Source organism: Stenotrophomonas sp. FW305-3-2-15-E-LB1, from assembly GCF_058787375.1.
The window spans coordinates 1-56,261 of sequence record NZ_JBYSZR010000017.1 but is presented as its reverse complement, the minus strand read 5'-3'; the positions used below and the strand labels follow the sequence as shown (position 1 = coordinate 56,261).

The window sequence follows — 56,261 nt, the reverse complement described above, 5'->3', positions numbered from 1 at the left end:
CGTCATGTATTACCGGACGCCGCGCAACCTCGGCATTCCGCGCAACGTGAGCCTGGGCATGCTGACTGCGGTCAAGCGCGGCTACGACTACGTGGTGATCAGCAATTCGGACGTGCTGTACCCGCGCGACCTGATGGGGCAGATGCTGGAGGTTTCCCGGCAGCCCGGTGTGGGTTCGGTCACCGCCTGGTCCAACAACGTTTCGATCTATTCGCTGCCCAATGAAGATCCCAACCGCTTCCTGCATGACCAGAGCGTGGTTGACTGGGTGCATGCCGGCCTGGCGGGGCATTTCGGCGATGCCGCCATGGATATTCCGGCGGGCATCTCGTTCTGCATCCTGATTTCCACCGATGTCGTGCGCGAGGTCGGCATCATGGACCCGTGTTTCGGCCGCGGTTACTGCGAGGAGACGGACTGGAGCCTGCGCAGCCTCGCCGCCGGTTACCGCATCGTGCTGGCGCCGGGCACCTACGTGTTCCACCACGGCCGCGGTTCGAACCTGGATGCCGGCATCGTGTCGCTCAATGCAACCACGGTGCCTGCCAACGAGGCGATCATCGATCTGCGCTACCCGTTGTTCCGCCGGCAGGTGGATGCGTTCGTGCAGTCCGGCGTGCTGGCCCGGGCGCATGAGGATGCGATCCGCAAGCTGGTGGTCAGTGCAGGCCAGCAGTTCGGTTATGGCATCGATGTGGGCTGGGTGGCGCGCGACCGCACGGATGAGAGCCAGGTCATCGTCCAGTTCTCACCCGACGCGGCACAGGGCGACGTGGTGGCATCGTTCCGTGGTTTCCGCCTGCCCATGAAGCTGGCATCCGGCGACCTGGGCGCGCAGGTCCGCGCCGTGTTCGGCACCGAGCCGTCGGTGTTGAACCTGTTCGATCGCGGCGGCGTGGCAGAGTCGCTGTCGGCCGAATTTGCTTCGGTGGCGCGTCCCGGCTTCGGCAACTATCCGGCAACGATCTGACGCTGCCGGACGGCCGCCGCGGCTCAGTGCCCTTCGGTGCTGGGCCGCGCGGGGGGCCGCACGCGTTGGCTGGCGCGTGCGGACCAGATCATCGAGGGCTTCTCGACGGTCAGGAACAGGATCAGCGAGAGCAGCAGGATGACGGCGGTTCCGCCGGTCATGAATTTCGCCAGATGCCACCAGGGACGCGTCTCCGCCGCGATCCAGTAATGGTTGTTCATGGTGTACAGCAGCGGCATGTGGATCAGGTAGATCGAATAGCCGAGCACGCCGAACAGGGCCAGGCCCGGAATGCTGGAGAAGCTGCGCTTGAACATGCTGCTGCCGAGTGAAAGGCCCAGGATGATGAGGCCATAGGCGACAGCAAACGGCATCGATTCAAGGTAGTAGAACAGCCGCGCAGGCCGATCGTCCGTGCGGAAGTAGGCCGTGGGATCCTGGAAGCCGTAGGCCAGCGACAGGCCGCCGAGCTTGAACATGAAGGCAAGCAGCAGCACGGCGCCCAGCAGCGCATAGAGCAGGCCGGCGGTCTCGCTCAGCAGGGGGTGCGTGCGCGGCTTCAGCAGCAGCGCACTGATGCCGATGCCGATCGCGAAGTGCGGCAGATAGCCCAGGATCTGGTGGCTGAGGAAGAAGCGGATGCCTTCCTGTGACCAGCTGAAGCCAAAGGTATGCCGCTGCAGGAAATCAACGAAGCCATCGAGATGGTAGCGGCACAGGTAGAGCCACGCGCCGCTGAGCAGGAAGGCGACGACGATGCCCTGCCACCAGCGCCCGCGGTAGAAGGCACGGACCACCAGCGGCAGCACGAGATAGAAGAGCATCTCGATGGTCAGTGTCCAGAACGGCGTTCCCACGGTGTAAGCGCCGAAGGAAAACGGGAACAGCGATTGGCCGAACGTCACGTGGCAGATGAAGATGACCGCGCCGGCAGCGCTCCAGACCTTTTCCTGGGGAATGAATGCCGGGGTGTAGAACAGGACCACCAGGAACAGCACCAGCCAATAGGGTGGGCCGATCCGCAGCACGCGTGCCTTGAGGTAGGGCAGGTAGTCCGGTGCCGGCTTGCCACTGGCATCGGCGCGCAGGAACCGGGTGGAGAGCAGGACACCGCTGAGGACGAAGAACAGGTCCACGCCCGAGGACATCATCACGATGATGCGTGACAGCTCCACGCCGGCGATGCTGGCCGATGGCGACCAGGAAAAGCCCCAGGCATGGCGCACGAGGACGAAGAGCACGGCGATCCCGCGTACCGCGTCGAGAAAGGGAATGTTCTTGTCCGGATTCGGCAGCAGCTTTTCAGCAAGGGCCATGAACCAGGTCTATCCGTGGAAGGGGAAGGGGCGCTGACATGCCGGCAGCGCCTGAAACCTACCACACCGGGTGATGCCCCCTGGGAAGCCTTCTTCACAGGACCAGGGCGATCGATGCCAGCGGGCCACCGCTGGCATCCCGCCTCAGTGCCTCAGCGCCCGCGTGCGCCGCGGTACAGCCGGGCCAGTCCGCGTGCCAGCCTGGACATGCCGGGCACGCGCAACGCGCGGTCGATCAGGTGCCCCAGGCGGACGCCGGCGCGCTGGCCGGACGTGCGCAGCGAGGGCGGCGGCAACGTCGCCGCCAGTCCGTCCAGGCGGCGCAGGGTCGTTGCGATCTGCTGCGCATCGACCCGACGCATGGCCTCGTCCAGGGTGTCATAGACCTCCAGCGCCGAACGCCGCCACCCGTCTGCTTCGCCTTCGCGCCGTTCCTCGCTCCAGGCCGGGATGCCGGTGCCGAGGCGAGCGACCAGTTCGCCGGTGGTGTCATAGCGGTGGATGTTGGCTGACGTGGCAATCTGCCCGGCCAGTTCGCGGTTCAGCCCGGTATCGCGCACGAACACAGGGCGGTGGTGCGCCAGTGCATGCAGGACGGGGAAACCGAAGCCCTCATAGTGGCTCGGGAACACCACCAGCTCGGCATCGCGATAGAACGCACGGAACGTCTCGTCGTCGATGTGACCGGCCTGGAATGCCTCGATGTCCTTCGAACGCTCGCCTTCCTGCGGGTAGCCGATGGCGATGATCCTGCGGCCCGGCAGTGCACTGGCCAGCGCGTCCGCCGTTTCCTTCACGAACTTGTGGGCGTAGTGGTTGCCGATCACCAGGACATGGCTTCCGGCGGCCGCTGCCGGGTCGTACGCGGCATAGTCCGCCGGATCCAGCGAGTGCCGCGACACGCTCTGCATCACGTGCGGGCCGATGGCGTAGCGCTGGCGGATGCGGTCCAGGGTGAAAGCGGAATTGGTGAACAGCACGCTCATGTTCTCCAGCGCGAAGCGCCAGATGTCCTCGTCCATGTCCAGCGCCAGGTAGCCGCAGTCGCTGGAGATGGTGTCGAGCATGAAAATGCCCACCACCGGCGCGGTGCTGAACAGCCGGGTGAGCACGTCCACCTGGTAGGGCTGGCCGATGCGCACGACGGCTGCCGCCTGCCCGTTGCTCTGGCCGGGCTCAAGGCGGGTCAGGCCTGTCAGGCGCGGCATGCCGTGGAAGTCCCAGGCCTGCCGGCTCATGATCACGCCGATGCGCACGTCGTCGGGCCAGGAGCGCAGTGCCGCGGCGACCAGCTTCACCCCCGACTCGAACGTGCCGTTGTGGAAGGCGCCGAACGAGGAGAAATCGAACGCGATCATCCGCGGCGCATCGGCCGGTTCAAGCGCTTCCAGCAGCGTCTCGGCACGGTACTCGGGCGAGTGGTAGTAGCGTTCGACCAGCTTCGGGTATTCCGGATAGCGCGCGCGCAGCAACGCCCCGTTGTGTGCGTCGCGCTCGCTGCGCTGCTGCTGGGTGGTGGCGAAGGACTGCTCGCCCTGGTGCCATACGAAGGCATGGTTGGCCAGCACCGCACGATAACCCGCGCGGTTGGCGCGCATGATCAGGTCGTTTTCTTCGTTGTAGCCCTTGCCATATGCGGTGTCGAACACGCCGAACTCGGCCAGCAGCGTGCCACGGATCCAGAGCGCGAAACCGATGGCGGTCGGCGCCAGGGTGCAGCGTGGCAGCCTTCGTGCCAGCGGCGCGAAGCGGGCAAAGGCTTCGGCGGCGCTGACATCCTGGTGCTCCAGCGAGTGGGGCAGGCTGGCCAGGGTGGCGTTGTTGCTACGGGGGCAGACGAAACCGAACATGGGATCGAGGCCGGCGACGGCCAGCATTTCGCTGATCGCACCGGGCATCACTTCGGTATCCGAATTGAGCAGCAGCACGTCGGCACCCTCTGCGATCGCGCGGGCGAACGCGCGGTTGCAGGTGCCGATGAAGCCCAGGTTGTCCTCGTTGGCGATGCCCTGCAGCGGTACGCCCTCCAGGCCGGCCTGCAGTGCATCATCCAGGGCCCGCGCCAGGCCGTCGTGGCCAGGGCTGTCGTTGTAGAACCAGACCGAGGCGCGTGCGGCAGCCAGCTCGCTGGCGACGTTGCGCAGCCCGCGCATCAGCGGGGCGACGAGCTGTTCGTTGCGATAGAAGGGAACCACCACGTGCAGCGGCGGGCGGACCTGTGATTCTTCTGGGGTGGCGTGCATTGCCTGGCGGCGTACCGCTTCCACCTTCGGCGCATCCGGCAGCATCTCCGGCAGGTACTGCGGCTTCTCGAGCAGCAGGGCCACCACGTCTTCCAGGATGTTGATCGGCCGCATGTCCTGCAGGGGCAGGTCGTCCACGCGTTCTTCCGGTACCAGGAACAGCGCGCACTCGGCATTGCTGCCGAAGAAGTTGTCCGGGCAGCGGTTGATGTTGTCCGGGTTGTACGCCGGATAGATCGCACCGAACGCGCGATAGCCCAGCTGTTCGGACGCGGCCAGCGTCGATGCGGCGCCACTGACCGAATTGCATTCAGCGAACACCACCGGCCGGCAGCGCTGCAGCGTGTCCCGTGCGCCATGGATCACGTCGGCTTCCATGCCCTCGACGTCGATCTTGATCAGGTCCAGGCGCGGCAGTTCCAGCATGTCCAGGGTGATCAACGCGACTTCGTAACCCTCGTGATGGTCGACCAGGGCCAGACTTCCCAGGTTCTGGCTGCCTTCCTCCGGATCCAGCAGGCGGATGCTGCCTGGCTGGCTGGAGACACCCACGTTGCGGGCCTCGATGATCGTCTCCAGCGCATTGCGCTGGATGTTGCGGCCAAGTACCGCGAAGGTGTCGCGGCGCGGCTCGAAGGCCAGCACGCGCCCCAGCGGGCCGGTGGCACGGGCCAGTGCGATGGCATGGGTGCCGATGAACGAGCCGACGTCGGCCACGATACCACCGGAGGGGACGAAGCGGCGCAGCAGGTCCAGCTCGGTCTCGGCCCATTCGCCATACCAGCGGAGCGAATCGGCGACGACGGAGTCGCCCGGAAGGATTTCGAAGACGCCATGGCGCCCGTTGATCGTGGTCATGTGGTGTGCGACGTGCGGAACGAGACATCCAGCGGTTCGGCGCCGGAGATGCCATGGACGAGTTGGGAGTTGAGAGCCGTCAGGACGATCACATCGTGCAGCCAGTGATGCTGCACGTGATCATCGCCGGGGCCTTCGGCAAGGGCTACATCCAGGCTGTATTCGCCACGTACCAGGCGCGGCAGGCGCATCTGGAAGGTGACCGTGAACGCGCTGCCGGCATCGACCGAAATCGCTTCTTCGCGCAGGTAGCTGTCCGAACTTTCGGCAACGACGAACTGGCCCTTGCGGTCCTTCAGCATGAAGCCGACCGCCGGGTAGGCCAGGGCCTTGCCGGCACGCGCGGAAATGCACAGGCGAACGTCATCGCCGGAGGTGAACTCGGTGAGCGCGTTGCCATCCACATCGGTGAACACCACGTCCTCGATGGTCGCGCCGCCGGCGCCGAATCCCTCGGCATCCGGACGGAAGCTGCCCGCGTGGAAATGCGTGGACTGCACGTTGCTGGCCTGGTAGTTGCCGGCCCGGGCCGCCTGCGGCGCGGACACTTCGGGGGCGTCCATGCGGTCGGCATACAGGTCGCGCAGGTAGATGGCCGAGATCTCGCGCGCACTGCCCACATCGCACAGGTAATGCCCTTCCTGGCGGCGCAGCAGCACGGCGGACGCGCACAGCGCGTTGACCGCGCCCATGTCATGGCTGACGAACAGCAGGGTGCCGCCCTGGCGCTGGAAGCCGGCCAGGAAGCGCATGCACTTCTGCTGGAAGTAGGCATCACCCACGCTCAACGCCTCATCGATGATGAGGATGTCCGCATCCACGTGCGCGATCACCGCAAACGCCAGGCGGACATACATGCCGCTGGAGTAGGTCTTCACCGGCTGTTCGATGAAGGCGCCGATATCGGCAAATGCCGCGATGGCATCGAAGCGCTTGGACACCGTCTCGCGATCGACGCCATACAGCGAAGCTGCCAGGTAGACGTTCTCGCGGCCGGAAAATTCCGGATTGAAGCCGGCGCCGAGCTCCAGCAGCGCGGCGACCCGGCCGTTGACCGTGATCTCGCCCTCGGTCGGGGTGAGGGTGCCGCAGATCATCTGCAGCAAGGTGGATTTGCCGGCACCGTTGCGGCCGATGATGCCGACGGTCTCGCCGCGGCGGATCGTGAAGCCGACTTCGCGCAGTGCCCAGAATTCGCGGTAGTACTGCCGGCGGCCACGCCAGAGCATCTGCATCAGGCGATGCGCCGGCTTTTCGTAGATGTTGAAACACTTGCCCAGGTCGCGCACCTGGATCGCGATGTCAGAGCACATCGGCAAACCCCCTGCGCGTGCGCTGGAAGAAGGCGAAGCCAGCGACGAACACCAGTGCCGACACCAGCAGGCAGATGGGGTACAGCACCGGGTCCAGGCCCTTGCCCCAGACCAGGACATCACGCATCTGCGCGACGATCGGCGCCAGCGGGTTGATGTTGAGGAACGGGCGCAGCGAGGCCGGGATCGCGTCGATCGGATAGAAGATGGGGGTCAGGAACATCACCGCCGTGGTGATGATGGCCGTGATCTGTGCGGTGTCGCGCAGGAACACGCCCAGTGCCGACAGCAGCCAGGCCACGCCGGTCATGAACAGCACCATCGGCAGCATGACCACCGGGGCGAGCAGGGCGGTCACCGGCGGCAGGCCGGTCGAGACCAGGTAGAACAGCAGCCACACCACCAGGTTCACCGCCAGGCTGAACATGGCGGTGAGCACGCTCACCCAGGGCAGCACTTCGAGCGGGAAGACCACCTTCTTCACGTAGTTCGCGTTGCCCACGATGAGGGTGGGCGCGCGGTTGAACACTTCGGAGAACAGGTTGAACACCAGCAGGCCACTGAACAGGACCAGGGCGAACTCGGTGCGCGAGCCGCTGCCGCCGGGCCAGCGTGCCTTGAACACCTCGCTGAAAACGAAGGTGTAGATGGCCAGCATGAAGATCGGCTGGACCAGGGCCCAGGCAAGGCCCAGCAGCGACCCCCGGTAACGGGCGGCAATCTCGCGGGCGGCGAGGGCCAAGACCAGCCCGCGGTTATGGCGCAGGCTGCGCAGGAGGTGCAGCGGGGAGCTGGGATAGGCTTCCATTCATCGGTGACAAAGGGATCGACCCCCTAGTTTACTGTGCGCCCGAGGGGGCCGCAGCGTGAACGTTCAGGTTCAGCTGCCCTTGCTGCGCGCGAACGTGAAGTGCTTGTGCCCCAGGTAGGCGGTGACGATCGGGACGGCGACGCCGACCAGATGGGCGCTGAGCGGGATGTCCAGCGGCCATTCCAGCGCCGGCAGCAGCCAGCGCTTGAGGAGGACGCTGATGGCCAGCGTCTGCAGCAGGCTGATGACGTTGATGCCGACAAACCACGCCACCTGCTGGCCGATCGGACGGTCCGAGCCCTTGAAGACCAGCACGCGGTTGAGGATGAAGGCCGTCAGCATGCCCAGCCCGTAGGCCAGGCACACGGCAACCTCGAACGGTACGGCGAGGCTGAACAGGATGCGGCTGCCCACGTTGACCGCCGCCGCGGTGCCGCCACAGATGACGAACAGCAGGAACTGGCGGCTCATGCGAGCGCCTCCCCACTGCGATCGGTTGATCGGACCACCGCGACGGTCAGCAGCATCAGGGTCAGCACCAGCGCGAGGAACAGCGCAGGGCCCCGGCGCTCCTCGGCCCACATCCGCAGTGCGGTGAGCGCGCCGACCGGTGTGGGAGGCGTCACGGCGATCCAGCCATGGGGGTCGTTGTCGACGATGCGCAGGCGGTACTCATCCGCCGGCAGCGTGAGGACATGCCCCTGCCAGCGCTCGCCGGCCACGCCGCGCTTCACCAGTTCGATGGTGTGCTGCTTGCCGACCAGCGTGGCAGACACCAGCGGCGGGCCGTAGCCGCCCTGGAAATAGACCACGCGGCCACCCTCGAAGGCGACCGGCTCGCTGCTGCACTCGGTGGTATTGGCATCGCCGGACGCCGGCTCATAGGTGCCCAGCGCCTGCGGCCTGTTGCCCAGGGTGAAGTAGGCACCCGGGTGGCTGATGCCAGTGCATGCCGTGGGGCTGAACGCCAGCGGACGCCGGATCTCCGCGGGCATCATCGAGGCGCCCTCGGTGCTGTCGAGCAGCCGCGCCTGGCGATCGGCATCCGGGTAGGGCAGCAGGCCGGGCGCATTCCGGAGGGCGTCGACATTGCCGTCGGCAAGGTACGCGGCCAGGATGCGTTCCTGGTCCGAACCGATCACCGCGCGGTGCGCCATGCTGGCCTGGGATGCCATGAAGATGGGGTACGACGACAGCGCCAGCCAGCCGATGAAGACGGCAGGCACGGTGGCCTTTGCCCACTGCGGGAGCGCGCGCCCATGCCGGAAGGCCGCATGGAGGACGAGCCACAGGTTGTTGATGACGCCGATGGCCAGCAGGTCGGTGTAGCGCGAGGTCACCCCGTTGTGGACCTCGACGCCGCGCGAGTAGGCCATCGCGACCGCCTGGACCAGGACCCAGCCGGCGATGGCGAAGGCAAAGCGCTCGCCACGGGTTGCAGGTTGGCGTGACAGCAGGCGCTTCAGCAACACGACCGTGAGCGTGATCGTCGGTGCCCACAGCACCAGGACACTGGCCCAGTTTGGACGCATCGGCCAGCTCAGGGTCTGCTTCAGCGCTTCGATGAACTGCGCCATGGACTGTGCGTGGAACGCCGCGCCATGGGGTGCCGCCGGCATGGCCAGCAGGCCCGCGCCGGCAATGGCCATCATCAGCGCCACGCCCAGCCAACCGGTGCGCGTGTTGATGTCGCGGCCCAGCAGGCGGTAGATCAGCAGCCCCGCTGCGGCGGCTGCCGCAAGCACGCCGGTGGCCATCGTGAACAGCGCCAGGACGGCACAGGCCACCATGGCCAGCAGGCGTCGGCGGTCAAGCACGTCGGCCGATGCCAGCCAGACCGTCACCACCGAAAGCAGCGCCAGGATGAAGAACTGGTTCTGGAAGCCGGCGATCAGGTTTTCCCATCCAAACGGCGCGGCCGTGAGTGCGAACACGCCCAGCACGAGGAAGGGGCGTGCCGTTGCCGGCAGCGTGCGCATGCCAACGAATGCCATCGCGCCCAAGGCTGCCGCATGCGGGAGGATGTTGAACAGCATCTCCACCTTGGCATCGAACTGGTTGCCGTTGGCGGAGAACAGGCCCAGCGAGATCAGGCGCGTGAAAAGGATACGGTGCTCGTTGTGGGCCGCGAAGAAGTGGCCCAGCCCGAGTTCGCCCCGCAGGTAGGGCAGCAGCAGGTTGTCGAACTCGGCATCCCACTGGTCCCAGAACGGGCTGCTGCTGCCGAAGCGGAGCACGAGGTAGGCGCGCACGGCCATCATCGGCACCAGCAGGATCGCCAGCAGGAACGCCGGGTGCTGCGGATGGAACCACTGCGACAAGCGGGCGCGCACGGCGCCTGGCCTCGGATTCATCAGCGCAGTGCCTCGTCCACCAGTGCCTGGGCGGTGTTGATGCTCTCGTTGATCGAGCGGTCTTCCGGGTAGTAGTAGGCGGTGTCGGCCATGAAGAAGCCCTGCACCGGCGTGCGCATCGACGGCAGCATGTCCTGGAAGCCCGGCGGGCAGATCGTCTGCGCGAACTCATAGCGATGGCAGTGCGACGCCAGCACCCAGTCGCGCTTGAAGGCCGGGTTGATGCGCGCCAGGTAGCCCAGCACTTCCTCGATCAGTTCAGCGTTGGACTGCTGCCACTTCGGGTGGGTCTTGGGCATGTAGTAAGGCGCGTACAGGATCTTCTGGTCCGGATCGTGGCCCGGGTTGAGGTTGCTGTACTCGATCACGCCCGGGATCTCGATGCCCGGATCGCTGATGTTCATCCAGAAGTTTTCGCTCACCGCATGCTTGAGCTTGAGGATCACGCAGGCGACGGGAATGTTCTGCACCGCCGCGACCTTGTCGCGGAAGTCGGCCGGCAGGCCCGGCACCAGGGCCGGCACGTACTGGATCGGCGCGGTGGAGATCACCGCATCGTAGGCCGTGAACGCGCCACCGATCGAGACGCCGGTGACCTTGCCGTTCTCGGAAACCACTTCATCGATGCCACGGGACAGTTCGATGCGGCCGCCACGGGCCTGGATGTCCTGCACCATGCGCTCGAGCAGGGTCATCGAGCCGCCTTCCAGGTAGCCCATGCTCTCGTTCATCAGGTTGCGGCGGGACAGGGCCACGCGCTTGATGCGCGTGCCGATCCAGCTGGCCGACAGGTTGTCCTTGAACTCGAAGAACTTCAGGCGGAAGGCATCCTTCCACATCACGTCATAGGCTTTCTGGCCGACCCAGCGCCGGATCCACGTGCCGGCCTCTTCCTTGTCCAGCGCCGTCCAGTCCTTGATGCCCTTGGTGTACATCACGTGCAGCGCATAGCGGAACTTGCTGATCGGCCCGAGGTGGGGGAAGGCCAGCAGTGCGAACGGGTTGCCCCACTTGTAGAGCTTTCCCTTGTAGAAATAGCCCATCTTGGTGTCGGTCCAGCGCAGCGCCTTGGACAGGCCATAGCGCTCGAGCAGCGCGAACAGGGGGTAATCGGTCTTGCAGATGAAGTGGTAGTAGCGTTCGATCGACAGCCCATCGAAATCGAAATTGGCCGACATGCCGCCAATGCGGTCGTCACGTTCGTAGATCGTGACCGAATGGCCCTGGTCGAGGAGTTTCACGGCGGCCATCAGGCCCATGGGGCCTGCGCCGATGATGGCAAATCGCTTCTGGGTCATGGCAATCGTATCAATGGAAGGAAGTGGGGAGCGCCGTGAGACGGCACGCCGGGCGCGTGGCGAACAATTCGTACGCCGGGCTGTGGTAGATGTGCAGGGTACCGGTCGGGACGTCGTCGAAATCCGAGGCGATTCTGCCAATCCGGATAAATGACTGATCCATCTGGGAATAATAGCGCCTTGACCAGTCGTCGTTGAACGAGGTGCCGATGAACAGCACACAGTCCGTCGAGGGGGGCGGGAGGTCCATGCCCAATACCTGGGGGAACGTGATGACCTCGGTGCGTACGGCGCCCATTTCCGCAGCGATGCCCTGCAGCCGGTCGGTGCGTTCATCCAGCATCTGCTGCAGCTGGATGCGGTCGAAATAGGGCACCAGCCGGGCGCTGACCGACATGCCCCAGGCGCCTGCCAGCACCAGCAGACCCACGCAGGCCAGGTGCAGCAGCGTGCGGGCCAAGGGGCGCTGCAGCGCGAGGCGGGCTGCGGCGAACCGCTCGATGTTGGCGGCGCCCGCCACGGCAATCATCATGAAGGCCGGTACCAACGCGGTCAGGTTGCGCTCGAAGAACACCGACTGGACCAGGAAGGCGCCAAACGTAATGGCAAAGACCGCCAGGAAGCCGGCCTTGGCCGGCGCCAGCGAGGCGCGGAAGTAGCCCAGCACATGCAGCACCACCAAGGGCAGGCCGAGGGTGGCCAGGTAGTAACCGGTGATCCAGTGCCATTGCGCGACGAGCCCGTGCGTCATCGGCCCGAACGGGGGATGGCCGCCGCCGTACTGGTGGTCCAGCGCCTGGATGCCCGCCAGGAAGCCGGGCAGGTCGGCCACGATGGCCGGTGAGCCCAGGCAGATGCCGAAGACAAACCCCGCCAGCGATACGCCGCCGGACATGCCCAGCTGCTGCAGTTGCCGCGCCAGTCCGGGTGCCTGCCGTGCCGGTTGCCAGGCCACTGCGACGCAGTACAGGGTGAAAACGGCGTAGGTGAACTTCACGGTCGTCAGCAGGCCGGCGATCATGCCCAGCGCGGCCAGGAGCGCGTACTGGCCCCGCCGTTGCCGGGGCGCCAGGCAGGCCAGCGCGAACGCGACCGTCGCCAGCAGGGTGCTCCATGGCTCCGGCCGGGCGTAATGCGCATCCTGCAGGAACTGGGGAGCGGTTGCGACCAGAAGCACGCCGGCCAATGCATAGCCCGCACCCAGCGTGCGCAGCAGCAGCAGGAAGCACAGCACCAGGGTAAGCGCGGCCGACCAGCGCGAGAACTCGAGCAGGCAGTGCAGCAGGTCAAGCTCGTTGTCGAATGCCGCCGGTGCCACCGCGTGGATGGCCAGGTAGGCCGCCTGGATGTAGCCGGAGAAGTTGTAGCGGAACGCATGGAACTCAGGCAGGTCCGCGCGCGCCCAATCGGTGTTCAGGTCGCCATGCTCGTGCATGGCCACCATGACTTTGACCGGAATGGCCTGGTCGGGATGGTGCCAGACGCCTGCGACATCGCCCTGGTACAAGCGTGCGCCCAGCAGTGCCACCGACGCAGCCAGGAACACCAGTGACACGGTGCGGCGGCCCCGGGCTTTCCTGCACGGCATGACCGTGCCGTCGCCCGTCGTGGGTGGCAGCGCGAAGACGCCCAGCAGGAGGCTGGCCAGCAGCAGCGCCGTGATGGTGCTGTCCAGGTGTCCGGGCTCGCGCAGCAGGCCGATGCCGGCCCATTGCCGGAATCCCGTTCCCTGGTCATCCAGCTCCACGCGCAGGGGCCGTCCCGACCAGCTCTCTGGCACGCGGATGTTCAGCGGCTGCCATTGCTCGCCCGCCTGCTGGATCACATAGAGCGATTCCCCGCCATCTTCCGGGGCGATGCGCAGGCGCACGGCCTCCCCGTCGATGTAGCCGGCGACCGCAAGCTGCGGTCGTGCCGCGGGGTCGGCCGGCAGGCGCAGGCTGATGGAACCGCGCGTGGCGTCACCGCCTGCGCAGTAGGTGACGGCGGCATGGTGGATGTCCGTACCGGTACGCAGGAACGGCGATGCCGACGCCGCGCAGCCGCCGTCGGGACCGCCAGCGCCCTGCGGCAGCCCGGGTACCGGCGGCCGGATCCACAGCAGCAGCGCCACCAGAAGGCATGCGGCGGCCAGTCCCTGGCCCAGGTACCAGCGTCCTGCTCGCACGCGTCAACGCTCCAGTACGATCTTCGCGTAGCGCGGGTCGGTGTAGCTTTCGCGGATGGCCTCTTCGAACGGCGTCTGCTTCACGCCGAACACGGCCTCGGTGTCGATGCCCTTGAAATCATCGCCGGCACTGAGTGCCTTCAGCTGGTCGGCGGTGAAGGGCGGCTTGCTGCTGAACAGGCTGTAGACCTTCAGCAGGAAGCCGAAGAAGCCGATCGGGATATGCACGATGACGGTGTGCAGCTTCTTCACCCGCTTGATGGTGCGGATGATGTCCACGTAGTCCACGCGCGTGTCACCGACGATGTCGAAGACCTCGCCATCCGGTTCGGTCTCGATGCACTTGGCAATGCAGCGGCAGAAGTCGCGTTCGTACAGCGGCTGGCGCATGAACCTGCCATCGCCCGGAATCGGGAACACCGGCGTGCGGGCCATGAAGCGCGACAGCCAGCCCAGGTGCTTGGGGTCGAACCAGCCGAACATCAGCGTGGGACGCAGCACGCAGTGGCGCTGGCCGCTGGCCACCACCATTTCTTCCTGCTCGCGCTTGGTGTTGGTGTAGTCATCCTTGGCCACCGAGTTCACCACCGACGAACTGATGTGCACCATGTAGGGCACGGCCGCGCCCTGGGTTGCCTTCAGCACATGGCCGGTGGCGGTGATGTTGTTGCGCACGAACAGGTCGGTGGTCTTGCCGGTGATCTGTGCATGCAGCTGCACCACGCAGGCGGCGCCGTTGAACTCGCCGGCCCAGGCGCCCGGCTCGGCCAGGTCGGCCAGCACCACGCGCACATCCGGGTGCAGCTTCTGCAGGATGTCCAGGTTGTGCGCGTGCTTGTCGATGGCCACCAGCTGGGTATACCCCTGCTGCTTGAGCTCGACGATCAGGTTCTGCCCGACCAGCCCGGCGGCCCCGGTGATGACGATCTTGGCGTGCTTGTCGGTCATGTCAGAGCTTGATCCTGCGGAAGACGAATTCGGGAATGTTCTTGATGATCATCATGATCGCCCACCAGAAACCGGGCAGGTAGGCCACGGCCTTGCGCTTGCCGATGGCCTTGAGGATGCCGGCGGCCACCTTGTCCGGCGTCGCCCACAGCGCGCCCTTCTTGAAGGCGGCCGTCATCGGCGTATCGACGAAGCCCGGCTTGATGACCAGCACGTTGACGCCGGCCGGGCGCAGGCGCTGGCCCAGGCCGCTCAGGTAGGCGGTCACGGCCGCCTTGGCGCTGCCATAGAGGTAGTTGCTGGCGCGGCCACGATCGCCGGCCACCGAGGAGATCACCGCCAGGCTGGCGCCGGACTGCAGGCGCTGGGCCAGGGCGGCCGCCAGGGCAATCGTCGACGTGCCGTTGGTGGCGAACTCGCGCAGCGACAGCTCCACCGACGCATCGCAGGCGGCCTGGTCCGGCAGCGTGCCGTGGGCGATGAGCACGGTATCCACGCCACCCAGGGCCGACCAGGCATCGTCCAGCAGCGCACCATGTGCGGACAGGTCGTTCACGTCCAGCACGCCGGTATGCACGTGCGGGGCGCCACGCACGCGCAGGTCGGCGGCGATGGCATCCAGCTTGCCGGCACTGCGGCCCACCAGGTAGAGCGCGGCGGCACGCCCGGCGTACAGGCGCGCGACGGATTCGGCGATGGCCGAGGTGGCGCCGATGATCAGGATCTTCTGCATGCTTACTCCATCACCCGGCGCCAGAAGCCGGATGAGAATCGGGGGTCGATGAAGCGGGAGAATTCTTCCCAGGCGGGGTAGGCCTGGCGGAACAGCGCGCCGGACATGCGCGCGTCCTTGGCCGGATAGACGGCGCCACCGGCCTCGCTGACGATGCGGTCCAGGCGGTCGAGCATCTTCAGCAGTTCCGGGCCGTCGTTGGGGAAATCCAGGGCCAGGGTGGTACCCGGGCGCGGGAACGACAGCAGGCCCGGCGAGGGGCGGTCGCCGAACTCCTTCAGCACGGCCAGGAACGAGCCGCGTCCGCTGCGCGCGATCTCCGCCAGCAGGGCGGCGGTGGCATCGCGGGCGACGGCGGGCGGCAGGACGCACTGGTGCTGCAGGAAACCGCGCGGGCCATACATGCGGTTCCAGTGGTTGATGCCGTCCAGCGGGTAGAAGTAGCTCTGGTAATGCGACAGGTGGCGGGCACGCCGCGCGGGCTGGCGCCAGTAGTAGAGCGTGTTGAACGGGCGCAGGGTGAGCGGATTGACCAGCGACACCGGCGGCACGATGGGCATGCTGCGGCGCGGAGCTGCGCTGGGCGTGGCGGCCCGTGCATCGCCCGGCGCATGGTCGCCACGCAGGAAGTGGCCGCGGCCGAGGTTCGGCCCGCTGGCCAGGCAGTCGATCCAGGCGACGGTGTATTCGAAGTCGCTGGCCGATGCGCGCGACAGCTCGAAGAAGTCATCCAGGTTGTCGAAGCGGATCGACTCGGTTTCGATCCACGGCCCGGGTACGCGCCGCAGCTGCAGTTCGACCCAGGTGATGAATCCGGTCAGGCCAAGACCGCCGACGGTGGCGGCGAACAGGCCGCTGTCATCGGCGGGGGTGAGCTGCTGGCGGGCGCCATCGCTGCGCAGCAGTTCCAGGCAGCGCACGTGGTGGCCGAAGGTGCCGGCGCGATGGTGGTTCTTGCCGTGGACGTCGTTGCCGATGGCCCCGCCCACCGTGGCGTAGCGGGTACCGGGCGTGACCGGCAGGAACCAGCCACTGGGCAGGGCGATGTCGAGGATCTCGGCCAGGGTGACCCCGGCCTCGCAGCGCACGATGCCGGTGGCCGGGTCGAAGCCGATGAAGCGGTCCAGGGCGCGGCTGGCCAGCAGCGACGCGTCCGGGTTGAGGCAGCTGTCGCCGTAGCTGCGGCCATTGCCATGCGGAAGCACCGTGCCGCCTTCCGGCGGCAACGGCAGTACCGACGCGCGGTCGAGCACCGGGATGATGCGCTGCTCGACCCGCGGGTAGCGTCCCCAGGACTGGCCGGGCGCTGCACTCATATTGCGATCAGCACGATCAGCACGCACAGGCCGATGACGATCTGGCTGCCACGGTCCATGGCCGCGAACACGATGGGATCGTCATGCATGTCACCGCGGTGGGAGACGATCCACATCCGGCTGATCCAGTACAGCAGGATCGGGCACAGCAGCCACAGCAGCTTGGGGTTGCTGTACAGCTCAAGGCTTTCCGGGCTGTTGATGTACAGGGCGAACACCATCACGCCGATGTAGCCGGCGGCGGCACCCAGCGACTGCACCAGGGGCAGGTCGGCCACGGAATAGCCACGGCCGATCGCCATTTCCTTGCCGCTGGCCAGCGCCGATGCCAGTTCGGTATAGCGCTTGAGCATGGCCAGGCTGAGGAACACGAACATCGAGAAGGCCAGCAGCCAGAACGACAGTTCGGAATTGATCGCCACCGCGCCGCCGATGATGCGCACGGTGTACAGCGCGGCCAGCAGCACCACGTCGATCATCACGATGCGCTTGAGCTTGAGCGAATAGCTCAGCGTCATCACGTAGTAGCACAGCAGCACGCCGGCGAAGGCCGGGCTGCAGGCCAGGGCCAGCGCGAAGCCGGCCAGGGTGATCAGCGGCGCCACCAGCAGGCCATGCAGCAGCGGCAGCGTGCCGGCCGCGAACGGACGCTTGCGCTTGCGCGGATGCATGCGGTCCGGGGTCAGGTCGAGCAGGTCGTTGAGCAGGTAGACGCCCGATGCACACAGTCCGAAGGCGAGGAACGCCGTGCCCGCGTCGATGATCGAGGCGATGTCGAAGAACCGGTGCGCCGTCAGCAGCGGCACCAGCACCAGCAGGTTCTTCAGCCACTGGTAGATGCGCAGGGCCTTGATCCAGGTGATCAGGCCACCGTTCTGCGAAGGCAGGTGGGCCAGCACCTCGGTCTGCTTCGCCGCCGCGCTGGCGAGCCCGGCACCGTTGTTGACCACGATCGCGCCACCGGCATGCGCCCACACCTTGAGGTCGACCTGGCCGTTGCCCATGTAGTCGAAGCCGCGTTCGCCGAAGCGCGCGGCCAGCGCCTGGCCCTTGTTGCTGCCGGACAGGTTGGTCTGGCCATCGCTGGCCATCACTTCCTCGAACAGGCCGAGGTGGTCGGCGATGGGCTGCACCAGCAGCCGGTCCGACGCGGTGCATAGCACGCGCGGGCGCTGCGTGGTGGTGCGCAGGATCTCCAGCACGCGCTCGTCGTACGGCAGCGTTTCGGCCGGCAACTGCACGCGCGAGGCCAGCTGGCGCTTCACGTAGGCCTTGCCACGCAGCAGCCAGAAGGGCACCAGGAAAATGTACAGCGGGTTGTTCGAAAGCAGGGCCAGCAGGGACTCGTAAAGGATGTCCGAGCGCAGCAGGGTGCCGTCAAGGTCGACGCAGAGCGGGCGGTTGGAGGCCGTCACGGCGTGAATGCTCCGGGGGGGACTGCATCGGAATGTTGCATTGCTGAACCTTGTATTTCGCCGTTGACCGAATGGATGATAAATGAAGGTGGTGACCGGGTCAGTACACGCATCAGCGCCCGGTTGCAGGCGACAGTGCGCGCGATTCCAGCGTTGCCATGGCCAGCATGCCCACCAGCACCGCCAGCCACAGGCTGGCCAGGCGGATGCCGATGGCGATGGCCAGTGCGGCGTCCGCGCCGACGCCGCAGGCCACCAGCATCAGCACGATGGCTGCTTCGGTCGTGCCGACGCCGCCGGGCACGAAGGACAGGGCGCCGATCAGCATCGCCATCGGGTAGATGCCCAGCAGCAGGTGCGCCGGCAAGGTGATGCCCGCGCTGTGGCACAGCCATGCGAACGCCGCCGCTGTCAGCAGCCAGGCGACGCTGCCCCAGCCCAGGCTGCCCAGCAGCAGGCGGACCCGCAGCAGGGGGCCCAGTGCGGTTCCCCCGTCGATCAGGAAGCCTGCTGCCCGCCGCACCGGCGCGCCGGGCAGGCGTGCGGCCAGCCCACGTGCGAACCGCGCCAACGGTGGCCAGCAGCCAAGCGCGAGCAATGCCAGCAGCAGCACCAGGATGACCAGCGCCAGCAGGCCGAACGCCGGAACCAGGGTGGCTGCTGCAATCGACAGCAGGGTAATGACCAGCAGGTCGCAGGCCCGTTCGAAGATGAATGTCGTCAACGTGGCCCGGGGCGGGATGCCCTGCCAGTTGAAATAGCGGATGCGCAGCAGTTCACCGGCCTTGCCAGGTGATGCCGTGAACGCGAAACCAGCGAGGTAGGCGAGCAGCCCCTGCCACCAGGCGTGCACGGGATGCCCCTGTGCCGCCAGTACGCTGCGCCAACGCTGGTACCGGCAGGCATAGCTGAGCAGGACGAGGACGGCGCAGGCCGACAGCGGCGCCGCCATTTTGGCCAATTGCGACAAGATGTTCCTGTCGCGATCGAGGTACCACAGTGCCGCCACATAGATCACTGCAATGGCGGCGACCCAGAGGCCCGCACGCCCCCCGCGTGCCGGCTGAACCGGCACCGGAGGGCGACGGTTGGCCATTACAGGGCCTTTTCCAGCTCCGGCAGGATCGCAAACAGATCCCCGACCAGGCCGATGTCGGCGATCTCGAAGATCGGCGAATCCGCGTCCTTGTTGATGGCCACGATCGTGCCGGCATCCTTGATGCCGGTCAGGTGCTGGATGGCACCGCTGATACCGACGGCCACGTACAGTTCCGGCGCGATGATCTTGCCGGTCTGGCCGACCTGCAGGTCGCTGGGCACGTAGCCGGCATCGACCGCAGCGCGCGAGGCACCGACGGCGGCACCGAGCTTGTCGGCCAGCTGGAAGATGACCTTGAAGTTCTCTTCCGAACCGACGCCACGGCCACCGGAGACCACGCGCTTGGCGCTCTGCAGGTCAGGGCGGTCGCTGGCACCGGCGGCCAGGCCGACGAAGCGGGTGTGCGCCGGCAGGGCGGCATCGACGCTGGCCGCTTCAACGGCGGCGCTGCCACCCTGGGCGGCTTCCGGCCACGATGCGGCGCGCACGGTGGCGACCACGATCTGGTCGGCCGGCGCTTCGACGGTGATGATGGCGTTGCCGGCGTAGATCGGGCGCTTGAAGGTGTGGCTGCCTTCCACGGCCATCAGGTCGGACACCTGGTTGACGCCCAGCAGGGCGGCAACGCACGGCATCAGGTCCTTGCCGAAGGTGGTGGACGGGCCGAACACGTGGCTGTAGCCCTTGGCCAGCTGCGCGATCTGCGGTGCCAGCACCTGGGCGATGGCCTGCGCGTTGGCGGCGTTGGCCACGGTCAGGACCTTGGCGACGCCGGCGATCTTCGCCGCTTCAGTGGCGACAGCGGCCGGGTCGGTGGCCAGCACCAGCACGTCGATGCTGGCACCGCTGATGGCGGCGGCGGCGCTGACGGTCTTGGCGGTGGCGGCGTTGAGCTTGCCGTCGTGGTGTTCGGCGATGACGAGAATCTTGCTCATTACAGCAGCCCCTTCTGCTTGAGTGCGGCAACCAGTTCGGCCGCGTCCTTGACCATCACGCCCTTGCTGCGCTTGGACGGCGCGGCGTACTGGGTGGTCTTGAAGGTATCGGCGGCTTCAACGCCGAGGTCGGCCAGCTGCAGGGTCTCCAGCGGCTTGGCCTTGGCCTTCATGATGTCGGGCAGCTTGATGAAGCGCGGCTCGTTCAGGCGCAGGTCGGTGGTGACCACGGCCGGCAGGTCCACTTCCAGCGTTTCCAGGCCGGCATCGACCTCGCGGGTGACCGTGGCCTTGCCGTCGGCAATGTCCAGCTTGCTGGCGAAGGTCGCCTGCGGGCGGCCCCACAGCGTGGCCAGCATCTGGCCGGTCTGGTTGGCATCGTCGTCGATGGCCTGCTTGCCGAGGATCACCAGGTCCGGCTGTTCCTTCTCGACCAGCTTGAGCAGGGTACGGGCCGCGGTCAGCGGCTGGATGGCCTGATCGGTAACGACGTGAATGGCACGGTTTGCGCCCATGGCCAGGCCATTGCGCAGGTGCGCCTGGGCATCCGCCGGGGCGATGGTGGCGACCACCACTTCGGTCGCGATGCCCTTGTCGCGCAGGCGCAGGGCTTCTTCCAGGGCGATTTCATCGAAGGGGTTGGGGGACAGCTTGACGCCGTCGGTGACCACGCCGGAGCCGTCCGGCTTGACCTGAATGCGGACGTTGTAGTCCACCACGCGCTTGTACGCGACGAGGATTTTCATCTGGTACTCGATCCTTGTAGTGCCGGCCGCTGGCCGGCTCACAGTAACGGGAAACGTCCGGTCCTCGCACAGCAACCGGTTCGGGGGTGGGATCCCGATTCTAGCTGGCTTGGGGTAACCATGCGAATGCGTATGGTTTGCTGCATTGCCGCAAAAAATGCCTCGCCGGACCCTCGTTGTTCACGTCCTGCACGCAGTCGTGAAGGCAGTGGCGCTGTATGCTGTCGCGCTGTGCCGGGGCGCCGCAGAGCGCTCCCACGAATGATTTCGATAACAGGAGAACAGGTAGTGGCCACATGGCTTGTCACCGGCGGCGCCGGATTCATTGGCGGTAACTTCGTTCTCGAAGCAGTCGCCCGCGGCATCAAGGTCGTCAATCTCGACGTGCTGACCTATGCCGGCAACCTGAAGACCCTGTCCAGCCTGGATGGCAACCCGAACCACGTGTTCGTGCAGGGTGACATCGGTGACAGCAGCCTGGTTGCCCGCCTGCTGGCCGAGCACCAGCCCGACGCGGTGCTGAATTTCGCCGCCGAAAGCCACGTCGACCGTTCCATCGACGGCCCGGGCGCCTTCATCCAGACCAACGTGGTGGGCACTCTGGGCCTGCTGGAAGCCGTGCGCGACCATTGGAAGGGGCTGCCGGCCGAGCAGGGCGCGGCCTTCCGCTTCCTGCATGTGTCCACCGACGAGGTGTACGGCACCCTCGGCGAGACCGGCAAGTTCAGCGAGACCACCCCGTACGCGCCCAACTCGCCGTATTCGGCGTCCAAGGCCGCCTCGGACCACCTGGTGCGTGCGTTCCACCACACCTACGGGCTGCCGGTGCTGACCACCAACTGCTCCAACAACTACGGCCCGTATCACTTCCCCGAAAAGCTGATCCCGCTGGTGATCGCCAAGGCGCTGGCCGGCGAGCCGCTGCCGGTATACGGCGATGGCAAGCAGGTGCGTGACTGGCTGTTCGTCACCGACCACTGTGAAGCGATCCGCACCGTGCTGGCCAAGGGCCAGGTCGGCGAGACCTACAACGTCGGCGGCAATTCGGAAAAGCAGAACATCGAAGTGGTGCAGGCGATCTGCGCGCTGCTCGATGCACGCCGCCCGCGCGAGGATGGCCAGCCGCGCAGCAGCCAGATCACCTACGTGGCTGATCGCCCGGGCCATGACCGCCGCTATGCGATCGATGCGTCGAAGCTGAAGAACGACCTGGGCTGGGAGCCGGCCTACACCTTCGAACAGGGCATCGCCTTCACCGTCGACTGGTACCTGGACAACCAGGAATGGGTCAACGGCGTGCTGGACGGCAGCTACCGCCTGCAGCGCATCGGCACTGCGGCCTGAACCCAGGAGACGACATGACCCAGCGCAAGGGCATCATCCTCGCCGGCGGTTCCGGCACCCGGCTCTATCCGATCACCAAGGGCGTCAGCAAGCAGCTGCTGCCGGTGTACGACAAGCCGATGATCTATTACCCGCTCAGCGTGCTGATGCTGGCGGGCATCCGCGAAGTGCTGATCATCAACACCCCGCACGAACAGGCGTTGTTCCAGCAGCTGCTGGGCGACGGTTCGCAGTGGGGCATGGACATCCAGTACGCCGTGCAGCCGAGCCCGGACGGGCTGGCGCAGGCCTACCTGATCGGCCGCGATTTCGTGGCCGGCAAGCCGAGCTGCCTGGTGCTGGGTGACAACATCTTCCACGGCCACGGCCTGCGCGAGGTGCTCAAGCGTGCCGACCAGCGCGTGGACGGTTCGACCGTGTTCGGCTACTGGGTGAACGATCCGGAGCGCTACGGCGTGGCCGAGTTCGACCAGACCGGCAAGGTCATCGACCTGGTGGAGAAGCCGGAGAAGCCGCGTTCCAACTATGCGGTGACCGGCCTGTACTTCTACGACGGCAATGCAAGCGACCATGCCGCCGAACTGAAGCCGTCGCCGCGTGGCGAGCTGGAGATCACCGATCTCAACAAGCGCTACCTGGCCGAGGGCCAGCTGCATCTGGAAGCGCTCGGCCGTGGTTATGCCTGGCTCGATACCGGTACCCACCAGTCCCTGCTGGAAGCCTCCAATTTCATCGAGACCATCCAGACCCGCCAGGGCCTGCAGGTGTGCTGCCCCGAGGAAATCGCCTTCGGCCAGGGCTGGATCAACGCCGAACAGCTGGAGGCGCTGGCCGCCCCGCTGATCAAGAATGGCTACGGCCAATACCTGCACACACTTGCCCTGCGTGGAGTCGTTCCGTGAAAGTGATTGAAACCAAGTTGCCCGGCTGCGTGGTGATCGAGCCGGCCGTGTTCGGCGACGCGCGTGGTTATTTCTTCGAAACCTGGAATGCCGAGCGCTTCGCTGCGCTGGGCCTGCCGGACCGTTTCGTGCAGAGCAACGTGTCCACCTCGGCGCAGGGCGTGCTGCGTGGCCTGCATTACCAGTGGCCGCGCCCGCAGGGCAAGCTGGTCAGCGTGCTGGAAGGCGAGGTCTATGACGTGGCCGTCGACATCCGCCGTGGCTCGCCGACGTTCGGCCAGTGGGAAGCGGTGGTGCTGAGCGCGGAGAACAAGAAGCAGTTCTGGATCCCGGAAGGGTTCGCCCACGGGTTCGCCGTGCTGTCCGAGCGTGCGGTGTTCAGCTACCTGTGCACCGAGGTCTACCTGAAGGACTTCGATGCCGGCGTGCGCTGGAATGATGCCGACATCGCCGTGGACTGGCCGGTGAGTGCGCCGACCCTGTCGGCCAAGGACGAGAACGCGCCCTTCCTGAAGGACATCGCCGAAGACCGCCTGCCGGTCTACGTCGCTGCACAGGGCGCGCCATGACCGTGCTGGTCTTCGGCGGCAACGGCCAGGTCGGCCAGGAGCTGCTGCGCGCGCTGGCCCCGCTGGGGCCGGTGGTGGCCACGACCCGTAGCGGCAAGCTGCCCGATGGCCGTGCGTGCGAGGTGGCCGACTTCGGCCAGCCCGACAGCCTGCCGGCACTGCTGGATCGCCTGCAGCCGTCGGTGGTGGTCAATGCGGCGGCCTACACGGCCGTGGACCGCGCCGAGCAGGACGTGGACGCCGCGTTTGCGGCCAATGCGCAGGCGCCGGGCGTGATCGCGCGCTGGTGTGCGGCGCATGGCGTGCCGTTCGTGCATTACTCCACCGACTATGTGTTCGATGGCCAGGGCAATGCGCCCTACCGCGAAGACGAAGCGACCGCGCCGCTGGGCGTGTACGGCACCAGCAAGCGGGACGGCGAAGATGCCGTGCGCGCCGCCGGTGGCCGTCACCTGATTTTCCGCACGGCCTGGGTGTATGCCTCGCACGGTGCCAATTTCCTGCGCACGATGCTGCGGGTAGGCGCCGAGCGCGACCAGCTGCGGGTGGTGGCCGACCAGATCGGCACGCCGACCCCGGCCGCGCTGATCGCCGATGTCACTGCGCAGGCGTTGCAGCACCCGGGGCAGCTGTCGGGCACCTGGCACCTGACTGCCAGTGGCCAGACCAGCTGGCATGGCTTTGCCGAGGCGATCTTCGCCGAAGCGCTGGCCCGCGGCGTGCTGGCCAAGGTGCCGGAAGTGGTCGCCATTCCCAGTTCCGAATATCCAACACCGGCCAAGCGTCCGGCCTGGTCGGTGCTGGACAACCGCCGGTTGCAGCAGGATTTCAGCATCACGCTGCCGACGTGGCAGGAAGGCCTGCAGCGGGTCATCGCCGAACTCTGATCGGCGCCCGCACCGCGTGGCAGACAGAAGCCCGGCCCTGGCCGGGCTTCTGCGTCTGCGGATGCCGCGCTGCGTGCGGTCACCCTGCGCACCGCCACCGCGCGTGGGCGGCGTCCGTGCTTCTGGACTACCATGCACGGCAGGATCATTCCGCGCAGCGCGTGGATATCGCTGCGCTCGCACCTGCAAGGACGCCCCATGGATCTGCCCCGTTCCACCCTCCGCGCACCGCGTGGAATGTCGCCACTCACACTCGCGATGGGCGTCGCTGCCCTGGCCCTGCTGGCGAGGCTGCTGTACGTGCAGTACTTCGCTACGCCGATGCCGTACATGGACCAGTGGGACGGCGAGTGGGCGAGTGCACTCAAGCCATGGCTGCAGGGTTCACTGCAGTGGCAGATGCTGGTCTCGCCGCACAACGAACACCGCATCCTGCCCACGCGGCTGGTCACGCTTCTGTCGTATGCGGCCACCGGCGAGTGGAACAACGTCCATGAAGCGCGGATCGCTGCTGTCGTTTTCTGCTTCATCCCCGGGCTGCTGACCTGGCACGCGCTGCGCGATGCGGGTGTCGCGGCGCGTCGCTGGTTGCCGCCGCTGGCGGTGCTGCTGTCGGTACTGCCGTTCGCGTGGGAGAACTTCCTGGTCGGCTTCCAGTCGCAGTTCTACTTCCTGATCCTGTCCAGCATCGTGGCCATTGCGCTGGTGGCCCGCCATCACCAGAGCATTGCCGCCCTGGCTGGCGCGGTGGCCTTGAGCGTGTTTGCCTGCGCCACCATGGCGTCAGGCCTGCTGACCGCCGTGGCGACGGGCGCGACCTGCATCATGGCCTGTCTCTGCCTGCCGGGGCGTCGCGCTCCGGCGCTGTGCGCGACCGCGCTGCTGGCGGTCGTTGCCATCGTCGCCTATGCATGGGGCCCGGTGATCGAGGCCCATGCGGTCCTGCGGGCGCAGAGTGTCGGCGAATTCGCCGGTGCGGCCGTCCGCGTGCTGGCATGGCCGATGCGTTCGGGCGCATTCGCGCCGATCATCTGGCTGCCCGCACTGGTGATGATCGGCCGGATGCTGGTCCGCCGCCGGGCGTCGCCTGCCGACCTGGTGATGGCCGGGCTGTGCGTCTGGTCCGCGCTGCAGGCACTGGCCATCGCCTATGGCCGTGGCCACGACATGCGGGCGCCGATGTCCCGCTATACCGAACTGTTCGTTCCCGGGCTGTTTGCCAGTGCGTGGTTCGCCATCCGGCTGTGGGGCGAAGCCGGCCAGGGGGCGCGGCTGCGCCTTGCCACTCGCACGGTCGTGGTCCTGTTCGCAATCGTGGTGGCCTGGCCACTGCTGGGCCGGGCCAGCAAGGATGCCGGCAAGCTGCATCAGTTCACTGCCGACGCGCGGTTGCACCAGGACAACGTGCAACGCCATCTGGCCGGTGAGGACTTGCGGGCACCACAGGGCGACGGCTTCGTGCTGCCTTACCCCGATGCGGAAAACCTGAAGCGGCGCCTGGATGATCCCCTGCTGCGCCAGGTCCTGCCGGGACACCGCGCGGGACCGGCGCCAGAAGGTGGCGCCGGTGCTCCATAGGCGGGGCCTGCATTCCGCCTGATGCGGGCGCTGCTCAGCTGCGCCCGTAGGTGTCCTCGAAGCGGACGATATCGTCTTCGCCCAGGTAGCTGCCCGACTGCACTTCGATCAGTTCCAGCGGCAGCTTGCCCGGGTTGCGCAGGCGGTGGGTCACGCCCAGCGGGATGTAGGTGCTCTGGTTCTCGCTCAGCAGGAGCACCTCGTCGCCGCGGGTGACCTCGGCGGTGCCGCTGACCACGATCCAGTGCTCGGCGCGATGGTGGTGCATCTGCAGGCTCAGCGTGCCGCCCGGCTTGACCGTGATCCGCTTCACCTGGAAGCGGTCACCATTGTCGATCGAATCGTAGGCACCCCACGGACGGTAGACCTTGCGGTGCCAGGTCGCTTCGCTGCGGCCTTCGGTCTTCAGCTGCGACACCACCGTCTTGACCTCCTGCATGCGGTCGGCCTTGCCGACCAGCACCGCATCGTCGGTCTCCACCACGATCACATCGTCCAGGCCGACCATCGCCACCAGGCGCTGGCCATAGGCGTAGGTGTTGCGGCAGTCGATGGCGATCACATCCCCCTGGTGGGCGTTGCCGTCGCCATCCTGCTGCGAGACATCGCGCAGCGCGGTCCACGAACCGACATCGTTCCAGCCCGCATCAAGCGGGATCACCACCGCATCGGCGGTCTTTTCCATCACCGCATAGTCGATGGAATCGGAGGTGACGGCGGCGAAGGCATCCTTGTCCAGGCGGGTGAAGTCGGCATCGCGGCGGGCCTGCTGCCAGGCGCTGCGGCTGCCGGCCAGCATCTCCGGCTGGAAGCGTTCCAGTTCCTGCAGGTAGCGCGAGGCCTTGAACAGGAACATGCCGCTGTTCCAGTAGTACTGGCCGCTGGCCACGTAACCGGTGGCGGTGTCCAGGTCGGGCTTCTCGACGAAGCGTTCGACCGCGCGCAGGCCCTGGCCATCGGCGGCCTTGATGTAGCCATAGCCGGTTTCCGGGCCCGTGGGCACGATGCCGAAGGTCACCAGCTTGCCCGACTCGGCCGCACTGGCGGCGGCCTGGACGACGCTGCGGAAGGTCGCTTCATCGGTGATCACGTGGTCCGAAGGCAGCACCAGCAGCAGCGCATCGGCGCCGTCACGGGTCGCTTCCAGCGCTGCCACGGCGATGGCCGGCGCGGTGTTGCGGCCCATCGGCTCGAGGATGATCGCCGCCGGTTCGGCGCCGACCTGGTGCAGCTGTTCGGCGGCGACGAAGCGGTGTTCCTCGTTGGCGATCACCAGCGGGTCACGGCTGGCGATGGGCGCGACCCGCTGCCAGGTTGCCTGCAGCATGGTCAGGTCACCGGCCAGCGGCAGGAACTGCTTCGGGTAGGACTCACGCGACAGCGGCCACAAGCGGGTGCCGGAGCCACCGGAGAGAATGACGGGCTGGATGATGCTCATGGTCTTCCTTGGTTACTGCTGGAGGAGGTGGGAGATTTCGTCGGTGCGCGCCTGCATCAGCGCTGCATCACCGCGGGCTTCGACATTCAGGCGCAGCAGCGGCTCGGTGTTGGAGCTGCGCAGGTTGAAGCGCCAGTCGCCGAAATCGGCGCTGATGCCATCGGTGTGGTCCAGCGCCGGCGCCTGTGCGGCGAAGTGCTCCATCACGCGCGCGACGGCGGCCTTGGCATCGGCCACCTTGAAGTTGATCTCGCCGCTGCAGGGATAGGCGGCCATGCGGTCCTCCACCCAGTCGGCCAGCGAGCGGCCGCTTTCGGACACCAGCTGGGCGATCAGCAGCCACGGGATCATGCCGGAGTCGGCGTAGGCGAATTCGCGGAAGTAGTGGTGGGCGCTCATCTCGCCGCCATACACGGCATCTTCGGCGCGCATCTTTTCCTTGATGAAGGCGTGGCCGCTCTTGCACAGCACCGGCACGCCGCCGGCCGCTTCGACCATTTCCACCGTGTTCCAGACCAGGCGCGGGTCGTGCACGACCTTGCCGCCCGGCTGGCGGGCGAGGATGGCCTTGGCCAGCAGGCCGACCAGGTAGTAGCCCTCGATGAAGCGGCCGGTGTGGTCGAAGAAGAAGCAGCGGTCGAAATCGCCGTCCCAGGCGATGCCGAAGTCGGCACCGTGTTCGCGCACGGCCTCGGCGGTGGCGGCGCGGTTTTCCGGCAGCAGCGGGTTGGGGATGCCGTTGGGGAAGTTGCCATCGGGTTCATGGCAGATGCGGATGAATTCCAGCGGCAGGTGCGGCGCCAGCAGGTCGACGATGGCGCCGGCACCGCCGTTGCCGGCGTTGACCACCAGCTTCAGCGGCTTGAGCTTGCTGGCGTCCACGTAGCTGAGCAGGTGGTCGATGTAGGCGCTCTTGTCGTGGCGCGCGGTCTGCGCTGCGCTCGCCGGCTGCGCGCTGCCGGTATCGGCGGCCACGGCGTCGGAGATCGCGAACAGGCCGGTGTCGGAGCTGATCGGCCGTGCATTTTCCTTGACCAGCTTCATCCCGTTGTAGTCCATCGGGTTGTGGCTGGCGGTCACCATCACGCCGCCCGCGGCGCCCAGGTGGTCGGTCTGGAAATAGACTTCTTCGGTGCCGCACAGGCCGATGTCGATCACTTCGCGGCCGACGCCGCGCAGGCCGGAGGCGAGCGCGTCCTGCAGGGCCGGGCTGGTCAGGCGGACGTCATGTCCCAGGACCACCGGGCCAGGCGCGAGCTGAGCGGCCAGGGCCACGCCGATGCGGCGGGCGAGGTCTTCGTTCAGTTCTTCCGGCACGCGGCCGCGGATGTCATAGGCCTTGAAGGCGGGCAGGGGCATCGATCGGGTCCATTGTGGGCACAGCCCGTGATTGTACCGCCAGCCCTGTATGGGAATCGTTTCCATGCCGCAACGCCACGTGACCGGCCGACGCGCTGGCCTAGAATGGTGCGATTACATCAACGAGGTGAGGGCGTAGATGAACAACCCGGCAACGACCGGCGGCAAGCGCAGCAAGCGCTTTGCTTCGGCGGCGGAGGCCCTGCAGGGCGTCATCGCCGATGGCCAGACCCTGGCCGTGGGCGGCTTCGGCCTGTGCGGCATTCCCGAGGCGCTGATCGCCGCCCTGCGCGACAGCGGTGCCAAGGGCCTGACCGTGATCTCCAACAATGCCGGCGTGGATGGCTTCGGCCTCGGCCAGCTGCTGGAGACGCGGCAGATCAAGAAGATGATTTCGTCCTACGTGGGCGAGAACAAGGAATTCGAACGGCAGTTCCTGGCCGGTGAGCTGGAGCTGGAGTTCAACCCGCAGGGCACCCTGGCCGAGCGCCTGCGGGCCGGCGGCGCGGGCATCCCGGCGTTCTTCACCGCCACCGGCTACGGCACCGTGGTGGCCGAAGGCAAGGAAACCCGCGAGTTCGACGGCAAGCACTACGTGATGGAAACCGCGCTGCGCGCCGACGTCGCCTTGGTCAAGGCCTGGAAGGCCGACGAGGCGGGCAACCTGGTGTTCAGCAAGACCGCGCGCAACTTCAACCCGGCCTGCGCGATGGCCGGCAAGGTCTGCATCGTGGAAGTGGAAGAGGTGGTGCCGGTGGGCGCCATCGATCCGGACCAGGTGCACCTGCCGGGCATCTACGTGCACCGCATCGTGCACAACCCGCACCCCGAGAAACGCATCGAACAGCGCACCATCCGCGCGGAGGGCAACTGACATGGCGTGGACCCGTGATGAGATGGCGGCACGCGCCGCCCGCGAACTGACCGATGGCGCCTACGTGAACCTGGGCATCGGCCTGCCGACCCTGGTGGCCAACCACATTCCCGAAGGCGTGGACGTGTGGCTGCAGTCGGAGAACGGCCTGCTTGGCATCGGCCCGTTCCCGACCGACGCCGAAGTGGACGCCGACCTGATCAACGCCGGCAAGCAGACCGTCACCGCGCGTGCCGGTGCCAGCTACTTCGGCAGCCATGACAGCTTCGCGATGATCCGCGGCGGCCACGTCAACCTGGCCATCCTCGGCGCCATGCAGGTGACCGACAAGGGTGACCTGGCCAACTGGATGGTGCCCGGCAAGATGGTCAAGGGCATGGGCGGCGCCATGGACCTGGTGGCCGGCGTGCAGCGCGTGGTGGTGCTGATGGAGCACACCGCGAAGAACGGCGAGCACAAGCTCCTGGCCGAATGCTCGCTGCCGCTGACCGGCGTCGGCGTGGTCGACCGCATCATCACCGACCTGGCCGTGTTCGACGTGACCGACGACGGCCTGCTGCTGGTGGAGGCGGCGCCCGGTGTCGGCGATGAAGAGCTGAAGGACAAGACCGGCGTGCCGTTCCGGCGTGCCTGAGTGGCCGTGCGCGGGGCGCGTCTGCCGCCCCGCGCATGAGGACGAGCGCGATGCTGTTTGCCCCTGACCTGCCCGACGCCGACGTCCAGCACCTGCCCGGCTGGCTGCCGGCCGCCGCCGCCGATGCGCTGCTGTCGGCCCTGCAGTCGGAACTGCCCTGGGAGGTGCATCGCATCCGCATGTTCGGCCGCTGGGTGGATTCGCCACGGCTGAGCTGCTGGATCGGTGACCCGCAGGCGCGCTACCGCTATTCGGGGGCCGAGTTCGTGCCGCAGCCGTGGCCGCCGCGGCTGCAGGTGCTGCGCGAAAGGCTGCAGGGGCAGGGCATCGGCGCCTTCAACAGCGTGCTGGTCAACCGCTACCGCAGCGGTGGCGACTACATGGGCTGGCACAGCGATGACGAGCCGGAACTGGGGCCTTCCCCGCTCATCGCCTCGCTCAGCCTGGGCGCGGCGCGCCGGTTCCTGCTGCGGCGGCGCGAGGACACCACGCGCAAAGCTGAATTCCTGCTGGGCCATGGCGACCTGCTGCTGATGGGCGGCAGCACCCAGCGCTTCTACCAGCACGCGCTGCCGAAGATGGCACGGGTGCAGGGCGAGCGCATCAACCTGACATTCCGCTGGATCCAGCCGCGCTGATCGTGCACCGACAGGTCAGGCGCGCAGCAGATCGATGCAGGCCGACAGCAGGCCACGGCCGAAGTGGCCATAGTTGCCACGCAGCAGTTCACTGATCACCGCCGGGATGCGCTGCAGGCGCGAAGCCGGCAGCTGGGCGCGCACGGCGATATGGCGCTGCTTGCGCTCGACCCAGGCCATCGGGCCGGCGGGAAGGCCGCGGGCGCGGGCGCGCTCCAGCAACAGACCGCATTCCACCCGTTCGCTGTCCAGTTGGCGCTTGCGTTGCTCCGCGCGCGGGGTGGCATCGTTGCCGCCCAGGCCCAGCTGGTTATTGCTGTGCAGGCGGTAGTCGATGAGGGGCTCGGCAAGGCTGTCGATCTCGCCGCGCATGGCGGCCAGCGTGCCGATCCAGGCGTCATGCACCCAGTCCGACGTCGGCAGCGGGAGCGCGTCCTCCAGCACCGACCGGTGCAATGCCATTGCCGCGCCGGTGATCCGCTTCCGCTTGAGCAGCACGCGCAGGCCATCGCCTGCATGCATCCGCGCCTGTTGCCCGGCCCCGTAGCGCAGTGCGGCGAACAGGGTCTGCGGCATCGGCTGGCCCGCTTCATCGATCAATCGCGCATTGCAGTGCAGGACACGCAGGCCAGGCCGTGCATCGAACGCGGCGCAGAAGCGGGCGAGCTTGTCGGCGTGCCAGACGTCGTCCTGGTCGCACAGGAAAATGATCTCGCCGGTGCAGGCACGCAGTGCACCATCGAAGTTGCGCCGGTAGCCGACGTTCTGCGGGTTCACCTGCAGGTCCACGGCGATGCCTGCGGCTTCCGCACGCGGTGCGAAGGCCTGCAGCAGCGCCAGCGTGCCATCGGAGGAAACATCGTCGCGGATCACGATCTGCTGCGGCCGGTGGGTCTGCGCCAGCAGGCTGTCGAGCTGCGCCTGCAGGAAGCGCTCACCGTTGTAGGTGCAGACGGCGATGGAGACGGAGGCGGGCATCAGCGTGGGAATGGGCCGTGGCGTCTGATTATCGCACGCACCTGCCGGGGTGCCGCCGGGCATGGCCCGGCGCTGCCTGCATCGCGGGGCGGTAGCGCCGGGCCACGCCCGGCGAGCGCAGCGGATAGGGTTCAGCGCTTCATCGACGCTGCGTCGTTCTGCCCGTTGACCAGCGTCCAGCCCACCACGTCCTGCGCCAGCTGCTGCAGGCCACGCTCGAAGGCGGCGGCCACGGCCGGCACGTCGGTACTGCCCACCGGCTGCGCCTGGCGGAACGTGCGGTCAGCCACCACGCGCTGGTCGGTGGTGTGGATCAGCTTGGCGTTCACTTCGATCACCACCGTCGGCGTCGCCTGGCCCTGGTAGTCCGATTCGAAGCGGCGGATATCCGTGGCCAGCTTGTAATCGGCGCGGATGCCGGCGGCGGTGCGCGCCACGCCACGCAGGCGGCCGGAATCCTCGAAGCCGCGCAGCAGGGTGTCTTCGATGATGTCGGTGGCCGGCTGTGCCCAGCTGGCGCCCTTGTAGATCTCCAGCTCGGACGGCGTCGGCCGCACGTTGATGCGCGGGCTGTCGACCATGCGCGCGGCGCTGGGCTTGGACACCACCAGCTGCCAGTCGGCCTGCGGCCAGCTCGGGTCCACCTTCACCTGCACGGCGGGCGAATACAGGGTGACCGGGCTCTTGTCGCCGCTGCCAAGGATCGAGCAGCCACCCAGCAGGGCGACGGCCGAGGCGGCCAGCAGCAGGCGCGGAAGGGTCATCGTGCTCATTTGGGTTCGAACTCCTTCGGTGCGTCGCGGCCCAGCAGGTAGCGCGCGGGGTTGTTCTCGAGGCGGTCGCTGACCCGGCGCAGGTCGCGGATCAGGCCGCGCAGTTCGTTCAGCGTCGGGCCCAGCTGGCCCAGGCCATCGTTGGCGAAGCTGTTGATGGCCGCACGGTTCTCGCCCAGGATCGAATCGGCATTGCCCGCGGCCGAATCGAGCTTGCCGAGGGTGGCGTCGAGCTTGTCGATGATGCCCGGCAGCTGCTGCACCAGGTTCTTGTCCAGGCGCTCGATGGTGCCGTTGGTGGTCTTCAGTGTGGTGTCCAGGCTGCGTGCGGCATCGCGCGCGCTCAGCAGCAGCGCCTGGGTGCCCTGGTCACGGTCGGCCAGGCCGCCGCTGATGGTTTCCAGGTTGGCCAGGGTGGCGTTGATCGAGGCGACGTTGCGGTCGCTCAGGATCTGGTCCATGCGCTCGACGATGCGGTTGGCCACATCGGTGATGTTCTGCAGGGCCGACGGCGTGGTCGGGATGATCGGCGCCGGATCCTTGTTGACGGTGGTCAGCGTCGGTGCCTGCGGCGTGCCGCCACTGAGCTGGATGATCGACGGGCCGGTCAGGCTGGTGATGGCCAGCTTGGCGCGGGTATCGGTCTTGACCGGGGTATTGGAGTTCAGGCGGATGCGCGCGACCACCTGGCGCGGGTCATCGGGCACGAGGTTCAGCTCGGTGATCGAGCCCACCGCGATGCCGTTGTACTGCACCGGGCTGCCCACCGACAGGCCGGTGACCGCCTCGCGGAACACCACGCGGTATTCCTGCCAGGTGCGGTCGGAGGAGTACTTGGCCGCCCACAGGCCGAAGGCCAGCAAGGCCAGGCCGGTGATCAGGGTGAACGCGCCGATCAGCACGTAGTTGGCTTTGGTTTCCATGGCTCAGGCACTCTTGATCTGTTCGCCGCGCGCGGCACGCGCACGGGGTCCGTGGAAATATTCCTGGATCCAGGGATGGTCCAGTTTCTCGATCTCCGGCAGCGGCGCGTTGGCCACCACCTTGCGGTCGGCGATCACCGCCACCCGGTCGCAGATCGCATACAGCGTGTCCAGGTCGTGGGTGATCAGGAACACGGTCAGCCCCAGCGCTTCCTGCAGGGTCTTGATCAGGCGGTCGAAGGCGGCCGCGCCGATCGGGTCCAGGCCGGCGGTGGGTTCGTCCAGGAACAGCAGCGGCGGGTCCAGCGCCAACGCACGGGCCAGGCCGGCGCGCTTGCGCATGCCGCCGGACAGCTGCGAGGGCAGCTTGTTGATGGCATCGGCAGGCAGGCCGGCCAGCTTCACCTTCAGCAGCGCCAGTTCGTAATGCCAGCGCTCGGGCAGCTCGCGGTGGTGTTCCTTCAGCGGCACCTGCACGTTCTCGCCCACGCTCAGCGAGGAGAACAGGGCGCCATCCTGGAACAGCACGCCGGTATTGCGCTCGATGTGCAGGCGGCTTTCGGCATCGTCGGCGCGTGCATCACGGCCGAGCACCTCGATCTGCCCTTCGTCGGGCACGCGCAGGCCCAGGATCGAGCGCATCAGCACCGACTTGCCGGTGCCCGAGCCGCCGACCACGCCGAGGATCTCGCCCCGGCGCACGTCCAGGTCCAGGCCTTCGTGCACGGTCTGGCTGCCGAAGCGGTTGACCAGCCCGCGCACGCGGATGGCCAGGTCGTGGCCCTGGTCGTCGTGCATCGCGGTGTCGGTATCGATGTCGTGTGTGTTCATGTCACCAGTCCATGTGCATGAACCACAACGCCGCGAAGGCGTCGATGATGATGACCAGCGAGATGGTCTGCACCACGCTGGAGGTGGTGCGCTCGCCCACCGACTGCGCCGTGCCTTCCACCTTCAGGCCTTCCAGGCAGCCGATCAGGCCGATGATCAGCGCGAACACCGGCGCCTTGGACAGGCCCACCAGCATGTGCCGCACTTCCATCGTTTCGTGCATGCGCGCGATGTACATCTGCGGCGGAATGTCCAGGTCGAACGCGCCGACGGTGATGCCCCCGGCCAGGCCGGCGATCATCGCGATGAAGGTCAGCAGCGGCAGGGTCACCAGCAGGGCCAGCAGGCGCGGCAGCACCAGCAGGTCGACCGGATCCAGGCCGAGCGTGCGCATCGCATCGATCTCTTCGCGCGCCTTCATCGCGCCGATCTGCGCGGTGAACGCACTGGCGGTGCGGCCGGCCAGCACGATGGCGGTCAGCAGCACGGCAAACTCGCGCAGGAAGGCGATGTTGACCAGTTCGACCACGTAGATCTCCGCGCCGAAGTCACGCAGGATGGTCGAGCCGAGGAAGGCGATGACCGCGCCGACCAGGTAGGACAGCAGCGCTACCAGGGGCACCGCGTCCAGGCCCACCTGTTCCATCTGGTGCACGGTGGCGGTCAGGCGGAAGCGCCGCGGTTCCTTCACCAGCCGCGCGGCCTTCACCAGGTTCTCGCCGAGGAAGCTGCACAGCGCCTTGATGTTGTGGCCGGTGGCATGGACGCTGACGCCGAGGCGTTCGAGCGCGGCCAGCACACCGAAATCGCGCTTGGGCTTGGGACGGTCGTCGGCCACTTCCTCGATGGTGCACACCAGCGCCTGGTGGTCCGGGCGGAACTGCAGTGCCTGTTCGCCGAGGTCGGCACGATGGGCCACGCGCAGCACCTGCAGCACGCCGGCCGAGTCCAGCTGTTCGATGCCGGTGGCATCGATGCCGGTCAACGTGTCGGGAATGCCACGCAGCACCTCGGCCGCGTCCAGCGCGGTCTTCAGGGTCCAGTGCCCGGACAGGCGGATCAGCCCGGGATCGTGGGCGTCCTGTTCAAGCCGGGGGGCGTGGTTCGGGGTCATGGGGGCCATTCGGTTCGCAGCATAACCGTTTCGTCCTGCGCGCCGCGTCGAACCGGGATGAATTTCTCCTGCCGGGCCCGGCGTGGGTAATACTACGGCGCATGTCTGCAGACGCTCACACGATCCCCACGCCCCCGGCCACCTACGCACAGCGCGTGGCATTCGTTTCCGAGATCGCCGGGCGCCTGCACAGCTATGGCACCACCGCACAGCGCCTGGAAACGGCCGTGGTGGCCCTGGCGCGCCAGCTCGATCTCGATTGTGAGCCGTGGTCCAACCCCACCGGCATCATCCTCAGCTTCAGCGATCCGGCACAGGCCATCGGTTCCAGTGACATCACCCGGGTGATCCGCCTGGCGCCGGGCGAGAACGATCTGCACAAGCTGAGCGTGGCCGACCGCATCGCCGAGGAAGTGTCCAACGGCCGCATGAGCATCGCCCAGGGCCATACCGCACTGCGCCAGCTGGACAAGGATCCCGGTCGGCGCGGCAAGCTGCGCACCATCCTGTCCTTCAGCCTGGGCGCGGCCGGCGTGGCCGGCATGTGGAAGCTGCCGTGGCTGGATATCGCCACCGCCGGTGTCATTGGTCTGATGATCGGCCTGTTGGGCATGGTCACCGACCGCCGCCCGGCTACCCGCGAGGCCGCCGAGGCGCTGGCTGCGCTGCTGGCCGGCATGGTCGCCACCCTGGTGGCGGCCTTCGTTGGCGCGCTCAACCTCAATACCGTCATCATCGCCTCGCTGGTGGTGCTGCTGCCCGGCATGTCGCTGACCAACGCGGTCAATGAACTGGCCAGCCAGCACTGGGTATCGGGCACGGCACGCTTTGCCGGCGCGCTGACCACCATCATGAAACTCAGCGTCGGCGCGATGATCGCGGTGACCCTGGCCGACGTACTGGGCCTGGAGCCGGTGATCCGCGCCTCGCGGCCGCAGGGGCCGTGGGTGGAATGGGGCTCGCTGCTGACCGCCGCCTTCGCCTTCGCCATGCTGTTCAAGGCCAATCGCCGCGATTATCCGTGGGTGATGGCGGCGTCGGTGGCCGGTTATGCCATTTCCAAATTCGGTGGCCACGCCTGGGGCGCACCGGCCGGCATTTTCCTTTCCGCCATGCTGCTCACCGCCGGTGGCAATCTGTTCGGCCGCCTGGTCGGGCGCCCGGGCGCGATCATCCGCCTGCCCGGCATCATCATGATGGTGCCCGGCAGCACCAGCCTGCGCGGCGTGCTGACCCTGGTGCAGCAGCAGGACGTGGGCGCCGGGCAGAGCGTGTTCCTCACCGTGCTCAACGTGGTGATGGCACTGGTGGCCGGCCTGCTGTTCGGCAACCTGCTGATGCCGGCGAGAAAAACCCTGTAGGTGTGGACCGTTGGTCCACACGCCTTGATGCCCTTGGTGGGTGTGGACCGTTGGTCCACACGCCGGGGAACAAAAAAACGCCGGCTTGCGCCGGCGTTTTTCATTTCATTCCGACCGTGGGCCTCAGGCCTTCTTGATCAGGAAATCTTCCGGCTTCTTGCCGCCCTTGGCGGTCAGTTCGGCCATCCAGCGCGGCTGCTTGCCACGGCCGGTCCAGGTTTCCTTCGGGTTGGCCGGATTGCGGTACTTCGGCGCAACCTTGCCGAGCTTGCGGCCCGCGGTCTTCGCCGGTGCCTTGGTGGCCTTGGTGGCCTTGCGCGCACGCGGGGCGGCCGGCGCGTCACCGAACAGTTCCTCGATGGTGTAACCCTCGGCCTTGGCCAGCTTGCTCAGCTGGGCACGTACCTTGGTGATCGGGCGACGCTTGGCCACGATGGTCTGCTGCTTCTTGGCGGTGCGGATCAGGGCGCCCAGCTCGCGTGCCGACAGGCCGCTCAGGTCGATGCTCATTTACGATTACTCCGGAAACTGAATTAGGGACAGGGACGAGCCGGTCCGTGGCGTCGCGGGACAGAATAATGACGAATTAATCCCAGCACAAATACCGGCAGTCGTGACATGGCGGCCAGGTGGCCCCAATCCGTCCATTTTGACCGGATTATGTCCGCCGGCATTTTGCTGGTGCGCACAAAACAGGCAAAAAAAGACCGGGGCAGGCCCCGGTCTTTCCAATCAACCCTGCAGGCGCTGCAGCAGGGTGGTTTTGTCCAGGCTCTCCGCCTCGCTGGCACGGCGCGAACGGTATTCGAAGGTGCCAGCGGCCAGGCCGCGTTCGCTGACCACCACCCGGTGCGGCACGCCGATCAGTTCCATGTCGGCGAACATGGCACCCGGGCGCAGGCCGCGGTCATCCAGCGCCGCATCCAGGCCTGCATCGCGCAGTTCCTGCAGCAGGCCGGCGGCCGCATCGGCCACGCCGGCGTCGCCCTTCGGGTTGATCACGCACACCACCACCTGCCACGGCGCCATCGCGTCGGGCCAGATGATGCCGGCGTCATCGTGGTTCTGTTCGATCGCCGCCGCGACCACGCGGGAAATACCGATGCCGTAGCAGCCCATCGCCATCACCGCGGCCTTGCCGTTCTCGTCCAGCACGGTGGCGTCGAGCGCTTCGGCGTACTTGCGGCCCAGCTGGAAGACGTGGCCGACCTCGATGCCGCGGGCGATCTTCAGTTCGCCGCCGTCCACGGCGCGGTCACCGGCCTGCACGTTGCGGATGTCGGCCACTTCCGGCTCGGCCAGGTCGCGGCCCCAGTTGACGCCGGCCAGGTGGAAACCGGCCTCGTTGGCGCCGACGACGAAGTCGGCCATGGCCGCCACTTCACGGTCGGCGACCACGCGGATGGCCTTGGCCGGGGCGACCGGGCCGAGGAAGCCCGGCACGCTGCCCAGGTACTCGGCGATTTCCGCCTCGCTGGCGAAGCGCTGGTCTTCCAGGCCGGCGACCTTGCCCAGCTTGATCTCGTTGACGTCGTGGTCGCCGCGCACCAGGGCCAGCACGAAGCCGCCTTCGGTCATCAGCCCCACCGACTTCACGGTGCGGGTCAGGTCGAGGCCGAGCAGGGCAGCGACGTCCTCGCAGGTCTTCTGCGTGGGCGTGTCCACCTTGCGCATGGCTTCGGCGGCAGCCGCGCGCGGTGCCGGATCGGCGGCCACGGCCGCTTCCATGTTGGCGGCATAATCCGAGCCGGTGGAGAACACCAGCGCGTCCTCGCCCGAATCGGCGATCACGTGGAATTCCTGCGAGGCATCGCCGCCGATGGCGCCGGAATCGGCCTGCACCATGCGGAAATCGAGGCCCAGGCGGGTGAAGATGCGGCTGTAGGCCGCCTTCATGTTTTCGTATTCGCGCACCAGGCAGTCATCGTGCAGGTGGAACGAATACGCATCCTTCATCAGGAATTCGCGCGCGCGCATCACGCCGAAACGCGGGCGGATCTCGTCGCGGAACTTGGTCTGGATCTGGTAGAAGTTGACCGGCAGCTGCTTGTAGCTGGACAGCTCGCTGCGTGCGAAATCGCAGGCGGCTTCTTCGGCGGTGGGGCTGTAGCAGAAGGTCTGTTCCTTGCGGTCCTTGATCTTCAGCAGCTGCGGGCCGAACTTTTCCCAGCGGCCGGTCTGCTCCCACAGTTCCTTCGGCTGGATGGTCGGAATCTGGAATTCGACGGCGCCGGCGCGGTCCATTTCCTCGCGCACGATGCGCTCGACCTTGCGCAGCACGCGCAGGCCCAGCGGCGACCAGGTGTACAGGCCCGATGCCAGCTTGCGGATCATGCCCGCCCGCAGCATCAACCGGTGGCTGGTGAGCTCGGCGTCGCTGGGGGTTTCCTTGGTGGTGTGCAGGTGGAACTGGGAGAGGCGCATCGTCGGCTTCGGATAACGGCAGAGACGCCTATTCTGCCAGCCCGGCCGGGGGTTTGTACTGGCAGGGCTTGCAGCCCTGCACCCGCCGAATCAACGTCCGAAGCCGGAGCAACGTCAAAAGCCGGGTTCCTGGGGGATGGCGGGGTGGGTCCGGTTGAGGGGGACGCCGTGAATACGTCCATGTAGGCTCGGTCGCCGCATCCATGCGGCTCACGCCCCCTCAACCGGACCCACCCCGCCTTCGACAGTTTTCCGCGATCTGTCGGAGCACGGGGTCGGATCCCGTTGCTGCGCAACGGGCTCTGACCCCATTTGAATATCGATATCTGGGAGGAAAATCGTGTCGACCAAGGTCGACACCTACCAGAAGCCCGTCTGAGTCGACGCAGTAGATCCACGCCATGCGTGGATGATTTATTCGATATCTGACAGATGTGCCGACCAACGGTCGGCACCCACCACCAGCAGGTTCCAGCAGCCGCGTGAACCTGTCGAAGGCGGGGCACTGTGGGTTTGCGGGGTGTGAGCCGCATGGGTGCGGCGACCAAGCCCCCATGGATGGGTTTACGGCGTCCCCGCACACCCACAGTGCCCCGCCATCCCTCGGAATGCCGCTGTGTCTTTTGACGTTGATTGCAGCAGGTGCAGGGCTGCAAGCCCTGCCGACCCCCCCTTAACCCTCCGGCGGGCAGTAGGCCTTGATGGCCGCTTCGGCCAAGCCCTTCTGCGCGCTGCGCTGCTCCGGCGTCAACGCGGTATCGGCCTTGCCATCCCCGTCGGTGTCCTGCATCACCGGACCGGTGCCCGCCAGCAGGGTCACATTGGCCCGGGCAGTGCTGCACTGCTCCGGTACCGGCGCGGCCTCGGCGGCGGCCGGTGCGGCCGGCTGCGTGCCGCGGGCCTGCTCCCGGGTTTCGTATTTCGCCCCGGCCGGCGGCGTCTCCGAATACTGGGTCACGCCCTTGGCATCCTTCCACTTGTAGACGGGCCCGGCCACCGCGTTGGCACTGGCCAACAGCAGCAGGCATCCCAGGCAGGACAAGGCACGCATGGCAAACTCCGCGGAATGGGCGTAGAACGCCGATTGCAGCATTGCCGCCGACCGCTGGCAAGTCGATTAAACTGGATTCCATGGACCCGATCACACCGCCGCCGCGTTCGCGCACGATTTACCTGCTGCCCAACCTGTTCACCACCGCCGGGCTGTTCTCCGGCTTCTACGCCATCATCGCGGCGGCCAATGGCGATTTCGTCAATGCCAGCATCGCGGTGTTCGTAGCGGCGGTGATGGATGGCCTGGATGGCCGCGTTGCCCGCCTGACCGGCACCAGCAGCGAATTCGGCGTGCAGTACGACTCGCTGGCCGACCTCGTCAGCTTCGGCATGGCCCCGGCGCTGGTGATGTACCACTGGTCGCTGTCCGAGCTGAAGTACGACGGCGAACTGCTCGGCCGTCTCGGCTGGGCGGTGGCCTTCCTGTATGCCGCCTGCGCGGCGCTGCGCCTGGCCCGCTTCAACACCCAGGTGGCCGTGGTCGACAAGCGCTGGTTCGTCGGCCTGGCCAGTCCGGCCGCGGCCGGGCTGATGATGTCCTTCGTCTGGGCCTTCGCCGATGGCAGCCTGGGCTGGAACGGCAACGAGCTGCGCTTCGTCGCGCTGGCCGTCACCGTGGTCGCGGCCCTGCTGATGGTCAGCCGCATCCGCTTCTGGAGCTTCAAGGGCGGTGCCGCCAAGGGCACCCGTTCCGACCGTGTACCGTTCCTGGTGCTGGCGCTGGTGCCGATCGCCATCGCCATCGCGGTCATCGACCTGCCACGCGTGCTGTTCGTGGTGGGCATCCTTTACGCGCTGTCCGGCCCGGTGATGTGGGCCCTGCAGCGCCTGCGCAAGAAGCCAGAGGCGGCGTGAGCCAGGACCTGCCCGTGTTGTGGTCCCCGGCCCAGCAGGCCTGGCTGCAGGCCATGGGCTATACCGTCTACCACGACGGCCAGCTGGCCGCCGAGCTGGACGCGGCCCTGCAGTTGAGCGTGGCCGAGGCCGAAGCGGCGTCAGCGCCGGTGCGCAGCGAAGCGCCGCGGCAACCGCCACGCCAGGCCGACGCGCCGGCCGAACGCGCACCGGTGCAGTACGAGCGTGGGGCGCCGCCGTCGCGGACCACGCCGGTGGCCGCACCCGATACCGCGCCGGCCGCCTCGCGGCCGCAGCCCAGCGGCAACGCGCGGCAGCCGTCGGTGCGCCTGCCTGATCGACTGCAGATCGCGCTGCTGCGGGCCTCCGGCTGCAATCCGAATGATCCGGCCACGCAGGCCCTGATGGACAGCTGGCCACTGGAACAGCTGCGTCGCGACCCGGCAGCCAAGCGCGCGCTGTGGCCGCAGCTGCGCGCGCTGCGCAAGCGGGGCGCACCGTGAGTGCGGTCGCCCGGCCGGGCCCGGTGTCGATGCGCGCCCTGCGCGAAAGCGACCTCAATGCGGTGATGGCCATTGAAGTGCGTGGCTACCCGTATCCGTGGACGCGCGGCATTTTCCTGGACTGCCTGCGTGCCGGCTACCCGGGCCTGGCCATGGAGCGTGACGGCCTGCTGATCGGTTATGGCGTGCTGAGCCTCGCCGCCGACGAAGCCCACGTGCTGAACATCTGCATCGATCCGCTGGAGCAGTCGCATGGCCTGGGCCGGCAACTGATGCGCGCGCTGGTGCGCCTCGCCGGTGACCGGGGCGCGCAGCGCGTGTTCCTCGAAGTGCGTCCGTCCAACACCTCGGCGCTGGCGCTGTACCACAGCGAAGGGTTCAACGAGATCGGGCGCCGCCCGCGTTACTACCCGGCCGCCAACGGCCGCGAGGATGCGCTGGTGATGGCGATCGAGCTGGTCAACGACGACCTGCAGACGATGCCGCCGCTGTAACGGAGAAGGATTGCCGCCGCGCTCGCCGGGCATGGCCCGGCGCTACCGATGGATGGTTTATGCCATCCGCAGCGCCAGTACGCCGCCGATGATCAATCCCGCCGCCAGCCAGCGTACGCGCGGCACGCGTTCGCGCAGCACGAACACCGAGATCAGCAGGGCGAACAGGATCGACGATTCGCGCAGCGCCGATACCATCGCCACCGGTACCTGGGTCATCGCCCACAGCGCCATTGCATACGATGCGGTGGTGCCGACGCCACCGGCCAGGCCCAGCGGCCAATGCTGGCGCGCATAGGCCAGCACCGCACCACGCCGCGTGTACAGCGCCCACAGCGGCAGTGGAATACCGGACAGCAGGAACAGCCACAGCGTGTAGCCCAGCGCGCTGCCCGACTGGCGTGCGCCGTGCGCATCGACCAGCGTGTAGGTGGCGATCATCATCGCCGTCAGCAGCGGCAGGCCGAGCTGGCCGCCACGCGCGCCCAGCGCCATGCACAGGATGCCGGTACTGACCAGCACCACGCCCAGCCACGCGACCGCGGGCAGCGACTGGCCGAACAGGCTGCCGGCCAGCGCGACCAGGATCGGCGCGCAGCCACGCATCAGCGGGTAGGCCAGGCTCATGTCCACCTGCTGGTAGCAGCGTGCGACCAGGCCGTAGTAGGTCACCTGCAGCAGCACCGACGCGGCCAGCCACGGCCAGCTGTCCGCCGCAGGGACGGGCAGGAAGGGCAGGGCGGCAGCCGACAGCAGTGCAGCGCTGCCGGTGACCAGCACGGTGCCGAGGAACTTGTCCGGCCCGCGCTTGACGATCGCGTTCCAGCTGGCATGCAGGGCAGCAGCGGCGAGGACCAGCAGGAAGATGGAAAGCGGCATCGCCCGATGATGCCATGGGGCAGAAATGGAAACGCCGGGCAGTGCCCGGCGTTTCCAATACCGCGTTGGTAGCTGCCAACTTTGGTTGGCACCCGGACCGCAGCCGTTACAGCTTCGCGCGCTGTTCCTGCAGGCCGGCCAGCTGGGTGTTCCAGTCGACCAGGCGCACGCGCTCCTGCTCGACCACGGCCGGCGGCACCTTGTCGGTGAACTTGGCCAGCTTGGCCTCGCTCTTTTCCTTCTCGCTTTCCACGCGCTTGATCTCCTTGTCCAGGCGCGCGCGCTCGGCATCCAGATCCACCAGGCCTTCCAGCGGCACCAGCAGCTTCAGCTCGCCGACGATCGCGGCGGCGGCCGGCGGCGCGCTTTCGCCTTCGGCCAGCCACTGGATGCTGTCCAGCTTCAGCAGGAACGACAGCGAAGCGCTGAAGCGTTCGATGCGCACGCGGTCCAGCTCCAGGCCGGCCTGCAGGCGCAGCGGCACCAGCTTGGACGGGGCCACGTTCAGTTCACTGCGCACGCGGCGCACGGCACTGATCACGGCCTTCAGCCATTCCACATCGGCCTCGGCCTGGGCGAAATCGCCGGCGAATTCGTCGGCGGTCGGGTACGGGCGCAGCGACAGGGTGGCTTCGGCCAGGCCCAGGCGCGGGGCCAGCTGCTGCCACAGCTGTTCGGTGATGAACGGGGTGAGCGGGTGCAGCAGGCGCAGCAGCGCTTCCAGCACGTACAGCAGGGTGTGGCGGGTGCTGTCGGCATCGGCGGCGTCAGCACCGTTCAGGGCCGGCTTGCTCAGTTCCAGGAACCAGTCGCAGAACTCGTTCCAGGCAAACTCGTACAGGCACTGTGCCAGCAGGTCGAAGCGGTAGTTGGCGTAATGGCCCTGCGCCTCGGCGGAGACCGCGGCCAGGCGCGCCAGGATCCAGCGCTCGGCATCGGTGCGCGGGCTCGGCACGCCATTGAACGCAGCACCCTCGGTGTTCATCAGGGTGAAGCGGCTGGCGTTCCACAGCTTGTTGCAGAAGTTCTTGTAGCCCTCGGCGCGGTTCATGTCGAACTTGATGTCGCGGCCATGGGTGGCCAGCGCGGCGATGGTGAAGCGCAGCGCGTCGGCACCGTGGGCGGCGATGCCGTCCGGGAATTCCTTGCGGGTGGCCTTCTCGATCTTCTCCACCATCTTCGGCTGCATCAGGCCGCCGGTGCGCTTGGCCACCAGGTCGTCGATGGCGATGCCGTCGATGATGTCCAGCGGGTCGAGCACGTTGCCCTTGCTCTTGGACATCTTCTGGCCCTGGCCGTCGCGGATCAGGCCGGTGAAGTAGACGTCCTTGAACGGGATCTTCCCGGTCAGGTTGTCGGTGGCCATGATCATGCGTGCCACCCAGAAGAAGATGATGTCGAAGCCGGTGACCAGCACCGACGACGGCAGGTAGCGGTCGAAGCCACGCTCGGCCATGGCCTGCGCGTTCGGCCAGCCCAGGGTGGAGAACGGCCAGATCTGCGAGGAGAACCAGGTTTCCAGCACGTCGCTTTCCTGGCTCAGCACCACGTCGCTGCCCAGGTTGTGCTTGGCGCGCACTTCGTCTTCGCTGCGGCCGACGTAGCAGCTGCCGGTGGCGGCATCGAACCAGGCCGGAATGCGGTGGCCCCACCACAGCTGGCGGCTGATGCACCAGTCCTGGATGTTGTTCATCCAGTGGCGGTAGGTGTTGATCCAGTTCGGCGGCACGAAGGCGATGCTGCCGTTCTCGACCAGCTCCAGGCCACGACGCGCCAGCTCGTCCATCTTCACGAACCACTGGTCGGTCAGATAGGGCTCGATCACCTGGCCGGTACGGTCGCCGCGCGGCACCTGCAGCTTGTGCGCCTTGGTTTCGACCAGCACGCCCAGGTCTTCCAGTTCGCCCAGCACGGCCTTGCGCGCTTCGTAGCGGTCCATGCCCTGGAAGCGTTCGGGCGCGTTTTCATTCAGCGCCGCCACCGGGGTGAACAGGTTGATCATCGGCAGGCTGTGGCGCACGCCCACCTGGTAATCGTTGAAATCGTGCGCCGGGGTGACCTTGACCACGCCGGTACCGAATGCGCGGTCCACGTAGTCATCGGCGATCACCGGCACGCGGCGGCCGGTCAGCGGCAACACCACGCTCTTGCCGATCAGGTGCGCGTAGCGCTCGTCTTCCGGGTGCACCATCACCGCGGTATCGCCCAGCAGGGTTTCCGGGCGGGTGGTGGCCACGACCAGGTAATCGCGGGTTTCGCGCAGGGTTTCCACGCCGTCGGCATCGCGCTCGACGTGCTCGTAGCTCAGGCCTTCATCCAGCGTGTAGGCGATCGACCACAGGAAGCCGTCTTCCTCGGCGCTCTCCACTTCCAGGTCCGAGATCGCGGTCTTCAGCACCGGGTCCCAGTTGACCAGGCGCTGGCCGCGGTAGATCAGGCCCTGTTCGTGCCAGCGCACGAAAGCTTCGATCACCGCTTCGGACGGCTGCGGGTCCATGGTGAAGGTGCTGCGCGACCAGTCGGCCGAGGTGCCCAGGCGGCGCATCTGCCGCTCGATGATGTCACCGGACTGCTGCTTCCACTCCCACACCTTGCCGATGAAGCCTTCGCGGCCCAGCGAATCGCGGGTCTCGCCCTTGCCTTCCAGCGCCAGGTTGCGGCTGACCACCATTTCAGTGGCGATGCCGGCATGGTCGGTACCCACCTGCCACAGCGTGTCGTAGCCGCGCATGCGGTGGTAGCGCACCAGCGCATCCATCAGGGTCTGCTGGAAGGCATGGCCCATGTGCAGGGTGCCGGTCACGTTCGGCGGCGGCAGCAGGATGGTGTAGGGCTCGCCCTTGCCGGACGGCTTGAAGTGGCCGGCCTTCTCCCAGGCCTCGTAGAGGTCGGTCTCGAAGGACTTCGGGTCGTAGCTGGAGGCGAGTTGGGTCATGCGGGGGAACCAGGAGGTAATCGTTGAAGGATCAGGGCAGCGGGACGGCCCATCAAGGGGGCCACGCCGCGCTCACATGTCGTGCTTGTTCAGGTCGTAGCCGGCGGTCTTGTACTGGCGCCAGCGTTCGCGCAGCGGTTCGCGCGCTTCCGGGTCGGCCGGCACCACTTCCAGCACGCGCTCGCACTGGCCCAGCCAGGGTTCGTCGCGCAGGTTGATCACCAGGGGGCGCATCGGCGCCTCGTCCCCGGGGATGGAAATGAGCACCACGGCCTCTTCCTCGTCCACGTCCTCGCCGACGATCTGGTGCGGGATGTAGGCATCCTCGTCGAACGACCACAGCAGTTCGTCCAGCTCTTCGGCCTGGGCCTGGTCGCGGGCCAGCACCAGGGCGGGCAGCCCGGCATCGTTGGCCTTGCGCGCCAGTTCGCAGACCAGGCGCAGCGGCTCGGTCAGGAAACGGGGCTTGGCGATCAGGTAGAAATCAGCGCGGGGCATGGCAGGGTCCGGGTCGGGCAGGGGCCCGGCATGCCGGGCGGGCAGGCCGGAGGATGCCCCGGCCGGCAGGCGCCGGCCAGGGGCAGGTACGGCATCAGGCGCGGGCGACCTGGTCCAGCAGCCACTGGCTCAGCAGGCCGACCGGGCGGCCGGTGGCCATGCCACGCTTGCCTTCATCACTGGCTACGCCGGCGATGTCCAGGTGGGCCCAGCGCTGGCCTTCGGCAAAGCGCGACAGGAAGCAGCCGGCGGTGATGGCGCCGGCCCAGCGGCCGCCGATGTTGTAGACGTCGGCGAAGCTCGAATCCAGCATCGGCTGGTATTCGTCCCACAGCGGCAGGCGCCAGGCGCGGTCGAACACGTGCTCGCCGGCGGCCAGCAGCTCGTTGGCCAGGTCGTCGTGCTTGCTCATCAGGCCGGCGGTCTGGTGGCCCAGGGCCACCATGCAGGCGCCGGTCAGGGTGGCCACGTCGACCAGGGCCTGCGGCTCGAAACGCTGCGCGTAGGTCAGCGCGTCGCACAGGATCAGGCGGCCTTCGGCGTCGGTGTTGCCCACTTCGATGGTCTTGCCCGACATCGAGGTGATCACGTCGGACGGGCGGTAGGCATTGCCGTCGATGGCGTTTTCCACGGCCGGCACGACCACCACCAGGTTCAGCGGCAGCCTGGCCTTCACGGCGGCGACGAAGGTGCCGATGACGTTGGCGCCACCGCACATGTCGTACTTCATCTCCTCGATGCCGCCCTGGGTCTTCAGGTTGACGCCACCGGTATCGAAGGTGATGCCCTTGCCGACCAGCACGTACGGCTTGGCGTCGGCCGCACCGGTCCACTTCAGCACGACCAGGCGCGGGCGGTTGGCCGAGCCGCGGGCCACGGCCAGCAGCGAGCCCATGCCCAGCGCTTCCATCTGGTGCTCGTCGAGGATCTCGGCCTCGGCGCCGTCGTGCTCGCCGGCGAACTTCACGCCCACTTCAGCCAGGTAGGCCGGGGTGCAGTAGTTCGGCGGCAGGTTGCCCAGTTCGCGGGCGAACTCGACACCGGCGGCGATGGCCTGGCCCTGGGCCAGGGCCTGGGCGTCATCACCGGCAATGGCCAGCTGGGCCAGGCCGGCGTCGTCGGCCTTCTTCTTGCCCAGGGTGGCGGTGTAGCGGTAGGCGGCGTGGTCGGCGGCGATCACGGCCTGGCGGATCGCCCAGGCGGCGTCGCGGTCCTTGACGGCCACTTCGGACAGGGTGAACAGCGCGCTGCGGGCGGCGCCGGCCTTCAGCGCGCGCACGGCGTCGCCGACGGCCTTCAGGTACTGCGGCACGCCGAAACGGGCGGCTTCGCCCAGGCCGACCACCAGCACGCGCGGGGCGCTGACGCCCGGCAGGTCATGCAGCAGGGTGGTGGCGCCGGTCTTGCCGGACAGGTCGCCGCGCTGGGCCAGGGCGGCCAGGCGCCCACCGCTGGCGGCGTCCAGGGCCTGGGCGGCCGGGGTCAGGGAGTGGTCGGCATAGGCGCCGACGACCAGGCAGTCGACGCTGGCGGCGGCCGGAGCGAGGTGGTTCAGGGTGAATTCGAGGGCCATTGAGCAGATTCCATTGGCGAGTCCGTACAATCGCAGGCCGTTTACGCCCAGACAGTAGACTGGGCGGCACCGCGAACGAACCCCAGAGTTTAAACCACCGCCCCATGCTGAAGCTCGACCGATACCTGCTGGGCGATTTCGTCCAGAGTTTCCTGGCTACCCTGATCGTCCTGCTGGTGGTCAGCGTGGGCGGCGTGCTGGTGGACATCCTCGGCAACATCGCCGACGGAAGGCTGCCGGCCAAGCTGCTGTTCTCGCAGCTGGGCCTGCAGTTCATCGCCTACATGCCGCTGATCCTGCCGCTGGCGCTGATGCTGGGCCTGCTGCTGGCCATTGGCCGCCTCTACCGCGATTCGGAGATGGCGGTGCTGACGGCCATCGGCGTTGGCCCCAGGCGCCTGATGCGGCCACTGCTGATGCTGGTGGTGCCGGTGGTGCTGCTGGTCGGCGCCTGCTCGCTGTGGCTGGGCCCCTGGGCCGGCCGCACCGCCGAGCAGATGATCCAGGACGCCAACCGCAGCGTGCTGATGGCCGGCCTGGAGCCGGGCCGGTTCACCCCGCTGCCCAATGGCGGCGTGGTCTACCTGTCCTCGATCTCGCCCGATGGCACCACGCTGGGCCGGGTGTTCCTGCAGCGGCAGAAGGATGACCGGCTGGAAGTGGTGTCCGCCGCCGGTGGCCGCATGTTCTTCGAGGGCAAGCAGCAGCGCTTCCTGGAGCTGGACGATGGCCACCAGGTGGAAGGCCCGCTGGCTGGCGCGCTGGATTACCGGCTGGCCACCTTCGCCCGCAATGACGTGGCCCTGCCCGACGGCGCCCAGGCCAAGGCCGAGGATGACCCCGAGCTGATGCCGACCCTGCAGCTGCTGGGTGACGACCGGCCTGAGGCCAAGGCCCAGCTGCACCGCCGCATCGCCCCGCCGCTGATCGCCCTGGCCTTCGCCCTGCTGACCGTGCCGCTGGGCCGCAGCTCGCCGCGCCAGCAGCGCTACGGCCGCATGATGCTGGCCCTGCTGGCCTACATGGTGGGCACCAACCTGACCTTCATCGGCGCCGGCTGGATTGCCGACGGCCGCATTCCCGGCGCGCTGGGGCTGTGGTGGCTGACCCTGCCGCTGCTGGCGTTCGCCATCTGGATGTACGCGCGCGATGGCCGCCTGGCCCGCCCGAAGGGAGCCCGCGCATGAAGCTGCGTCCGATGCGTTTCGATGTCTACCTGGGCCGTGCGGTGTTCACCACCGTGCTGCTCACCTGGGCGGTGCTGACCGGCCTGGACGTAGTGATGGCCTTCTCCGGTGAGTTCAAGGATATCGGCAAGAACGGCTATTCGCTGGGCCATGCCGCGGCGTGGGTGCTGTATACCGTGCCCCGCCGTGCCTACACCTTCTTCCCGACGGCCGCGGTGATCGGCGCGCTGATGGGCCTGGGCCAGCTGGCTGCCACCTCCGAGCTGACCGCGCTGCGCGCGCTGGGCCTGTCGCGCAAACGCCTCAGCGTCTCGGTGGCGATCGCGCTGTCGCTGCTGACCGGCGTGATGGTGATCAGTGCCGAGACCATTGGCCCGTGGGGCCAGAGCCGTGCCGATGCGCTGAAGATGAGCGCCAAGTGGGGCACCGATGTGACCACGGCCCGCTATTCGGGCCTGTGGGCGCGCGAGGGTGACACCTTCCTCAATGCCGCCACCGGCGAAGAGCAGCTGGTCGGTGACAAGGGCACGCGGCTGATCCTGCGTGACGTGCGCCTGTACCGCATTGCCGGGGATGGCAACATCGTGTCGCTCACCCATGCGGCCACCGCCGAGCACGACAAGGACGGCTGGGTGCTGACCGGGGTCAAGCGCGACACCTTCGCCGAGCGTGGCGCGACCCGCGAGGAAGCCGAACGCGAACGGTGGGACTCCAAGCTGGATGCCGGCGCACTGGCGACCGGCATCGCCAAGCCGCGCAACCTGAGCGTGTCCGAGCTGCGCACCAGCATCGAGTACCGCGAGCGCAACAACCTCGATGCCCGTGATTTCGAGGATGTCTACTGGAGCCGCTGGTTCTACCCGCTGAACGTGCTGGCGCTGTGCCTGGCCGCCGTGCCGTTCGCGTTCGGTTCGCTGCGCAGCGGCGGCATGGGCAAGCGCCTGTTCCTGGGCATCCTGTTCGCGCTGGGCTTCTGGCTGCTGCAGCTGTTCTTCGGGCGCATGGCCGGTGCGCTGAAATTCGATTACCGCATTGCCTACGCCTTGCCGCCCATCGTCATGCTGGCGGTCTCCGGCTGGCTGTTCCGGCGCAGGTAGCGCCGCCTTGCTTCACCGCGCGGGCGCATGCGGCGCCCGCACGCTCCACACCAAGGATGAACACCTTCAAGGATGAACATGCTCTTCAATCGCCTGGTTCCCGCTGTTGCCGCCCTGTTGTTGCTGGTGGGCTGTTCGCGCCCGATCGATTTCGAGATCGACAACCCGACCGACGCACCGGTCACCCTGTCCATCGACGCGCAGGCGCACGTCATTCCGCCGCACACGGCCGTGCCCATCAGCCTGGAGCCTGGCCAGTACCGGCTGCAGAGCGAAAAGATCGGCACCGTGCGCATGGTGGTCTACGCCGGCGGCATCGGCGGCCTGATCAACCCGACGCTGGGCGAGTACGTGATCGTGACCGAGCAGTACGTCACCAGCAAAACCAACTCCGGCGGCCTGGCCTCCAAGATCGAGCTGAATGACGTGGTGATTGATGGCCCGTACGTGAAGGCGACCGGCCTGTTCATTCCGCGCCGCTGGGATATCGGCCTGCTGGGCGAACTGCCGAGCGTGGTGATGTCCAACAGCCCGGATACCTCGTCTGATTACCGCACCAAGCTCTACAACGTGCCCGGCTTCTTCGAGTACCTGGATGCCGAGGACGATCTGCGCGCGGCCTTCGGTCCGGAGGGCTACCAGACGCCGGAAGCGACGGTCGAATTCACCCCGGCCACCCTGCCGGAACTGCCCGCCGCCTTCGAGGCCAAGGGCAAGCCGATGCGCGAACTGTATGCGCAGTACCTGGCGGCCAGCGATGCCGGCGAGCAGAAGCGCCTGAAGAAGGCCAGCCTGAAGCTGTGGCAGGACTTCGGCACGACCCGCGCGGCATTGAACGGCAAGATCCCGGTGCCCGACGACGTCAAGGCCACGGCGTTCTCGTTGCAGTTCTTCGAGCTGTGGGCGCAGCCAGCGGTGATCCTGCCGGAAGGCTGACCCGTAGCGTCGAGCTTGCTCGACGGCCGTGCAGCGTAGTCGAGCAAGCTCGACTCTACGTAGGTAGCGCCGGGCCACGCCCGGCGGACGCTCTCAGCGCTTGGGCATGCGCACCAGGCGCGTGCCGCTGGCGCGGTCGTGCCAGGTCAGGCGCTGGCGATCCAGCCACGCCCACCAGAAGCCCAGCCCGCCCAGCAGCAGTGACAGCGTGGCCACCGCGAAGCGCAGCCACAGCTGGCGGCGACGCAGCGGCGTGCCATCGCGCGATTCCAGTTTCAGCCGCCACGGCCGCATGCCCAGCGTCTGCCCGCCGCGGCGCCAGCTGGCCGTGGCGTACCACCCGGTCACCGCCCAGCACACGGCCCACAGCAGCCACTGCCACGCACTGAACGGCGCGATGTTCTCGCGCTGGGCGTGGCCACTGAAGGTGTAGGCCAGGGTGAACAGCGTGCCGGCCAGCATCCACAGGGCCAGCACCGGCAAGGCGTCATAGACCATCGCCAGCACGCGCCACGGCAGCAGCGCACGCGGGCGGGGCGTTCCAGTGGCGGCCGCAGGGGCCGTGTCGGTGGCGGGCTGGGACATGCGCCGAGCATACGCAAAGCTGGCCGCGCCCGCAGTGGCCCTCGTATCCTGCACGCATGGCCGTCATTTCCACCCCTGCCGAACGCCGCCAGCTGGTCACCCAGCTGCCGGAACTGCGCGCCGACGACAGCGTGCGCATCCAGCGTTTCCTCGATGCGATCTGGGCCGAGAACGGGCTGGCCCGCGCCACCCTGGACAGCTACCGGCGTGACCTGGAAGGCCTGGCGCGCTGGATGGATGGCCGCGATGGCGGCCTGGCCGGCATCGAGCGCCCGGGCCTGTTCGATTACCTGGCCTGGCGCACCCGCCATGGCTGGTCGCCACGCAGCAATGCGCGCCTGCTGTCGGCGCTGCGCGCGTTCTTCGCCGATGGCGTGCGCCGTGGCGAGCGCAGCGAAGACCCCAGCGCGCTGCTGGATCCGCCCAAGCTGCCCCGCCTGCTGCCCAAGGCACTGGCCGAAAGCCAGATCGATGCCTTGCTCGCCGCGCCGGACATCGACAGCCCGCTGGGGCTGCGCGACCGCGCCATGCTGGAACTGATGTATGCCGCCGGCCTGCGCGTGAGCGAGCTGGTGCTGCTGCCGGCCACCGCGGTCAACCTGCGCCAGGGCGTGCTGCGGGTGACCGGCAAGGGCAGCAAGGAACGCCTGGTGCCGCTGGGCGAGGAGTCGCAGCACTGGCTGGAACGTTACCTGCAGCAGTCGCGGCCGCAGCTGGTCGGCAAGGGCAAGGTGCACGCGCTGGCCGATGGGCAGACGCCGCTGTTCATCGAGCCGAGCCTGCATGCGTTGACCCGGCAGGCGTTCTGGCACCTGGTCAAGCGCCATGCGCAGGTAGCCGGCATCGACCCGGCGCGGATCAGCCCGCACGGCCTGCGCCACAGCTTCGCCACCCACCTGTTGAACCGTGGTGCCGACCTGCGCGCGCTGCAGATGCTGCTGGGCCACAGTTCACTGTCCACCACCCAGATCTACACCCTGGTCGCGCGCGAACACCTGCAGAAGCTGCACGCCCGGCACCATCCGCGCGGCTGAACGGCCAACGGCGGCAGCGGGGCGGTACGTGCGCACGGTCGCGGCCCGTCACGTAGGCCTGTGTCAGAATCCGGGGTCTGATTCCCAGCGGATTGCCCATGTTCCGATTTGCCATCGCTGCATTGTTCAGTGCGGTCAGCCTGACCGCCTGCGCCCAGCCGGCGCCGCCGGCCGCCAAGGCACCTGCCGCTGCTGCAAAGGCCGGTCCGGCCGCGCCTGCGGGTTCGCCCGAACAGGCCGTGCGTGCCGCACTGACCGCGCTCAACCCGGGCTTCGAAGTCGACTATGTCGGCGCGGCACCGTTCCCCGGTTTCCGCGAAGTTGTCGTTTCCGGCCAGCTGCTGTACGTCTCCGATGACGGCCGTTACCTGTTCCAGTCGCAGCCGTATGACACCCGCGAGAAGGCCCCGGCCAACAGCGAAGGCCTGCTGGGCTACCGCCGCCAGCTGCTGGCCAAGGCCAACCATGGCGACCGCATCGTGTTCGCCGCGCCCAACGCCAAGTACACCATCAGCGTGTTCACCGATATCGAGTGCGGCTACTGCCGCAAGCTGCACCAGGACATCGCCGAGCTCAACCGCAACGGCATCACCGTCGAATACCTTGCCTTCCCGCGCATGGGCCTGGGCAGCAAGGACTACACCGACATGATCTCGGTCTGGTGCGCGGCGGATCGCCGCCAGGCGCTGACCAATGCCAAGCGCGGCGGCAGCGTGCCGGCCAGGAACTGCACCAACCCGGTGGCCATGCAGTACACGCTGGGCCAGCGCCTGGGCGTCAACGGCACGCCCGCGATCTTCGCCCCCGACGGCACCCAGCTGGGCGGTTACCTGCCGCCGGCGCAGCTGCGTGCGGCGCTGGAGAAGCGCGCCGCCGCCAGCACCGCAGGTGGCAGCCGCTGATCGGAACGCCGCCGGGCATGGCCCGGCGCTACCGTGGATGGGCGGGTAGCGCCGGGCCATGCCCGGCGGATGCATCATGCAGGAAGGGCCGGGGACGCGATGCGTCCCCGGCTTTTTTCATTTCAGGCCATCACTGACCGCCTTGGTCAGCGTGCCCTGTGCATCGTCGCCACTGAACTCCCAGACGAACGCGCCGCCCAGGCCCTGCGTTTTCACGTAGCCCATCTTGCGGGTGATGTTGGCCGGGGTGTCGAAGCTCCACAGCGTGCTGCCGTTGTAGATCCACGTGGCACCGGCGGTGTTGTCGGTGTAACCGGGCCAGGCCAGGTTCTTCAGCACCTTCCAGTCTTCGATGCCAGCCTCGTAGGTGCCCGGCGCAGCACCGCCGGCGGTCTGGTACATGCCGTTGTTGCCGCTGGCCACGCCGGTCCAGCCACGGCCGTAGTAACCGATGCCGAGGTTGAGCTTGGCCGCCGGCACACCGCGGCTGATGAAGGCCTCGATGGCGTCGTTGCTGTTGTAGAGCTTCTGGTCGCCCGTGGACGGATCATTGGGCGAGTCGAACAGCGCGGACTGGTGATTGGTCTTCGCATCCCACGCGCCGTGGAAGTCGTAGGTCATCACATTGATGTAGTCCAGGTACGGGTGGTACGCGGCCGGGTCGGTGACGCGGACCTTGTCGATGCCCGCACCCACGGCCACGGTCAGCAGCAGGCCCGGGCGCACCGCATCGAGCTGGTGGCGGAATTCGGCCATCAGCGCGGTGAAATTGGCGTTGTCCTCCGGCTTGCCGCATTCGATGCCACACGCCACCGGGTACTCCCAGTCGATGTCGATGCCGTCGAACACGCCCAGTGCCGCGGCTGCGCCACCGGCACCATCGGTCACCGGCAGGTTGCCCTTGATGTACGCATCGATGCAGGAGGCGACGAAGGCCTGGCGGTTTTCCGGGCGTGCGGCGCTGGAGAAGCCGCGCGACCAGGTCCAGCCACCCAGCGAGATCAGCACCTTCAGGTCCGGGTACTTGGCCTTCAGCTGCTTGAGCTGGTTCCAGTTGCCGCGCAGCGGCTGGTCCCAGGTATCGGCGCTGCCGCTGACGCTCTCACCGGCAGCGAAGGCCTTGCTGTAATCGGCGAACGCATCGCCACCGGCACCGGTGTTCGGGTCCGACGGCTGGGTGATGCCGACTTCGCAGCGGTTGTTGCGCACGTTGCCGAAGGCGTAGTTGATGTGGGTCAGGCGCGCGGCCGAACCACTGCTGTCGATGTTCTTCACCCGGTAGTTGCGGCCGTAGATGCCCCATTGGGTGAAGTAGCCGATGACCCGCTTGCCGGTGCTGCCGCCGCTGCCGGCCAGGGTGGTGGCACTGACCGCGCTGCCCTGCGCCGACGCGTTGCCGGCATTGTCGCGGGCACGGATGCGGTAGCTGTAGGTGGTCGAAGCGGTCAGCCCGCCATCGACGTAGCTGGCGCTGGACGGCGAGCCGACCAGGCTGCCGTTGCGGTACACGTCGTAGCCGGCCAGGCCGCTGCCACCGGTGTTGTCGGTGGACGGGCTCCAGCTGAGCGCGATGCTGCTGGCAGTGCGGGTGCCCACCGCCAGGCCGCCGGGCACGCTGGGTGCGGTGGTATCGCCGCTGGCCGCGTTGACGGTGATGGTGATGGTGGGGGTGCTGGTGGTGGCGTTGTTGTTGTCGGTGGCCACCGCGCGCAGGGTGTGGCTGCCGGCGCTGGCGTTGGCCCAGCTGGCGCTGTACGGCGCGCTGGTGTCCACCCCGATCGAGCTGCCATCGCGGAAGAACTCGACCTTGCTGACGCTGCCGTCCGGGTCGCTGGCATTGGCGTTCACGGTGATCGTGCTGCCGGCGCTGAAGGTGGCGCCGTTGGCGGGCGAGGTCAGGCTGACCACCGGCGGCTGGTTGGCGCCGCTGCCGTCACAGGCACCGAGATTGGTGTAGTAGGGCGCCCCGGCCGGATGGTCCGGCGGTGCGTTCCAGATGTCCTGGTTCGCCCGGTACAGGACCCCTCCCTTCTGCAGGGTATCGCCGGCCCGGTAGATCTTGGCCTGGTCCCACTGCGCCACGCCGGCACAGCTGGCGGCCTGGGCCAGGCCGGGCAGGGCGGCAGCCCCGGCGGCCAGGGCCAGCAGCCAGGCCATGCGGCGCGGGCGGAGGGGGCGGGAGGAGCGTTCGGCACTGCGTACATCGGCACTCTGCACAAGCTTGTCGTACATGGTGTGTCTCCGACTTCCGGTGGCGCGCGGGCCGGATGGCACCGCGCGTGACGCAGGTCCGGACATCGCCCGGGGAAGGGCGACGGTGGGGGCGGACGGGGTACCTGGCTGGCCGGGGAGAGAGTCCGGGGCCAAGTGGGGACAACGTTGTCATCAATTGACCGGGTAATCCGTGAGCGAGCGCATGGTTCCGGGATTCGGGTATTCCGGCATTCCGGCGAAGAGCGGCGCTGGCGCGGGGTTGGCTGCCATCGGCGGGGCCCCTTCGTGGCTGGGGATTTCCGCGAACAGCGGATTTCTGGGGGGAGGGGCGGGGGGGGGGGGGGGGGGGGGGGGGGGGGGGGGGGGG

48 protein-coding genes and 1 pseudogene (1 of these 49 running past the window's edge) are annotated in these 56,261 nt (G+C 67.6%); 18 read left to right on the top strand and 31 right to left on the bottom strand.

Annotation, left to right across the window (positions count from 1 at the left end):
* On the top strand, positions 1-970 hold the 3' portion of the coding sequence (locus AC3WL7_RS13340) for a glycosyltransferase family 2 protein (protein WP_313419466.1). 185 nt of this gene lie to the left of the window's left edge; 970 of the gene's 1,155 nt are visible here — the last part of the coding sequence; the start codon falls outside the window, past its left edge; the stop codon is at positions 968-970.
* A gap of 23 nt (positions 971-993) precedes the next feature.
* On the opposite strand, the gene AC3WL7_RS13335 is transcribed toward AC3WL7_RS13340, so the two are convergent.
* The 15 genes from AC3WL7_RS13335 to AC3WL7_RS13265 all read right to left on the bottom strand — a co-directional run bounded on the left by AC3WL7_RS13335 (position 994) and on the right by AC3WL7_RS13265 (position 20,522).
* Positions 994-2,286, bottom strand: a complete 1,293-nt coding sequence (locus tag AC3WL7_RS13335; RefSeq protein WP_492750733.1) for an acyltransferase family protein — start codon at positions 2,284-2,286, stop codon at positions 994-996.
* A 152-nt stretch (positions 2,287-2,438) separates the two neighbouring features.
* On the bottom strand, positions 2,439-5,387 hold the full coding sequence (locus AC3WL7_RS13330; protein ID WP_492750731.1) for an FkbM family methyltransferase: 2,949 nt from the start codon (positions 5,385-5,387) through the stop codon (positions 2,439-2,441).
* Positions 5,384-6,700, bottom strand: coding sequence for an ABC transporter ATP-binding protein (locus tag AC3WL7_RS13325; protein ID WP_492750730.1), 1,317 nt, complete (start codon positions 6,698-6,700; stop codon positions 5,384-5,386). The genes AC3WL7_RS13330 and AC3WL7_RS13325 overlap by 4 nt, the downstream gene beginning before the upstream one ends.
* A complete protein-coding gene (locus AC3WL7_RS13320) occupies positions 6,690-7,508 on the bottom strand; it encodes an ABC transporter permease (protein WP_492750728.1) in 819 nt (272 codons plus the stop codon). Before AC3WL7_RS13320 ends, AC3WL7_RS13325 begins: the two co-directional genes overlap by 11 nt.
* 72 nt (positions 7,509-7,580) lie before the next feature.
* On the bottom strand, positions 7,581-7,982 hold the full coding sequence (locus tag AC3WL7_RS13315; protein WP_108745920.1) for a GtrA family protein: 402 nt from the start codon (positions 7,980-7,982) through the stop codon (positions 7,581-7,583).
* Positions 7,979-9,865: a hypothetical protein gene (locus tag AC3WL7_RS13310; RefSeq protein ID WP_492750725.1), complete on the bottom strand. Its 1,887-nt coding sequence runs from the start codon at positions 9,863-9,865 to the stop codon at positions 7,979-7,981. The genes AC3WL7_RS13315 and AC3WL7_RS13310 overlap by 4 nt, the downstream gene beginning before the upstream one ends.
* Positions 9,865-11,163: an NAD(P)/FAD-dependent oxidoreductase gene (locus tag AC3WL7_RS13305; protein WP_492750723.1), complete on the bottom strand. Its 1,299-nt coding sequence runs from the start codon at positions 11,161-11,163 to the stop codon at positions 9,865-9,867. The genes AC3WL7_RS13310 and AC3WL7_RS13305 overlap by 1 nt, the downstream gene beginning before the upstream one ends.
* 10 nt (positions 11,164-11,173) lie before the next feature.
* Positions 11,174-13,330 (bottom strand): hypothetical protein, encoded by a 2,157-nt coding sequence (locus AC3WL7_RS13300; RefSeq protein WP_492750721.1) that lies wholly within the window; start codon positions 13,328-13,330, stop codon positions 11,174-11,176.
* Positions 13,331-13,333: 3 nt separating this feature from the next.
* Positions 13,334-14,278 (bottom strand): NAD-dependent epimerase/dehydratase family protein, encoded by a 945-nt coding sequence (locus AC3WL7_RS13295; protein ID WP_079220543.1) that lies wholly within the window; start codon positions 14,276-14,278, stop codon positions 13,334-13,336.
* A 1-nt stretch (position 14,279) separates the two neighbouring features.
* Complete coding sequence (locus AC3WL7_RS13290) at positions 14,280-15,011, bottom strand: SDR family oxidoreductase (protein ID WP_108745924.1); 732 nt, start codon at positions 15,009-15,011, stop codon at positions 14,280-14,282.
* Positions 15,012-15,013: 2 nt separating this feature from the next.
* Complete coding sequence (locus tag AC3WL7_RS13285; protein ID WP_492750719.1) at positions 15,014-16,327, bottom strand: FAD-binding oxidoreductase; 1,314 nt, start codon at positions 16,325-16,327, stop codon at positions 15,014-15,016.
* Positions 16,324-17,742 carry a UbiA family prenyltransferase gene (locus AC3WL7_RS13280; RefSeq protein ID WP_079220546.1) on the bottom strand — a complete coding sequence of 473 codons (1,419 nt, stop codon included), beginning with the start codon at positions 17,740-17,742 and terminating at the stop codon, positions 16,324-16,326. The genes AC3WL7_RS13285 and AC3WL7_RS13280 overlap by 4 nt, the downstream gene beginning before the upstream one ends.
* 112 nt (positions 17,743-17,854) lie before the next feature.
* Positions 17,855-18,838 (bottom strand): lysylphosphatidylglycerol synthase transmembrane domain-containing protein, encoded by a 984-nt coding sequence (locus AC3WL7_RS13275; RefSeq protein ID WP_079220547.1) that lies wholly within the window; start codon positions 18,836-18,838, stop codon positions 17,855-17,857.
* Positions 18,838-19,776 carry an electron transfer flavoprotein subunit alpha/FixB family protein gene (locus AC3WL7_RS13270; RefSeq protein ID WP_492750715.1) on the bottom strand — a complete coding sequence of 313 codons (939 nt, stop codon included), beginning with the start codon at positions 19,774-19,776 and terminating at the stop codon, positions 18,838-18,840. The genes AC3WL7_RS13275 and AC3WL7_RS13270 overlap by 1 nt, the downstream gene beginning before the upstream one ends.
* Positions 19,776-20,522 carry an electron transfer flavoprotein subunit beta/FixA family protein gene (locus tag AC3WL7_RS13265; protein WP_032976362.1) on the bottom strand — a complete coding sequence of 249 codons (747 nt, stop codon included), beginning with the start codon at positions 20,520-20,522 and terminating at the stop codon, positions 19,776-19,778. Before AC3WL7_RS13265 ends, AC3WL7_RS13270 begins: the two co-directional genes overlap by 1 nt.
* 288 nt (positions 20,523-20,810) lie before the next feature.
* On the opposite strand from AC3WL7_RS13265, the gene rfbB reads away from it, so the two are divergent.
* From rfbB to AC3WL7_RS13240, 5 genes are all read left to right on the top strand, one after another.
* Positions 20,811-21,866: a dTDP-glucose 4,6-dehydratase gene (gene rfbB, locus AC3WL7_RS13260; RefSeq protein WP_312738947.1), complete on the top strand. Its 1,056-nt coding sequence runs from the start codon at positions 20,811-20,813 to the stop codon at positions 21,864-21,866.
* Between the two features lie 14 nt (positions 21,867-21,880).
* Positions 21,881-22,768: a glucose-1-phosphate thymidylyltransferase RfbA gene (gene rfbA, locus AC3WL7_RS13255; RefSeq protein ID WP_079220550.1), complete on the top strand. Its 888-nt coding sequence runs from the start codon at positions 21,881-21,883 to the stop codon at positions 22,766-22,768.
* On the top strand, positions 22,765-23,337 hold the full coding sequence (gene rfbC, locus AC3WL7_RS13250) for a dTDP-4-dehydrorhamnose 3,5-epimerase (RefSeq protein WP_079220551.1): 573 nt from the start codon (positions 22,765-22,767) through the stop codon (positions 23,335-23,337). Before rfbA ends, rfbC begins: the two co-directional genes overlap by 4 nt.
* Positions 23,334-24,224 carry a dTDP-4-dehydrorhamnose reductase gene (gene rfbD, locus AC3WL7_RS13245; protein WP_492750709.1) on the top strand — a complete coding sequence of 297 codons (891 nt, stop codon included), beginning with the start codon at positions 23,334-23,336 and terminating at the stop codon, positions 24,222-24,224. The genes rfbC and rfbD overlap by 4 nt, the downstream gene beginning before the upstream one ends.
* A 198-nt stretch (positions 24,225-24,422) precedes the next feature.
* Entirely contained in the window at positions 24,423-25,802 is a 1,380-nt protein-coding gene (locus AC3WL7_RS13240; protein ID WP_492750707.1) for a hypothetical protein, read from the top strand.
* Between the two features lie 34 nt (positions 25,803-25,836).
* On the opposite strand, the gene AC3WL7_RS13235 is transcribed toward AC3WL7_RS13240, so the two are convergent.
* The gene (locus tag AC3WL7_RS13235; RefSeq protein WP_492750705.1) at positions 25,837-27,240 is read right to left on the bottom strand and encodes a mannose-1-phosphate guanylyltransferase/mannose-6-phosphate isomerase; all 1,404 of its coding nucleotides are present in this window, start codon (positions 27,238-27,240) and stop codon (positions 25,837-25,839) included.
* 12 nt (positions 27,241-27,252) lie between these two features.
* Positions 27,253-28,599, bottom strand: coding sequence for a phosphohexomutase domain-containing protein (locus AC3WL7_RS13230; protein WP_079220555.1), 1,347 nt, complete (start codon positions 28,597-28,599; stop codon positions 27,253-27,255).
* A 139-nt stretch (positions 28,600-28,738) separates the two neighbouring features.
* On the opposite strand from AC3WL7_RS13230, the gene AC3WL7_RS13225 reads away from it, so the two are divergent.
* The 3 genes from AC3WL7_RS13225 to AC3WL7_RS13215 are packed head-to-tail and all read left to right on the top strand — an operon-like array spanning position 28,739 to position 30,745.
* Entirely contained in the window at positions 28,739-29,473 is a 735-nt protein-coding gene (locus AC3WL7_RS13225) for a CoA transferase subunit A (protein WP_492750703.1), read from the top strand.
* Between the two features lies 1 nt (position 29,474).
* Positions 29,475-30,107: a CoA transferase subunit B gene (locus AC3WL7_RS13220; protein ID WP_079220557.1), complete on the top strand. Its 633-nt coding sequence runs from the start codon at positions 29,475-29,477 to the stop codon at positions 30,105-30,107.
* A gap of 50 nt (positions 30,108-30,157) precedes the next feature.
* Positions 30,158-30,745 (top strand): alpha-ketoglutarate-dependent dioxygenase AlkB family protein, encoded by a 588-nt coding sequence (locus AC3WL7_RS13215; RefSeq protein WP_492750700.1) that lies wholly within the window; start codon positions 30,158-30,160, stop codon positions 30,743-30,745.
* 15 nt (positions 30,746-30,760) lie between these two features.
* On the opposite strand, the gene AC3WL7_RS13210 is transcribed toward AC3WL7_RS13215, so the two are convergent.
* From AC3WL7_RS13210 to AC3WL7_RS13190, 5 genes are all read right to left on the bottom strand, one after another.
* The gene (locus tag AC3WL7_RS13210) at positions 30,761-31,723 is read right to left on the bottom strand and encodes a glycosyltransferase family 2 protein (RefSeq protein ID WP_492750698.1); all 963 of its coding nucleotides are present in this window, start codon (positions 31,721-31,723) and stop codon (positions 30,761-30,763) included.
* Positions 31,724-31,854: 131 nt separating this feature from the next.
* Positions 31,855-32,496 carry an ABC-type transport auxiliary lipoprotein family protein gene (locus AC3WL7_RS13205; protein ID WP_079220560.1) on the bottom strand — a complete coding sequence of 214 codons (642 nt, stop codon included), beginning with the start codon at positions 32,494-32,496 and terminating at the stop codon, positions 31,855-31,857.
* Positions 32,493-33,419: an MlaD family protein gene (locus AC3WL7_RS13200; RefSeq protein WP_079220561.1), complete on the bottom strand. Its 927-nt coding sequence runs from the start codon at positions 33,417-33,419 to the stop codon at positions 32,493-32,495. Before AC3WL7_RS13200 ends, AC3WL7_RS13205 begins: the two co-directional genes overlap by 4 nt.
* Positions 33,420-33,422: 3 nt before the next feature.
* Positions 33,423-34,250 (bottom strand): ABC transporter ATP-binding protein, encoded by an 828-nt coding sequence (locus AC3WL7_RS13195; protein ID WP_108758743.1) that lies wholly within the window; start codon positions 34,248-34,250, stop codon positions 33,423-33,425.
* Between the two features lies 1 nt (position 34,251).
* Positions 34,252-35,373: an MlaE family ABC transporter permease gene (locus AC3WL7_RS13190; protein WP_200751788.1), complete on the bottom strand. Its 1,122-nt coding sequence runs from the start codon at positions 35,371-35,373 to the stop codon at positions 34,252-34,254.
* Positions 35,374-35,465: 92 nt separating this feature from the next.
* Here AC3WL7_RS13190 and AC3WL7_RS13185 point away from each other — a divergent pair, with 92 nt between their 5' ends.
* The gene (locus tag AC3WL7_RS13185) at positions 35,466-36,725 is read left to right on the top strand and encodes a threonine/serine exporter family protein (protein WP_200733328.1); all 1,260 of its coding nucleotides are present in this window, start codon (positions 35,466-35,468) and stop codon (positions 36,723-36,725) included.
* Positions 36,726-36,854: 129 nt separating this feature from the next.
* Here AC3WL7_RS13185 and AC3WL7_RS13180 read toward each other — a convergent pair.
* From AC3WL7_RS13180 to AC3WL7_RS13170, 3 genes and pseudogenes are all read right to left on the bottom strand, one after another.
* A pseudogene (locus tag AC3WL7_RS13180) lies at positions 36,855-37,235 on the bottom strand (H-NS histone family protein); the annotation flags it as partial.
* A gap of 222 nt (positions 37,236-37,457) precedes the next feature.
* On the bottom strand, positions 37,458-39,149 hold the full coding sequence (locus tag AC3WL7_RS13175; protein ID WP_492750692.1) for a proline--tRNA ligase: 1,692 nt from the start codon (positions 39,147-39,149) through the stop codon (positions 37,458-37,460).
* A gap of 673 nt (positions 39,150-39,822) precedes the next feature.
* Entirely contained in the window at positions 39,823-40,200 is a 378-nt protein-coding gene (locus tag AC3WL7_RS13170; RefSeq protein ID WP_079225082.1) for a DUF4124 domain-containing protein, read from the bottom strand.
* A gap of 80 nt (positions 40,201-40,280) precedes the next feature.
* Between AC3WL7_RS13170 and pssA the strand changes: the two genes are divergently transcribed.
* Genes pssA through rimI form a run of 3 tightly spaced genes read left to right on the top strand, consistent with a single transcriptional unit; the run spans position 40,281 to position 42,054 of the window.
* Positions 40,281-41,057, top strand: a complete 777-nt coding sequence (gene pssA, locus AC3WL7_RS13165) for a CDP-diacylglycerol--serine O-phosphatidyltransferase (protein ID WP_079220566.1) — start codon at positions 40,281-40,283, stop codon at positions 41,055-41,057.
* 53 nt (positions 41,058-41,110) lie between these two features.
* Positions 41,111-41,560 (top strand): hypothetical protein, encoded by a 450-nt coding sequence (locus tag AC3WL7_RS13160; RefSeq protein ID WP_174208717.1) that lies wholly within the window; start codon positions 41,111-41,113, stop codon positions 41,558-41,560.
* Positions 41,557-42,054, top strand: a complete 498-nt coding sequence (gene rimI / locus AC3WL7_RS13155) for a ribosomal protein S18-alanine N-acetyltransferase (RefSeq protein WP_079220568.1) — start codon at positions 41,557-41,559, stop codon at positions 42,052-42,054. Before AC3WL7_RS13160 ends, rimI begins: the two co-directional genes overlap by 4 nt.
* 57 nt (positions 42,055-42,111) lie before the next feature.
* On the opposite strand, the gene AC3WL7_RS13150 is transcribed toward rimI, so the two are convergent.
* The 4 genes from AC3WL7_RS13150 to AC3WL7_RS13135 all read right to left on the bottom strand — a co-directional run bounded on the left by AC3WL7_RS13150 (position 42,112) and on the right by AC3WL7_RS13135 (position 47,939).
* Positions 42,112-42,933: an EamA family transporter gene (locus tag AC3WL7_RS13150; protein WP_492750689.1), complete on the bottom strand. Its 822-nt coding sequence runs from the start codon at positions 42,931-42,933 to the stop codon at positions 42,112-42,114.
* A gap of 106 nt (positions 42,934-43,039) precedes the next feature.
* Positions 43,040-45,868: a valine--tRNA ligase gene (locus AC3WL7_RS13145; protein ID WP_492750687.1), complete on the bottom strand. Its 2,829-nt coding sequence runs from the start codon at positions 45,866-45,868 to the stop codon at positions 43,040-43,042.
* Positions 45,869-45,940: 72 nt separating this feature from the next.
* Positions 45,941-46,366 (bottom strand): DNA polymerase III subunit chi, encoded by a 426-nt coding sequence (locus tag AC3WL7_RS13140; protein WP_108745936.1) that lies wholly within the window; start codon positions 46,364-46,366, stop codon positions 45,941-45,943.
* A 94-nt stretch (positions 46,367-46,460) separates the two neighbouring features.
* The gene (locus AC3WL7_RS13135; RefSeq protein ID WP_079220572.1) at positions 46,461-47,939 is read right to left on the bottom strand and encodes a leucyl aminopeptidase; all 1,479 of its coding nucleotides are present in this window, start codon (positions 47,937-47,939) and stop codon (positions 46,461-46,463) included.
* A 104-nt stretch (positions 47,940-48,043) separates the two neighbouring features.
* Between AC3WL7_RS13135 and lptF the strand changes: the two genes are divergently transcribed.
* From lptF to AC3WL7_RS13120, 3 genes are all read left to right on the top strand, one after another.
* Positions 48,044-49,126, top strand: coding sequence for an LPS export ABC transporter permease LptF (gene lptF, locus AC3WL7_RS13130; RefSeq protein ID WP_492750683.1), 1,083 nt, complete (start codon positions 48,044-48,046; stop codon positions 49,124-49,126).
* Positions 49,123-50,223, top strand: a complete 1,101-nt coding sequence (gene lptG, locus AC3WL7_RS13125) for an LPS export ABC transporter permease LptG (protein WP_492750681.1) — start codon at positions 49,123-49,125, stop codon at positions 50,221-50,223. The genes lptF and lptG overlap by 4 nt, the downstream gene beginning before the upstream one ends.
* A gap of 78 nt (positions 50,224-50,301) precedes the next feature.
* Entirely contained in the window at positions 50,302-51,159 is an 858-nt protein-coding gene (locus tag AC3WL7_RS13120; RefSeq protein WP_492750680.1) for a hypothetical protein, read from the top strand.
* Positions 51,160-51,252: 93 nt separating this feature from the next.
* Here AC3WL7_RS13120 and AC3WL7_RS13115 read toward each other — a convergent pair whose 3' ends face one another.
* The gene (locus AC3WL7_RS13115) at positions 51,253-51,744 is read right to left on the bottom strand and encodes an RDD family protein (RefSeq protein WP_079220575.1); all 492 of its coding nucleotides are present in this window, start codon (positions 51,742-51,744) and stop codon (positions 51,253-51,255) included.
* A 56-nt stretch (positions 51,745-51,800) separates the two neighbouring features.
* Between AC3WL7_RS13115 and xerD the strand changes: the two genes are divergently transcribed.
* Together xerD and AC3WL7_RS13105 are read left to right on the top strand one after the other, a co-directional pair.
* On the top strand, positions 51,801-52,778 hold the full coding sequence (gene xerD, locus AC3WL7_RS13110) for a site-specific tyrosine recombinase XerD (protein WP_283221026.1): 978 nt from the start codon (positions 51,801-51,803) through the stop codon (positions 52,776-52,778).
* A gap of 98 nt (positions 52,779-52,876) precedes the next feature.
* Positions 52,877-53,680 (top strand): DsbC family protein, encoded by an 804-nt coding sequence (locus AC3WL7_RS13105; protein ID WP_079220577.1) that lies wholly within the window; start codon positions 52,877-52,879, stop codon positions 53,678-53,680.
* Positions 53,681-53,797: 117 nt separating this feature from the next.
* On the opposite strand, the gene AC3WL7_RS13100 is transcribed toward AC3WL7_RS13105, so the two are convergent.
* Positions 53,798-55,912: a glycosyl hydrolase family 18 protein gene (locus AC3WL7_RS13100; RefSeq protein ID WP_492750676.1), complete on the bottom strand. Its 2,115-nt coding sequence runs from the start codon at positions 55,910-55,912 to the stop codon at positions 53,798-53,800.
* Positions 55,913-56,261: the final 349 nt, after the last annotated feature.

Bases quoted from the DNA above. Each gene is read 5' to 3' on its own strand.
- AC3WL7_RS13150 (WP_492750689.1), bottom strand. From the start codon at position 42,933: ATGCCGCTTTCCATCTTCCTGCTGGTCCTCGCCGCTGCTGCCCTGCAT.
- AC3WL7_RS13215 (WP_492750700.1), top strand. From the start codon at position 30,158: ATGCTGTTTGCCCCTGACCTGCCCGACGCCGACGTCCAGCACCTGCCC.
- AC3WL7_RS13170 (WP_079225082.1), bottom strand. From the start codon at position 40,200: ATGCGTGCCTTGTCCTGCCTGGGATGCCTGCTGCTGTTGGCCAGTGCC.
- AC3WL7_RS13310 (WP_492750725.1), bottom strand. From the start codon at position 9,865: ATGAATCCGAGGCCAGGCGCCGTGCGCGCCCGCTTGTCGCAGTGGTTC.
- AC3WL7_RS13285 (WP_492750719.1), bottom strand. From the start codon at position 16,327: ATGAGTGCAGCGCCCGGCCAGTCCTGGGGACGCTACCCGCGGGTCGAG.
- AC3WL7_RS13325 (WP_492750730.1), bottom strand. From the start codon at position 6,700: ATGTGCTCTGACATCGCGATCCAGGTGCGCGACCTGGGCAAGTGTTTC.
- AC3WL7_RS13315 (WP_108745920.1), bottom strand. From the start codon at position 7,982: ATGAGCCGCCAGTTCCTGCTGTTCGTCATCTGTGGCGGCACCGCGGCG.
- AC3WL7_RS13210 (WP_492750698.1), bottom strand. From the start codon at position 31,723: ATGCCCGCCTCCGTCTCCATCGCCGTCTGCACCTACAACGGTGAGCGC.
- AC3WL7_RS13235 (WP_492750705.1), bottom strand. From the start codon at position 27,240: ATGAGCATCATCCAGCCCGTCATTCTCTCCGGTGGCTCCGGCACCCGC.
- AC3WL7_RS13205 (WP_079220560.1), bottom strand. From the start codon at position 32,496: ATGAGCACGATGACCCTTCCGCGCCTGCTGCTGGCCGCCTCGGCCGTC.
- AC3WL7_RS13265 (WP_032976362.1), bottom strand. From the start codon at position 20,522: ATGAAAATCCTCGTCGCGTACAAGCGCGTGGTGGACTACAACGTCCGC.
- AC3WL7_RS13175 (WP_492750692.1), bottom strand. From the start codon at position 39,149: ATGCGCCTCTCCCAGTTCCACCTGCACACCACCAAGGAAACCCCCAGC.
- AC3WL7_RS13195 (WP_108758743.1), bottom strand. From the start codon at position 34,250: ATGAACACACACGACATCGATACCGACACCGCGATGCACGACGACCAG.
- rfbA (WP_079220550.1), top strand. From the start codon at position 21,881: ATGACCCAGCGCAAGGGCATCATCCTCGCCGGCGGTTCCGGCACCCGG.
- AC3WL7_RS13120 (WP_492750680.1), top strand. From the start codon at position 50,302: ATGCTCTTCAATCGCCTGGTTCCCGCTGTTGCCGCCCTGTTGTTGCTG.
- AC3WL7_RS13270 (WP_492750715.1), bottom strand. From the start codon at position 19,776: ATGAGCAAGATTCTCGTCATCGCCGAACACCACGACGGCAAGCTCAAC.
- AC3WL7_RS13230 (WP_079220555.1), bottom strand. From the start codon at position 28,599: ATGCCCCTGCCCGCCTTCAAGGCCTATGACATCCGCGGCCGCGTGCCG.
- AC3WL7_RS13305 (WP_492750723.1), bottom strand. From the start codon at position 11,163: ATGACCCAGAAGCGATTTGCCATCATCGGCGCAGGCCCCATGGGCCTG.
- AC3WL7_RS13290 (WP_108745924.1), bottom strand. From the start codon at position 15,011: ATGCAGAAGATCCTGATCATCGGCGCCACCTCGGCCATCGCCGAATCC.
- AC3WL7_RS13225 (WP_492750703.1), top strand. From the start codon at position 28,739: ATGAACAACCCGGCAACGACCGGCGGCAAGCGCAGCAAGCGCTTTGCT.
- AC3WL7_RS13140 (WP_108745936.1), bottom strand. From the start codon at position 46,366: ATGCCCCGCGCTGATTTCTACCTGATCGCCAAGCCCCGTTTCCTGACC.
- xerD (WP_283221026.1), top strand. From the start codon at position 51,801: ATGGCCGTCATTTCCACCCCTGCCGAACGCCGCCAGCTGGTCACCCAG.
- AC3WL7_RS13105 (WP_079220577.1), top strand. From the start codon at position 52,877: ATGTTCCGATTTGCCATCGCTGCATTGTTCAGTGCGGTCAGCCTGACC.
- AC3WL7_RS13185 (WP_200733328.1), top strand. From the start codon at position 35,466: ATGTCTGCAGACGCTCACACGATCCCCACGCCCCCGGCCACCTACGCA.
- AC3WL7_RS13100 (WP_492750676.1), bottom strand. From the start codon at position 55,912: ATGTACGACAAGCTTGTGCAGAGTGCCGATGTACGCAGTGCCGAACGC.
- AC3WL7_RS13145 (WP_492750687.1), bottom strand. From the start codon at position 45,868: ATGACCCAACTCGCCTCCAGCTACGACCCGAAGTCCTTCGAGACCGAC.
- AC3WL7_RS13320 (WP_492750728.1), bottom strand. From the start codon at position 7,508: ATGGAAGCCTATCCCAGCTCCCCGCTGCACCTCCTGCGCAGCCTGCGC.
- AC3WL7_RS13200 (WP_079220561.1), bottom strand. From the start codon at position 33,419: ATGGAAACCAAAGCCAACTACGTGCTGATCGGCGCGTTCACCCTGATC.
- AC3WL7_RS13240 (WP_492750707.1), top strand. From the start codon at position 24,423: ATGGATCTGCCCCGTTCCACCCTCCGCGCACCGCGTGGAATGTCGCCA.
- AC3WL7_RS13115 (WP_079220575.1), bottom strand. From the start codon at position 51,744: ATGTCCCAGCCCGCCACCGACACGGCCCCTGCGGCCGCCACTGGAACG.
- AC3WL7_RS13330 (WP_492750731.1), bottom strand. From the start codon at position 5,387: ATGACCACGATCAACGGGCGCCATGGCGTCTTCGAAATCCTTCCGGGC.
- AC3WL7_RS13190 (WP_200751788.1), bottom strand. From the start codon at position 35,373: ATGGCCCCCATGACCCCGAACCACGCCCCCCGGCTTGAACAGGACGCC.
- AC3WL7_RS13135 (WP_079220572.1), bottom strand. From the start codon at position 47,939: ATGGCCCTCGAATTCACCCTGAACCACCTCGCTCCGGCCGCCGCCAGC.
- AC3WL7_RS13335 (WP_492750733.1), bottom strand. From the start codon at position 2,286: ATGGCCCTTGCTGAAAAGCTGCTGCCGAATCCGGACAAGAACATTCCC.
- AC3WL7_RS13295 (WP_079220543.1), bottom strand. From the start codon at position 14,278: ATGACCGACAAGCACGCCAAGATCGTCATCACCGGGGCCGCCGGGCTG.
- AC3WL7_RS13220 (WP_079220557.1), top strand. From the start codon at position 29,475: ATGGCGTGGACCCGTGATGAGATGGCGGCACGCGCCGCCCGCGAACTG.
- pssA (WP_079220566.1), top strand. From the start codon at position 40,281: ATGGACCCGATCACACCGCCGCCGCGTTCGCGCACGATTTACCTGCTG.
- lptF (WP_492750683.1), top strand. From the start codon at position 48,044: ATGCTGAAGCTCGACCGATACCTGCTGGGCGATTTCGTCCAGAGTTTC.
- lptG (WP_492750681.1), top strand. From the start codon at position 49,123: ATGAAGCTGCGTCCGATGCGTTTCGATGTCTACCTGGGCCGTGCGGTG.
- AC3WL7_RS13160 (WP_174208717.1), top strand. From the start codon at position 41,111: ATGGGCTATACCGTCTACCACGACGGCCAGCTGGCCGCCGAGCTGGAC.
- rfbD (WP_492750709.1), top strand. From the start codon at position 23,334: ATGACCGTGCTGGTCTTCGGCGGCAACGGCCAGGTCGGCCAGGAGCTG.
- AC3WL7_RS13275 (WP_079220547.1), bottom strand. From the start codon at position 18,838: ATGGCCAACCGTCGCCCTCCGGTGCCGGTTCAGCCGGCACGCGGGGGG.